The sequence below is a fragment of the candidate division WOR-3 bacterium genome, from assembly GCA_029858255.1.
Lineage (GTDB): Bacteria > Hydrothermota > Tepidihabitantia > SM23-42 > SM23-42 > SM23-42.
In genome coordinates this window covers 1-41,829 of the sequence record JAOUFJ010000021.1, presented here as the reverse complement: position 1 = coordinate 41,829, position 41,829 = coordinate 1, and the positions used below count along the sequence as shown (strand labels likewise).

Here is a 41,829-nt window from a genome sequence, read left to right as displayed (position 1 = left end):
GAATAACATCCAGAGCACGCCAATGAGCGCAAGGGGGATGGTGAACATAATGATGAATGGTTCGCGGAAGGATTCAAATTGTCCGACCATGATCATGTATACGAGAACAATTGCCAGAATGATGACCAAGAAAAGATCTCTGAACGTGTTGACTTGTTCCTCATAACCACCGGATAACTCAATGGTGAAATCGGCTGGTTTCGGAATTGTGTTCAGAATTCTCTGAACGTCGCGTGCTACACTGCCCTGATCGCGTCCTTCTATGTTTCCACTGACGGTTACGAGCCGGTAGTTATCCTCGTGCTCGATTTTGACCGGACCGACTGCAATGGTGTCTTTGATAAAATTGACGATCGGTACTTCACCCATGGGTGTGGTTATTGTCATCGCGCTGATCTTCTTGATGTCGTCGTGATGTTCTTTGTCGAACATAACCTTTATGTTATATTCATTGCCTTCTCTTCGATACTGACTTGCCACGACGCCTTCCACGCGCGAACGCAAGACCTGTCCTATTTGATATGGTGTTAGTCCGAAATTCGCTGCTTTCTGGCGGTCAATGACCAGGCGCAATTCGGGTTTCCCTTCTGCAATGCTCGTTTCGAGATCGACGAGTCCTTTCACGCTCTGGAGCGTGTCCATTAGCAGATCAGAAAATTCCTTTGCCCTCGCGAAGTCATATCCCAGGATCTTTACCGCGATCGGCTTACCGCCGCCGAACATCGAGAATTGCTCGGTTGCATATTTTACGTTGAGTCCAGGAATGCCGGTCATTTTAGGCCGCAAGTCTCGTTGGATGTCCTTGACCGAACGATTACGTTGTTCGCGATATACGAGTTCCAGATATATTTGCGCGGCATGTGGTCCTGAAGTGGCACTGAAAAGACTCGAGAATCCACCTTCGCCGCTACCGATTGACGTCGAAAGTATTTGGGTCTCAGGTACTTCCTCGAGGATTATCTGTTCCAGTTGTCGTACTGCGGAATCTGTGACCCACAGGTTGGTGCCGACTGGCATCTCGGCTTCGATGATGATCTCTCCCTGGTCAACATCCGGGCTTAATTCAGTGCCGATGAAAGGTATGAGGAAGAGACTGACCACAAAGACAGCCAGGGTTCCCAGAACGACGAGTAGCCGGTGATTAAGTGCCCATCTGATCAGTCGGCTGTACGCTTCTTCTATCTTCGTGTAGAAGTCGTTCAGCTTTGCACCGAACTTACTGCGTTTGACTTTTCCGAATCTCACCGAAAGCATAGGGATGATCGTCAATGCAACGACGAGTGACGATACCAGGGCGAAGGTAACAGTCAGGGCAAGCGGCTGGAAGAAGATCGATGCGAAGCCTCTGACCAGGAGCAGGGGCAAGAACACGGCAACGGTTGTCAGCGTTGAAGCGGTAATTGCCATCCCCACTTCCTTCGCACCCGTACTCGCCGCCTTGACCGCTTCTTCACCTTTTTCCTTATGCCGGAAAATCGCTTCGAATACGACGATCGCAGAATCGAGCACCATACCTATCGCAATCGTTAAACCGCCAAGCGAGATAATATTTAGACTCATGTTGAATAGATACATGAAAAAGAGAGCGAAGAAGACGGCGATCGGGATCGCAACCGCCATGTAGAGCGTTGAGCGGAAACTACCAAGGAACAAGAATAGAACAATGACCGCAAGGATTGCGCCCATTATCAAGGTCTGTGCTGTACTGTTGACTGATCTGGTAATGTAATCTGCCTGGTTGAACATGATGTCGATCTTTATCCCTGGCGGAAGGTCTTTCTTGATATTTTCCAGTTCTTTCGCGAGCGCATTGCCAACGTTGACCGAATTGGCGTCGGTTCGCTTTTGTGCAATTCCCCATATTGATTGAGCACCGTTGGTGCGCGAGAGTGAAGTTATTTCCGAGGCTTGTTCGCGGACTTCCCCAACTTGGGAGAGCAAAACAGGAACACCGTTACTGCTGCCGACGACTGTTTTCTCGATCTCGGCGACGTTTGCATACTCACCGATCGTACGTACAATATAGACTTTTCTGCCGGATTCGACATTACCCAGGGGATAATTGACATTCTGTGCCTGCAGTATTTGCATCACCTGCTCTGATGTTATGCCCGTACCACGCAATTTGACCGGGTCCAGTATGACCTGGATCTCTGTCATCGTGCCGCTCATGGCGTACGAAGCGGCAACACCGCCAACACGTTGCAGGCGTTCGGCTATATCATCGGCGATTTGATCCAATTCAAGAGGATCGATATCACCGGATATGTTGTACATCATGACCGGCTGCTGTGAAATATCAAATTTGAAGATCAGCGGATAATCTGCATCCTCAGGCAGATATGGCAGGATGAAACCCATGCGGTCCCGTACATCATTTGATGCCGCATCGAGGTCAGTCCCCCATTCGAATTCCAGCAAGATGTTGGATATGTTTTCTGATGTTGTTGATGTTACTTTTTTGATATTATTGACCGTGCCGAGAGTTTGCTCGAGAGGTTCGGTTATCTGTGTTTCGATTTCTTCTGGGCCGGCTCCCGGATAAGTTGTAAGGACGATCATCATGGGAAACGTTACATTTGGAAAGAGGTCGACGGGAAGATTTGTGACCGAGATAAAACCGAACAGAATAATGGCCAAAAAGACCATGGAAACGGACAAAGGTCTTTTTATGGAAACGTCGGTCAGATTCATGGTTCGCTCCTCAATACAGGCACTACCTTTTCTCCGCCCGCAAGTCGCTGTTGACCAACGATGACAACACGTTCACCATCACTCAGGCCGCTGATAATTTCCGCATACTTGTCACCGATCAATCCCGCCGTTACATCACGGCGTTCGGCTGTGCTATCGCTGACGACAAAGAGATATCCGTCGAGGAGCGCATCGCGCGGAACTACGATGACATTGCTCTTCTCACCTAGGTTGATGGTTATGCGCGCGGTCATGCCCGGTCTCAGCATTTTCTTGGCGTTATTGATCGATGCCTTGACACCCAGCGTGCGTGTCATTGGGTCAACGACAGGGGTCAGTTCGGTAACGGTCCCCGTAAACGACTCACCGGGCATCGCATCAATCCTGACTGCGACTTTATCATTCTTCTCTATGCAGCCAATATTCGTTTCGGCGACGTTGAACGAAACATTGACCCTTGAGTAATCCATTACTACGGCAACAGGCGTCTGTGGTGTCACCATTGAGCCGACATCGACCATGACTTTAGCGACGTTGCCACCTATCGGCGATCTGATAAAACCCTCTTCGTATTCGAACCCGATCGTTTCATTGCGCATTGCCATTAGATTATTTTCTTTAGAGACATAAGAGCCTTCTTTGACGAGGATTTGTGTAATCCGCCCCATCGTCTCGGGAAAGACCTGTGCCGTCTTGACGGCCATTATCGCACCCAATACTTCGCAGGTGCTTTTAACATTGTCTCGTTTTGCAGACATCACTTCCACTGAAATACTCGCAGTGAATTCCTCGGTTTTTTGAGCGCGTCTTGAGGCTCCTATTCTCAGAAAAATTGCGATGAGCAATACTACAACAACGACAATAATTATTAACCATTTACGCATCTAATCCTCCTTGCCAATTGATTTATAAATTTCGGCCAGCGATGTGTTGTAATTCTTGAGAGCGGTAAGATAATTGACCTGTGCCTGGCGGTACGCAAGTTCAGTGTCGAGCACCTCAAGATTAGTAGCCAGCCCGCTCTTATATCTTGTTTCGATTATGTTGAACGCCTCTCTTGCCTGTCCGACGTTCTTTTCAGCCGCATCGATCGCCTCTCCGGCGGCCAGAAAAGTCAAATAAGCCGTTTTTACCTCTACAATGATCGCCCTTTCAAGGTTCTCGAGAGCGAGGCGTGCTTCTTTGAGCACTAATCCAGCTTCACGACTCTTGTATAAATTATTGAAGCCGGTGAAGAGAGGAAACTCAAAACCTATATTGAAAGTCAGGCTTGAACCCCATTCATCGCCGGTGATACTGAATGGTTTTGTGCGCTCGTAAGTTGCACCGCCTACCACTGAGGGTAGGTTTGCACGACGCGCAATGGCTTGAGCCAATTGAGCGATTCTCTCCGTTTTCTTCAGATTTTTTATTTCTACACGATTTTGAACCGCATCGTCTATTAGCTGGTCAAGCGAGAAATCTTCCTCGATCATCCGTAGCTCTCCGGCCAGATAGAATTCTGTCTCCAAATCCATACCCAACAGCAACTTAAACCCTTCTCGAGCGAGGTTCAATGCGTTCTCGGATTGAATAACCTGAGGTTTCAGATTCTCGACCTGCACCTGAGCGCGCAGCAAGTCGAAGCGAGAGACCAGTCCCGCTTTGAATCGTGTTTCGACCGATGCTGCAAACCGTTCGAGTTGCTCGAGACTGGCGCGTGCCTGCTTTATGTATTCATCGAGTACGAGCAATCCGTAGAAGGCGTTGGTTACTGAATACCTGATTTCTTGTCGCTTTCTGACTAGACTAAGTTCAGCAATGTCGCTCGCGAGGTCGGAAATTTTGTATGCGTTGTAGAGCTTGCCCCAGGTAAAAAGTACTTGCTGCAACGAAAGCTGAAGTCCGTAGTTCTCGTTTGACCCAAATGGTATAGGTATACTGTCGAATTCAATGACCGGAACATCGGTTATGTAGGCGAAATAGCCGCTGGCAGTGACCTTTGGATAAAAACTGGAAATCGCCTGACCTACCTGCTGTTGTGATTTCTCATATTCGATCGTCAGCTGCGCGATCTCGGGATTCTTTTGTAATGCAAAATCGATTGCCTCTTCCACAGTAAAGCTTAATGTATCAGCACCTGTCATGCTGAGGAATAAGGCTAAAATTGCCAACATTATTACCTCCTAAACTTGTAGGTTATCTGTAATTCGGAGCAGAATATTGTGAAGATATTCATAAAGGTAGTATGAACTTTATGCCGATACCGTTTTCCCATATTTTGTCGTCCTTGTCCGAGAATCCGTATTTGTTGATGTTCGCACTGGCGATATAATGATAGCGCATCGCATATTCGATTCCGAAGTATCTTACCGGTCTTATCTGGAATGTAAGCCCTCCGACAAAACCGATGTCGGTTTCCTCGACTGTGTCCCCGGTTGGCAGAACGATGATTTCGTCGTCATAGAGACCGCGCCAGAAGTAGAGTCCAAGACCGGTTTCTATGGATAAACGCATCCATGGTGTTCTCAAGAAAGGAAGGATATCGAAACTTGCACACAGACTCAACGGTGTGTATTCCCATGCATAAGGTCCTTGTTCAGCGGGTGCATCGTAGTGTAGCATTGTGCCGCGCAGTTTCAAGCCAATATGCGGTATGATGTTATTGATACCTATTTCACCACCCATGTTCCATTTCCCTATTGATTCGGTCGTATCCTGGAAAAGAAGGTACGAAGAATAATTCGGGCCTGCTGAAATTTCGATCTTTTCACTTGTCGGGAACAGAGATGTTAATAGTAATAGAACTGATAAGAACATAAAGACTACCTCCTTTTATTCAATCCCTCAAAAAACAACTCGAGTATACTTTCTATGTTGATCGCATCATTCGTCAGGTAATAACTGCTTAAGAAAATTGCCCGTATCGTGCTGAGAAAGTGAAATGCCGCAAGTGTCGGGTCGACTTTGCGGAATTCATTTTTTTCTATACCATCTCGAATAATGCAGCTGATTGTCTCTATCATGCTTGATACTCTCGGTTCAACTGTGGAATGGATTCTTTTCAGTGTTTTACCGGTCAAATTGATGTTCTCAAATGTGAAGAGCATGTAAGCAGTTCGTAGATGTATGATGTAATTGGCGAAATCACGTGCGATTTTCTGCATTTTCTCACCGGGTGTACCGGGTGCGTTTTCGACTTCAGAGAGCATACCCAGTGCATTACCGAAATGCTCCTCGATCGTAGCGACATAAAGATCCTGTTTGTCCTTGAAATAAAGGTAAACAGTGCCCTTGGCAACGCCGGTCGAGCGTGCAATATCATCAACCGTGGTTTTGTAGAAACCCTTTTGCGCAAAAATCTTAAGTGCGCTTTTTATGATTTTGTCCCGTGTTATCGGCTCTTTTTTTCTCATAATCACTTTATTAACCATTAGACCAATATCTTGGGGAATGGTTTATAATGACTGACTAGTCAGTCATTATATATAGTACGTGCGAGTTGTCAAGAAGTTTCGCGATGTACGTTACTTTCGTTATTCTCGCTAATTTCGTTAATTCCGCTAAAAACGAGGGTCCTCAATTTCGCAGCTACATCGAAGATGTAGGCGAAATTGGGATTGACTTTAACAACAGAATCTGTAAAATATAGTGTAAGGAGGAAAGATGGCGGAAGGTATGGAGAAGCAACTGCAGCCGGGTGATATATTGTTCAATGAAGGCGACCGTGGGGAGATAATGTATCTTATTCGGGAAGGAAAGATCAAGATCACCAAAGGAAAGGGAGACGAAGAGAAAACCCTCGCAGTGTTGAAAGAGGGTGATTTTTTCGGCGAGATGGCGATCATTGATGGTTCACCACGTTCGGCAGGAGCAGTCGCCGTGACTCCTGTATCACTTCTGGTTATTGATAAGGAATCATTCAAAGAAAAATTGCGCGAGAATCCGCTCATCGAATATATGCTTGAAACTCTGACACGACGTTTGAGGACCGCTGATGAACAAATAAGGCTTCTGACGATAAAGAGCGAGGAGCGAAGGGTTTTGGCACATATCATTACGAAAGCCAAGGAGACCGGCCGGGAAACAGAGGGGGGTACTGAAATTACGCCGTTTTCGTTTGAGAGTCTTGCCAATATAACCGGTATCAGTGAAAGCAAAGTAAAAGACTATGTTAACAAGCTGATTCAGGTAAATCTCGTTACACTGCGTGAAAACAGCTTGATAATAAGGGGTGTCGGTGATCTTGATGACTATCTCAGGTATATTGCGCTGAAAGAGAAGTTTGAGAAGATATAACACACCCTAGTCCAAAGACAAAAAACATGCCGATACAGACACAAGGAAGGCGTTCAATAGAATTAAGGCTTGAAGAACTGAGTAAGAAGATGGCTTCAGGTGAGGTCTTGAAGGACCCCAGAAACTACGCAAACTTGTCCCGTGAATACAAGAGGTTAGAGCGGCTTGCTCAGAAATACGAAGAATACGACAGGCTGGAAGGCGAGATTGCCGGCGTTAAAGAATTACTGAGCAGCCCGGAGGCAGAACTCAGGGATGTTGCTGAAAAAGAGCTGGCCCTGTTGGAGAAACGGCTTGCAGCCGTTCGAAACGAGATCGATGATATATCCAATCCTGATTATGAAGAGTTTCAGAAGAATTGCATTGTCGAAATAAGGGCCGGAGCCGGTGGAGCTGAAGCGTCGTTGTTCGCAGCGGATCTGTTCAGAATGTATCAGAAATACACCGAGAACCATGGTTTCAGATCGGAAGTCCTGTCCTCCCACCCGAGCGAGATCGGTGGATTCAAGGAAATAATCTTCCTGATCTCTGGCGAGAATGCTTACCGTTTGTTCAGATTTGAAAAAGGAGTCCATCGCGTGCAGCGTATTCCCAAAACTGAAGCTGGCGGCAGGATCCATACATCCACCGCAACGGTAGCGGTCCTTCCAGAGGTCGAAGAGACACAGCTGGCGATAGACCCGAACGACCTACGTGTCGATACGTTCCGCGCTGGAGGCCATGGCGGTCAGAATGTCAACAAGGTATCTTCCGCAGTGAGATTGACTCACTTGCCTACTGGCATGGTCGTGGTCTGTCAGGATGAGCGGTCTCAACACAAGAACCGCGAGAAGGCCATGAAGATCCTCCGCGCAAGATTGGCAGAGGCGGAGCAGGAGAAGAGAGATGCCGTGATCCATGAACAAAGGCAGAAACAGGTCGGAACCGGCGACCGCAGTGAGAAGATCCGTACCTACAACTTCCCGCAGAATCGTGTTACTGATCACCGCATTGGACTAACGCTATACAATCTGGAAAATGTGATGGACGGTGATCTGGAGGAGGTCTTTTCCAAACTGGAAGAATATGAGAGAGCTGATTAAAACAGTGAGCAGGGAATTATCGACCGATTCTTATGATGCCGGACAAATAATTGCGGGCATACTGAGGCGCAGGCCTTATGAATTATACTTGGTTGATGAAGTCAGTGCTTGCGCCAGAAATGCCGTCTTATCGTGTTTGGCGAAATTGAAAAAAGGAATGCCACTCGAATACATAACAGGAACTGTGCAGTTCAGAGATCATACTCTGCGGATCGATGCCGGTGTTTTTATTCCAAGAGCAGAAACTGAGTATATGGTTGAGCTCATCCAGAAAAGTATGCGTAGAGACCCGGGGAGGATTCTTGAAATCGGAACGGGCTGCGGAGCGATCAGCATCGCGCTCGCCTCGCTTTATCCTGACGCACATATCATTGCCACTGATGTATCGAGCGAGGCGATCGATAATGCCAGGCATAACATTAGAGACTGTGCATTAGAGCACAGGATTGGATTGATCCGATGCAGTACGTACTTCGGCATAAGAGGTGAATTTGACTTGATCGTTTCGAACCCACCTTACATACCGCGACCACGTATCGACCATCTTCCTGAAAGTGTAAGAGAGTTCGAACCGATGCTCGCGCTTGACGGCGGACACCGGGGCACTGAGTTCACGCAGAGATTGATATTTGAGGGACGGGATCATATGCAAGGCGATGGCGTTATGGTTTTTGAAATCGACGAGGAAGCTGTTGATACGCTCGCAGGATTTCTGGATTATCATAAGATAGGGTCGTTTCGCTTTGTAAAGGACCTGTGTGGCCGGTACAGGTATCTTTTTATTGGAGCGCCTAATGAAAAAAGCTAAAATCATCGTTAACAGGGATAAACCGCAAGCCAAGAGGAATCTGGAGTTAGCTGAGCAGGCCCTGCTCGCAAAAGGATTCAAGATTTCTGAAAAGCCCGATTTTATAATTGCCCTGGGCGGTGATGGTACTCTGCTGGCTGCGGCGAATTCATATGGACGCAAGGGAATTCCCATCCTCGGCGTGAATATTGGCAGTCTTGGTTTTCTCACAAATGTCACCTTCAGGGAGCTGCCGAATACCCTTGTCGAAATTCTGGAGAGAAAATTCTCTATTGAAAGACGCATGGTGATGAAGGCGGTATTCGACCGGAAAATATTCTATGCCTTGAATGATTTTACAATCAGTACTCGTGTGCCCGGGCGTGTTGTTGAATTCTCGGCAGTGATCAATAAAGAGTACGTGTGCAGGTTCATTGCCGACGGTATAATCATTGCGACACCGACCGGCTCGACCGCGTATTCACTTGCCACTGGAGGTCCGATCCTGCCTCCAGACACGGAAGCAATAATAATGACGCCGATCGCACCACACACTTTGTCGGTGAGGCCGCTTGTCCTGCCCGCGTCGAACCGGATAGAGATACAGATCGGCAAAAAGGGCAGTGCGGTGCTGGTCGCTGATGGCCAGAGATGTAAGTTGATGCGCAAGAGCCACAGCATCTTCTTTGAAAAAGCAGACTATCACGTGAAGTTGATAAAACCATTGCACACGACTTTCTTTACTACGCTTCGCGAGAAAATGCAGTGGGGCGGGAGAGAAGATGCTTAGACTTCTGAGGGTGAAGAATTTTGCCCTTATGGAAGATGTTACGCTGGAACTCGAAGATGGTCTCACGGTCATTACAGGCGAAACCGGTGCGGGTAAATCGATGATAGTAAGCGCTATCGCGTCCCTTTGCGGCGCCCGGATCGATGATGACTCGATACGAACTGGCAAGAAGGGCGCCGAAATAACCGGCGTCTTTGACATAAAGCCATCGATCAAAAAGAAACTTGAAGATTCAGGTATCGGAACGGATAGTGATATAATCATCCGAAGGAGCATTGAAAAGGGTAAACGCCAGAATTCGTATGTAAACGACCGCATGGTGAGTTTGAATTTCCTGCAGGATATCGCTCAGGAAATGGTAGACCTTATCGGACAGCATGAAAACCAGTCACTGTTTGACAGGCGGAATCATCTGGCATTGCTTGATGCCTATGCTGGTTTAGACGGATTGAGGAAAGAATATCATGATGACTATGAGGACTACCGTGGTCTGCATAATAAATTGAACATGCTGCTTGAGCAAGTAGAAGCAAGGGATGAACGCATAGACTATCTAAAATTCCAGATTGACGAAATTGAGAAGGCTAATCTTCGACCGAACGAGGAAGAAGAATTAGATATCGAGAAGAATTTGCTGCTGACCAGCGAGAAACGTTCGCTTCTGGTCAGTACGCTTGCCGATGATCTATATGAACAGGATGATTCGGTTGTTGAGAAACTCTCGAGAGTAAAGAAATCGCTCGAGGAACTTGCCGAGCTGGACCAACAACTGAAACAGTATAGTGAAGTGGTCAATGAGATACTGTCTACTGTCGACGACGTCTATCGCGTAATGAGCAGTTATGCCGAGAAAATTGAATTCTCTCAGGAGAAGCTTGATACCGTGATCGGCCGACTGGAGACTATCAACAGAATGAAGAAAAAATACGGTAAATCTGTTGACGAAATACACGGTTACCTTAAAAGGATGAAAGATGAACTTTCGATGATCGAGACCCGGGATGAAGAGATCGAGAAAACGAGAAAGGAAATCAAAGATGTTGAGAAGAAAGTGCTGGTACTCGCGGGTGATCTATCAGCGCAGCGGCATAAATCAGCGGGCGATTTGCGAAAAAAAATCATGGGTCTGTTGAAACACCTGGGGATGGAAAAGGCGGATTTTGAGATAAGGTTTCATAAAACCGATGTAGGGCCATTCGGCAAGGATGAAGTCGAGTTCTACATTTCAACCAATCCTGGCGAGGAGCTGAAACCGCTGAGAAAGGTTGCGTCGGGTGGTGAAATATCAAGAATTACGCTTTGCCTGAAGACATTGCTGTCAGATGTCGACAAAATCCCTACGGTAATATTTGACGAGGTGGATATTGGAATTGGTGGCAGAATCGCAGAAGCAGTAGGTGATATGCTAGCAAAGGTAAGCAAGACACATCAGATAATATGTATTACGCATTTGCCACAGATCCCGGCATTCGCGGAAAATCATCTATTGGTCAAGAAAGAAATAAAAGGGGACGCGACTTACTCGGGTGTTACGAAACTCGACGGTGAAACGAGGGAACTAGAGATCGCGCGCATGCTCGGGGGGAAGGATATCACCACAAAGACTGTCGAGCATGCCCATGAAATATTGAAGAAGAGAAAAAGGGCATAGATATCTTTTTATGAAGAAGTATAGTATAACGATTTCCAACTTCATCACAATTTCACGTCTTATGCTGCTACCCATCATTGTTTATTTCATACTCACAGGAAATAGATTCACCGCATTTATCATCATGTTGATTTCGCTATTGTCCGATGGTCTCGATGGCTACCTTGCCAGGAAACTTCATCAGGAATCCAAACTCGGTCGTTTCCTGGATCCGCTGTGTGACAAGATCTTCTTGGCAGTAGTCCTTGGGACACTGCTCTTTGTGGGAGCAATTCCTCTTTGGGTAGTTATTGTTATCGTGCTTAGAGATTTTCTCATTTTGCTCGGAAGCTATTTCCTGTTGAAAATTAAATCGGTCATCGAACCATCGAACATGTTGGGTAAAATAACAGGGCTCATTTTTGGAGCGATGATCCTTGCGTTTACCGCGGGTTGGAAGACTGTCGGTAGTTTCCTGGTTTACCTTAGTGTTCCATTTATGTTCGTTACGTTTGTAGTATATACAGTGAATTATTTGAAGATAATGAGAGGAGCATCATGAAACCAATTTTCTTTACCAAGATGGAAGGAACCGGCAACAATTTTCTGATAATAGATAACCGGAATGGCTATTTGACCGTGAATGTCACTGATCAGAGTATCCCTGAATTTGTCAAAATCCTTGCTGATTCTCAGCTGGGTGCTGGTTCAGATGGCGTAATACTATTGGAGCAATCGGCTGAATATCCATTCGAGATGCGATATTTCAACCGCGATGGAAGTGAAGCAGTTGCCTGCCTGAACGGCGCTCGCTGTGTCGTAAGTTATGCTTTTCGGCTCGGGCTGTTGAAAGATAAAGGTAAAGTCGCTTCAGCTTCCGGACCTATAGGCTACTACTACAGGGGAGATACTGTGAGTATCGAAGTTGCACCGCCTGTGGACGTGAAGTTGAATTTCAGTTTCACGGTTGCGCGGAAGAAATACAATGCTAATTTCCTGCGTGTCGGCGTTCCGCACTGCATCATCTTCGTGGATGATTTTAAGAAGGTCGACGTGAAGAAATTAGGTGAAGCCATTCGTAATCATAAAACCTTCAAACCCGAAGGTACGAACGTTGATTTTGTGAAAGTCGATAAGGACAGTCTTCACGTCAGAACCTACGAGCGCGGGGTCGAAGATGAGACGCTTTCCTGCGGGAGCGGCACTCTCGCTGCTGCTTATATAGCGACGAAGCTATTTATGGTCCAGTCTCCCGTGACCTGTAAAACCAAGGGAGGTGAGATGGTCGTTACGATCAAGGATAAACTGTACCTTGAAGGTCCCGTCAAATACGTTTACGATGGTGTATACTATATAGAATGAGCCGACAATCGCGCGGCTATTTTAGCCTGAAAAAGAATCCAGCCGTCAAGTACAGGACGTATCCTTTTATTGAGTCGCGTTCCTGCTTACTTAACGTCAAAGAGAATGGCGGTTTTGTGAGAAGGCTGCATTCTGCACGCAAAACATATTTGTTCGTGAAAGAATATTGATAACCACATAGCCCGCCGAGCGCGGCCGGTGAGTTTCGAATCCCAACCCAATACGTATGTTTCGAAGGCTGCTGGTTGTGCAGCAGTAGGCTCGCTTGATAAAGCGTAAGGCGGTTTAAATCACCTCCCATATCCCACTCGCCTCCTGCAACACCAAAGGCAAAGCTGATGGGTGACAAATTCAGACGGAAAGTGAGATTATCGCTTTCATATTGCATTCCCAAATAGGGCTTGAAAACAAATACAAAACCTTCGCCGCCGGAAACATACCAGGTCGTAGGAAAAGCCAGCAATTCTATGCCTCCGATACTACCAAAATTTCCTATTCCATATTGCGCATTGTGAAAGAGACTGAAACTAGCGATGGGATATGTTCGCAGATAGATGGTATCCTGGTGCTGAGCAATGAACCAAAAGTTCAGGGCAGATGTTGCCCCCAGTTCATGACTCTCGCCTGCGCGGTTGTATGGAGCAACCATTTCATTCTGGGCATGGGGTGAGTAGACCACCGGGGCACAAGTCGACAAGAAGATCGCGACAGCGAACAGAGGAATTCGACAAAGTCTCAGTACGTTCATGTACGATACCTCCTTATTATACGGATGAATCACTAAAGCGAACGATTTTTTGCTAATTATACAGAGAGAACATTACTAATATGTTCTAATGCCCATTGCAGGTCTTTCTTAGTTATGACCAGCGGCGGGGCGAACCGAACTACCTTTTCGTGAGTCTCCTTTGCCAGTATGCCCAGTTCCATCAATCTCTCACAATATGGTCTTGCTTTTTCACTCAGTTCGACACCAACCAATAACCCCCTGCCGCGGACTTCCCGGATCAACGGGTTTTTGATCTTCCTGAGTTCATCCATGAACCAGTTACCGAGATCATAGGCGTGCTGGGCAAGATCTTCCTCGATGATTATTTCAAGCGCGGCAAGGCCGATTGCCGAAGCGAGCGGATTTCCGCCGAACGTAGAGCCGTGATCACCTGGCTTTATTACCTCCATGATGCTGTCATCACAGGCAATTGCGGAAATTGGGTAGAACCCGCCGCTCAAGGCTTTGCCCATGATCAGGATGTCGGGTCTTATTTGTTCGTATTCGTAGGCAAAAAGCTTGCCGGTTCTGCCCAGCCCGGTCTGGATCTCGTCAAGAATGAGCAAAACGTTGTGCTGGCTGCAGATTTCACGACATCTGCGCAGGTAGCCCTCTGAAGGTACGATCACGCCGCCCTCGCCCTGGATGGGTTCAACCATGAACCCGATCGTGTTCTGGTTGATGTTTCGCTGGAGCGATTTTGTGTCATTGTATGGTATGATTCTGAAACCCGGTGCAAAAGGCCCGAATCCAGCGCGGTACTGTGCTTCAGAAGAAAATCCAACGATCGTTGTTGTACGACCGTGGAAATTGTTCTCGCATACTACAATTTCTGCCTTGTCTTCAGCCACTTTCTTCTTGCTATATCCCCACTTGCGTGCTACTTTGATAGCAGTTTCTACGGCCTCGGCACCGGAATTCATGGGCAATGCCTTTTCATATCCTGTCAGATCACATATTTTCTTGAGAAACTCACCCATTCTGTCGTTATGAAAGGCGCGCGACGTGAGGGTCAGTTTCTCTGCCTGTTTCTTCAATGCGTTGACAATTCTGGGGTGACAATGCCCTTGATTCAAGGCTGAATAACCGCTGAGCATGTCAAGATACTTTTTACCTTCGACGTCCCATACCCAGATTCCTTTGCCGCGCGTCAGCACAACGGGTAGCGGGTGGTAATTATTGGCGCTAAATCGATCCGTAAATTCAACGTAGTCATGGTTTGTTTTCATGCAACCTCCCTAATTTTTTACCATTATACAGAAAATTGCCGAGTTTTCAAGAGTTGTATCATTCGAACGATACAATAGGAGCGGGATTGACATTGAGTATATTTAAACTATAATTTATGAGTGTTTTTCATGCTTATTTTTCTAGTCAATGGGGATTCAACCGCAGTTGATACCGTGATAACTTATGAAATTCCGGAGGTAGTCGAACCCTTTGGCGAAATCTATCCAGTTGGTGAGATAACAGTTAGGTATCATGAGCAGACGGCGCTCGATATATTAATGAATCTCCCGATCGCGCCGGTGTCTTATGGTTATGGCATGTTGAGTGCCGTCATGAACAAGGGGCGAAAGCCATCATATACGCATGTCAGCGTTAACGGCCACTCACTCAACACTCATCCATTTGGTAATTTCAACCTAGGCTTGCTGTCCCTTCATTTTTTTGACAGATTGTCATTCGGACAAACCACTGCAGGTGCCGAGTTTAGCAGCATGAATTTCATGTCTAAGATCAACCGTTACGAACGGCCATACTCGCTTGTTCACTTCATGTTCGGCAGTTTCGAGAGCAATACATATGGCTTTGACCTGACACGCGGCATCACAAATGATCTGGGATTCTATCTGAGCGGTTCATACCATAAGACAAACGGTCACCGTGAGAATGCTGATGCTCAAATCCTTTCAGTGTATACCAATATTTATGTTGACTATTTTATTCCTTTACGTTTTGATATTCTCTACGCTAACGACGACTACGGGTTCCCGGGTAGTACCTCGGTACCGGTCGAAGGCCGCCAGAAAGACGAATTCCTCGATGTCAGCGGAACGACCAAGTTGGGCAATGAGATGCTCACTCTATTCTATGAACGTCAGACTATGGATTACCGTGACACAGTATATGACAGAACCTGGGGTGTGCAAGTAGATCATTTTGGGGCGAGGTCGGAAGGCAGCGATACTTTGTTGGGTGTTGTGTTGGATTACGGGGCGAGCACATTTTTCACCCTGATGGAAGGGGAAACATATTTGCCAACCATTTCGAATGGGTTAGACGTCTGGGTGAGATTGGTGAAATCGTTTGGCCGGGGTTTTGTACGTGCGGCGGGAAAACTCGAACGTGCAAGTTACCATGATATTTTCTTATTCCCCAGGATTGAATTGGGAGTCAAGGCATTGCGTTCTGCGGCTGTTTATGCCGCATTCTCGAGGGATGCTCGCAGCCCTTCGGATATGGAAACTTCGGCGCCGTTCGACACGCTGAACCCATATCTCGCGATAGCCGGCAATGAGTTTATGAACCCTGAGTACTGCTGGTGCGGGGAAGTCGGGTTCAGAAGCGATGAGTTCATCCTCAATGCGTATCGCCTCATGTTCACAGATTATATCACGGTACTTTCCGACAGTCCAAACTATTACAGGTACGGTAATGTGGATAAATGGGAGATGAACGGATTCGAGGGTTACGTGAACCTACCGATGCGTTCATACAACGCGGACAGCAGTACGTTGAACGAATTCGTGGTCGGTCTTAGCGGTAACATGATCTTGAGCGGGGATACAGTGGTTTATTTTCCTCGCCTCGGCGTCGGCGCGGTTGCAGCCTTCAGACGCGAGACACCGCGTTTCGGTTTTGGAATTGTACTGCGCGCAGAGTACAGCAACGAGAGGTACGACATTTCAGGCGCAGAGTATTCAGGGTACAGTGTTTTTTCGGCGGCTGGTTTGGTCAAGTTCATGGGTCTTTCCTGTGTACTGAGATTGAACAACATTTTTGATGAAGAGTATGCTTACCTGCCTTTTTATCCGATGGCGCCGAGGAATTTTGATGTGTCGGTCAAATGGGAGTTCTGGGACTAAATGTTGATCTTGAGAGTTGATGACCGATTGATCCACGGCCAGGTGATTGCCGGCTGGGCAAGACCGCTGGGTATTCACTTCATAATCCTGGCATCGGATAGGTTGAGCCGTGATGAATGGTCCTGCAATGCATACCGCTTGGCGATTCCCGAAGGGATCGAATTCAGCTGCTACACCATAGAAGAGTGCGCGACGCGGATGAACAACACAAACAAGAGACGCATAATGATAATTGTTGAATCGGTAGGAGAGGCTTCCGAGCTGGTCGCCAAAGGAATCAGGGTGCCTGAGGTCAATGTTGGTGGATTGGGTTATCACGAAGGCACGAGAGAAATAGCTCCATACATATATCTCTCACCCAATGATATCGAATCGGTAGTATATCTACATAGCATTGGCATCAAGGTTACAGGAAAGCAACTGCCAAACTCGGTTGCGGTGGATGTTGTAAAGAAATTGGCTGGAATAAAATGACCGGTATCGCAAAATATAGAGAAGGAGATAGTAATACATGAATGCGGTTCTGTTGAGTTTGCTGGGTTCAGTAATAATCCTTGATAAATATGCGCTGGGTGAGTTTGGCGTTTCGCAGCCGATAATGACCGGGACCATCATCGGAGCCATTTTCGGTGATGTTTGGTTCGGGATTTTTCTTGGCGCTATGATACAATTGATATTTCTTGGTGGTCTGCCAATCGGGCGCGATGTTCCGCCGGATGGACAGGCTGCAGGAATTATAACGGTCACCAGCTACTTCCTCTTGAGGGGTAATAACACACTTGGCCATTCTTTGTTCGTTGCCGCGGTTCTCGGTCTTGCCGGGGGCATCGCAGGTGGTGTGCTGGAGATATATGCGCGCCGATTCAATGAAAAATTGTATGCTCGCTTCATTCATCACGAAGAAAGTCTCTACATTTGCCACACCGCAGGTCTGGTGACGGCATTTGGCCGGGGCCTGTGTCTTTTCCTCCCGATATTCGTGTTCTCAACTCTGTTTGTAATTCCGGGTTTGTTTCCGCAGGTCCATGCGGAAACGATGGCGATCATCGGTGTAAGTCTGGGACTGGCGAATAGTTTCTATCTCTTTGTCAAAGTCAAAACAACTGTTTATTTGTTGATTGGAGGCATATGCGGCTTAGCCTTGGTCGTCTTCTGAGGATTTTCTTCCAGAGTTTGTTCATCCAGACCTCATGGTCTTTTCCTTCGATGCAGAGCATGGGTTTTTTATCGGGTGTGCTTGTTGGCGTTGATGAAGATAAGAGGGCCGAGATAATGAAGACCCAAAAAGGTCTGTTCAATACTCATCCGTACATGGTTTCTTATATTGTTGGCGCAACCGTGCGCGCATACGATGAAGGTAAGGCTTCTGCCGAAGAGATAAAGAAATTTATTTCGGTTGCACAAACAAGTTTTGCATCAGCAGGTGATCTTCTCTTCTGGCGCACGCTCCGCCCGGCATTGCTCCTCGCGGCCGTGATCTTGGGTGTCCATTATGGGATCATAGGACCGCTGACATTTCTTGTCGTCTATAACGTTTTTCATCTGTTCCATCGCATCAAGGGAATCAGTGATGGGTACAGTATGGGTTGGGATGTAATATATCTGCTGAACAAGCGACGATTCAAAACTGTCAGACAGGTATTCGAGGCAGTTGGTGCGTTGCTCAGTGGATTATTGCTCTCGCTGATCGCCGTCGAGGTCAACTACCTGCTCGTTCTTCCTTTAACGGCACTCTTCTTGATAATGCTCGTTAAGAGATACTCTGCGGTCATGATAATCGTATCTGTCCTGCTGGTCGTTCTGATAATAGGTATGGTGTAGTATATGATTAAAGAAAAAGTTACCATATTAAATGAAAATGGTCTGCATGCTCTTCCGGCCTCACGATTCGTGAAGCAGGCCGAGAAATTCAAGAGCGATATAACAATAACAAAAGATGGAGTGGAGGTCAGCGGCAAGAGCATCATGGGTATTCTCACACTAGCTTGCGAGAAGGGGAGTAACGTGATTTTGACCACTGAGGGCGATGATGAGAAAGAGGCTTATGAGGTTTTGAAGAAGATTTTGGAGGGACAAGACTGATGGCCAAAGAGAGAATATTGAAAGGCATTGCTGTTTCGAAAGGCATTTGTCAGGGTGTGGTTTTTGTTTACGAGACGAAAGAAGTCAAGATCTTGCAGACGCCGATACCGGTGCGCTATCTGGCGACAGAAGTTGAACGCTTCGCCAAAGCGCTGAAAAAAACTGAAAAGGAACTGAGCAGTATAAAGGAGCGTATCAATGAAGAGATCGGTGTTGATTTTGCACAATTTCTCGATGCGCAGATATTGATGCTCAAAGACCGTGAAATTATTGAAACTGTCAGTGAGAGAATAAAAACAGAAAAAACCAATGCTGAGTATATATATCATGAAGTCCTCGATGAGTATGCAAGAAAGCTTGGCGCAAGCCGAGACCAATACCTGAGGGAGCGGGTTGCCGATATCTGGGACGTTGGTACACGTGTATTACGCAATCTCGTCGGTATGACTCATAGTTCTGTTGTTGATGTTCCCCAAGGTTCGGTTCTGGTTGCACACGATATTTCACCGTCCGATGCGGCATTGATAAACCCCATCAATGTTCTCGGCATTGCGATAGAGGTTGGGGGGCGCACATCACATACTGCGATCACAGCGCGCGCTCTGGAGATACCTGCTGTTGTCGGGGTGGAGAATCTGCTCACTAAGATAAAGAATGGAGAGAAGGTAATACTTGACGGAAATCGCGGGATTCTCATTAAAAGCCCAACTCCGGGGCGCATTCAGTTCTACCGTGGTGAGATAAAAAAGGAGATTGAGTATCAGAAGATGCTCTCGCCGTTTTGCGAGTTGCCGGCGAAGACGCGTGATGGGCGTCAAATTGACATATCGGCCAATATCGAGTTCTTCGTAGAATATGCTCATGCAAAGAGGTCAGGTGCGATGGGGATTGGTTTGTTCCGAACAGAATTTCTTTACCTTACAAGGCGCGGCAACCCTTCCGAAGAAGAGCAATTCCGCGTTTACGATGAACTGGCAAAAAAAATGAAGCCCGACCCGGTGATTATCAGGACGTACGATCTCGGCGGCGACAAGATATTTTCTGATTATCACGAAGCGAATCCTTTTCTTGGCTGGCGAGCAATCAGGGTCAGCCTCGATAATTTCGATTTCTTCAAAATACAATTGCGGGCTATTCTACGTGCCTCGGTTAATCGAAACATAAGGGTAATGTATCCTATGATATCGACCTACGAGGAGATCAGGGAGGCGAATGCTTATTTCAAAGAGGTTACTGAAGAATTGAAAAAGGAGAAGGTCGATTTCGACGACCACATACAGGTAGGTATCATGGTCGAAACTCCTTCCGCGGCGATCATGAGCACCGAGTTTGCGGCACATGTTGATTTTTTCAGCATCGGTTCGAACGACCTGACGCAATACGTTCTGGCGGTCGATCGCGGTAACGAAAGGGTGAGTCACCTATTCGACCATTTTCATCCGGCGGTGCTGCGTCTGATTAAACAAGTGATCGATGCCGGCCACAAGTCTCACATATGGGTGGGTCTGTGCGGTGAACTTGCGGCCGATCCCCTGGCAATTCCCTTGCTTGTTGGATTGGGCATTGATGAATTGTCGATGAGCCCGGTAGCAATACCCAAAGCAAAAATGGTCTTGCGGGCGCTCACCGTTCCGGAATGCGAAAAGATCGCAGAAAGGGCGCTCAACTTTCGATGCGCAAGTGAGGTACAGAAGTTTCTCAATCGCATGATAGCCAAGAGGTTTCCAGGTATTGGGGGCATAAAATGATGCGTGCAATAATATACTCTTTACCCGAACAGATATCGGAGACTATAAGGCTTGTGCCCGAAGAGTCATTCGGCAGAAAAAAATATGATAAGGTTCTGATATGCGGGATGGGAGGATCGGGAATCAGCGGCGAGATACTGTCTGCGCTGTACCTGGAGCTTATGATAATTTCAAACAAAGATTACAATATACCCAAGTTTATCGATAGTAAGACACTTGCGATTCTTGTGAGTTATTCGGGTAATACAGAAGAAACACTCAGTAATTTCCAGCAGCTGCTGCGGCGAAAAACTGACACGGTGGTGATTTCTTCGAACGGCAAATTGCTCAAGAAGAAGGCACTTAGAAAGATCCGGGTACCTGGGGGATTGCCGCCGCGCGGGGCGCTGGGGTATTTATTCACACCTCTTCCCATCATAATACACCAGGTGGGTCTCACCAAGGTTGACCCCCGGAAAAATTTGATCTCTCTATCAAAATTCCTCGTGAGTGAAAGAGACGGCATTGAACAAATGGCAAAAAAGATGGCGGTCAAATTTCACGATAAATTGCCTGTCATCTATTCCGACTCGGCGAAGTTCATGCCCGTGGCAAATCGCTGGCGCTGTCAGTTGAATGAGAATGCAAAGGTGCTTGCTCACTTCAACGTAATACCGGAAATGAATCATAACGAAATTGTAGGTTTGGGTAGACCTGCATTCTTAAATAAGTATATCACAATTGTTTTTCTCAATGATCCCGGGGCGCATCCACGAAACAAGCTGAGGAGAAGGCTGTTGAAATCTCTGGTCAGTAGCGAGATCTCTGCGATCAACGATGTCGAACCCAGGGGAAATGACGCCTTGCAGCACATATTCTGGACCATTATGCTGGGTGATTTTATCAGTTATTACCTGGCAATCGAGCAGGGTATCGACCCGATGCCGGTTGTTAGAATTGAACAACTCAAGAAGGAAATGTCAAAATACAAGTAGGAACGAGTAATCGGCAGATGCTCGAACCGGCGGACCTTGATCGAGTGTTCCAGGCGCTTCTTGACATCAGCTGAATGAGTGGTAAAATTAGCTGTTGAATCATGGATACAGCATTTCTGTTGGACAAAATACCCCTTTTCATAGATTATCTACGTAAAGAGAAGAACTATTCAGAACACACGATAAGGGCCTATCGGAAGGATATCGAGTCATTTTTTGAATTTCTGAGTGAAGAAGACATCTCGGCAGTAGATAGTACTATTATATCATACTTTATTGCTTTTCTAATGAAATATGGTCTCGATACAACAACGGTGGCAAGAAAATTGTCAAGTCTGAAGTCATATTTCAAAGCATTGAAGAGAATGGGATTCGTATCCGATAACCCGGCAGACGTGATAAGAACGCCAAAGAAGAAGAAACATCTGCCGGGATTTCTCACCTACGAACAGATTGAAGAAGGTCTCAAGATAGATGACCCGAGAGATTACGCGATGATGGAGTTGCTTTATTCGTGCGGTCTGCGGGCAAGCGAACTTACTGGATTGAATGTCGATGATGTCGATCTGCAAAAAGATGAGGTGCGTGTCATGGGAAAGGGTGGTAAGGAACGGATTCTGCCCATGGGCCGGAAAGCACGGGCGGCGATAGTAGCGTATCTGGGTTCTCGTAAGCAGCCGGCTGGGGAGAATGCTCGGAAAGCGCTCTTCCTTAACTGCCGGGGAGGACGGCTGTCGAATCGTTCCTTGCAGCGCATCGTACGGAAACACCTTATGAAAGTTGCACGAGCCTCAGGAACGAACCCACACATACTCAGACATACCTTCGCAACGCATCTACTTGAGCGCGGTGCCGATCTGAGGGCAGTACAGGAGTTACTGGGGCACGTATCACTCTCCACCGTACAAATTTACACACACCTTACCACAAAGCGCTTGAAAGATATATACGCTAAGGCTCATCCAAGGGCAGAATAAGATCAGTGTGAAAAAGAATATCGCTTTCATATCCAGCATTCTTCTGTTTGTTACTTCTATATCGTGCAAGAAGAGAGATGAGTTTGCCTTATTACATGAAGGAGATTTCAGTATTGTAACAAAGGGGTCATATCGTGGACATCTTCTGTTCCTGGGTGACGGCAGAGAACATCGCGAAACTGTCGAATACCTGAAAGGATTGGTCGACAATAATTTTGGGATACTGGAGTTGATAAATGAGAGATTTTATGCCATACCTCATATGGGCTACAGGTTCAAGTATGCTGCGCTGGACACGGAAAGTGGAATGATGGTGTTGAGGTACTTCGCGAGAATAAGGGAACACCCTGTGTATGCCGGTTATCAAATACAGTTCCTGTTCGATGCCGAATCGCGACGGTTGAAGGGAATATACACCGAGGAGGTTCCTCTTGAGTAGGAACTTCCTGGTGAGCAGCCTCTTGCTCATTTGTAGTCTTGTGGCGGGAGAAGCGCAAGACGAATTGAGGTTCTATGAAATAGAGATGGCCACAACACCCAATTATGCCAACCAATTCACGGTCGGACGCAGTCGTCTCGCCCAGGGGCAGATTAAGGAAAGCATCGACCTGCTTGAAGGTGTCAAGCGTGTGATGCCTGATGCGCACTATTATCTCGGCATCGCTTACTACCGGTTAGGTGAGTATGATCGATCGGTAGGTTGTTTCGAAGAATTTATTGAGTACCGACATGATGTTTGGCAGGCTTACTATTACCTCATTCTTATCCATTTGAAGCAGGGCAATCTTGATGGTGCAATGAGTCTTTTGAGTAGGATCCCCGATACTGCTGAACGCCAGCGTATATTTGATTACATTTCGAATTACGGGATGTTAAGCGAAGCGCGCAAAAGGCATGCCGAAAAGAGATATGATGAAGCTATTGATTTGTACAAACAGGTTGAAGGTTTTGGGGGCTACCGTGAGATAGGCATGGCGCTCACCTATGCAAGAATGGGTAGGTACAAGGAGAGTCTATCTCTGCTTGACAGCGTCATTGATCACAGCGGTGATGAAATGCTTGTTCAATGGGGGCTTCTCGAAGCTGGCAGGGAACTTGCATTGCTTCAGGAATTGCGTAAGGCGAAGCAGTACCTCCGAGAATATCTGGAGATAACATCCGATGATAATGCCAAATTCCTGATGGGCAAAATACTGAATGAAGAGGCAAAATATGATTCGGCGAGGACTTATTTGAAAGATTTGTCAGATACGGTTGACGCATTTCTTTTCTACAAAGGCAGGACCGAGTATTTCTTAGGCCTATGGGGTAAAGCAGAGGAGAAGTTGCTGCGTCATCAAGAGGCTTTTCCGAAATCCATGTATGCGGATCGGACTTTATATATATTGGCTTCGATTAACTTCAAGCGTAAGGAATACAGAAACGCAGTACAGTTCTGGAAGGTATTGGTTGATTCATTCCCGCTATCACCTTACGTCGCCTCTGCGCTTCAGGGCATGGGTGATTCATATTTCAATATGCGTGAATATTCGAACGCCCTGAGTGCATACAATCGTGTTGCGGAACATTTCCCTTCTGAGCGAATATCGGCCGAGGTGAGTTTGAGGATTTATGAGACTGAATACAATCTGGGGTATTATCCATCGCTGCTTGATGCATTGAGAAAGCACGTCAGGGAAAATCCGAAGTCAATTCTGGTCGACAGAGTGAGATTACGTATTGCCAAAATAAACTATGAAAGAGGAGAATATTACCAGAGCATTCATGAACTGGATAGAATCATCGAGGATTATAAGAATCAGGCGATCGAGGTAGAGGCATTGATGCAGAGAATACAGGTGACTCGCGCCGTGAACGACAAGACCGAATTATTTGTTTCACTACGTTCCTTGTTGAATAATGAAAACGCTGCCGAGTACCGTCTTTATGCAGCCAATGAACTTGGCGCTTTGTGGGCTGATGAGATGAGATATGATTCAGCACTTTATTACTATAATCTTCTCCTTGAATCTGATACATACCGGGAGAACGCAATACTGAAGATTGCCGGGCTCTATAGTCAGCTGGGGCGTAACCAGGAGTCAATTGCGATGACGGATAGGTTGATTGACGTGTATCCCCGATCAGCCTATAGAATTGATGCGGTTATGCTGAAATCCCATGCGCTGAAGAATGAAGGTGATTACATCTCCGCTACGAACATTCTCCTTGATCTCATCAATGAAGTGGGGGAACGTGCCGATGTGTATATGGAAATCGGAAATTTGTTCTTTGAATCAGAAGAATTTTTGGATGCTCGAACGAACTACTTGCGGGCATGTGAGTTATATACGCAGAATAGGGAAGACGCAGCCGAAGCTCTGATGCTTGCTGGTGATGCCTCGGTGGCCATCGGTGATATTGCTAAAGGCAAGGAGTACTACTTACGTGCAAACATGATCGCCGAATCTCATCTCATGAAAAACAGGGCGATGCAGAAACTGACTACATTGACTGAAGAGTGACTTGCTCGAGGAATTGAATAATACGGTTATTTCAAGAGATTTCCTATTTTAGTCAGTTCATCCTTTAGTTCGCGGAGAAATTTATTTCTATTCTTCAACGGGAGCGATAATTGCTCAGGTCCTTCGATTATCTGTATGATCTTCTTTTTTGCCCCAGCGATTGTATAACCCTGCTCGTGAAGGATATTTTTTATCATACGCACAATATCCACGTCTTTTTTTGTGTAGTAGCGGCGTCCGACCCGGTTTCGTTTGGGCCGCAGTATGGAGAATTCTTTTTCCCAATACCTTAATACATACGGTTTCAATTCAAGCAAATCAGCCACTTCCTTGATTGAGTAGAATTCTTTTTCAGCCATGTTCCTCCTTTAATCTATACACTGAATTACTCATTCTTTAAAGGTCTTCGCATTAAACTGCCGATCGCAGTTTGCGGCTTTTCGTCTTCATATAGTATCTTATGCACAGCTTCACAAATCGGCATTTCGATGTTGTGCCGGGTAGAAAGTTTTATTACCGCCTTGGCGGTCGGAGCACCCTCGGCGATCATGACCATTTCACTGGTCGCCTGTGCAAGATTCTTACCCTCACCGATCTTCCTGCCAAGGGTATGATTCCGTGATTCCTCGCTGAACGCTGTAGTTACCAGATCGCCGACTCCAGAAAGACCCCAGAAGGTCTTTTCTTTTGCTCCCATCGCGATGCCGAAACGCTGTATTTCAACGATGCCTCTCGTTATTAGAGCTCCCTTAGCATTGGAGCCAAAACCCAGGCTGTCGATAATACCGCATGCTATGGCTACAACGTTCTTGACCGCTGCGCCCAATTCGACACCTATGATATCATCACTTTGATATATACGGAAGTAATCGGTCGATAGTTCCTCCTGCAGCTTTTTTGTTCCCTCCATTTTTTCTCCGACCACCACGACCGCAGTAGGTTCTTTTCTTATGATTTCGTTGGCGATACACGGCCCCGAAAGCACGTAGACATTACCCTTTGCATTGGCTAATTCTCCGATTACCTCAGATGGGCGAAGCAACGTGCTGATCTCAATGCCTTTAGTCAAGCTCAGATAATATTTGTTGTCGGGTTCGAGTTTCTTCAATGCTGAGACAACACTTCTCAACACTTGCGAAGGTACTGCAAAAACGATGAGATCAGCTTCGGTGACTGCTTTCTCGAGTTCCCAGTGGACCTGGATCTTGTCGGGTATTCTGTAGCCAGTCAAGAAGGGTTCGTTATTTCTTGTTGTGCTAACGTGGCGGGCGCGTTCTTTATTGTATTCCCATACTCTTATCTCGTGTCCTTTCAGGTACTGCATTATGCCGAATACCGATCCCCAGTTACCGCAACCCAAGATGCCGATCCTCACTTTCTCCTCCATAGTACAGTCTTGGGTTCTCTACCCCGAAGGAGACGTTCGATGTTATGTCGATGTGCGAAGAACACCATGATGGCGACAAGGATAAAAAGCAAACGGTCAGCTACTGCTCCGTCGTGCAGGATGAACGAAAAAAGTGGTAGTGCGACAGCAAAACACAGGGAGGCAAGCGATACGAGCATTGTAGTAAGATAGACCAGCAGCCAGATACCGAGCGAGAGGCCAAATGATTTTGCTGCAAGAGATACCGCAACTCCGATTGTCGTAGCGACCCCTTTACCGCCTCGAAAACCGAAGAACGGGTTGAAGATATGACCGAGTATCGCGCCGGCGCCGGCAAATGTACCGGTATCAAGAAGCGACTGGCTGAGGATAACCGGTACTACACCTTTTAGGGCATCGAGCAGGAATCCCAATACGAAGAATGGGAACCCAAGATTACGCCCCAGATTTGTGGCGCCGATGTTTCCGCTGCCCGTTTTTCTAATGTCCACTCCACGCAACATCCCGAGCATGTATGAGAAGGGCACGATACCAAAAAGCAGACCGATCAGGAACGAAAGAAAATACTTCACCATCAATTTATCTCCTCCTGTACTTCTTTCTGATCTTTGTTCTTATGAGCACCGGTATGCCAGCAAAACCAAGATAATTTCTTATCACGTGTCTCAAGTATTTTATATAACTTTCTTTTGCTGGTGAAGAGAGAGTAACCTGAAACACCGGCGGCCGATGACCTACCTGCCTGAGCATGAATATCTCGCCCCTTGGCGGTGGCTTGAGCACTTTGGTAATGTCGTCGAGCGTGCCCTGTTCTGCTATTTTATTGCTTTCTTCGTACATATCCATGACTTTTTGCATGAGCGCTGGGACGTTCGCACGCGTCTTTGCTGATATTGGGATCACTGGTACGAAATCAAGGTAGGGCATGGACCTGATTGTGGAGGGGATTATTTTCCGCTGTTCATTGGGTTCGATAAGATCGATTTTGTTGGGTGCTATTATCAACCCTTTTGCCTTGGAGAGAACCAGCTCCGCGATTCTTTGGTCCTGATCGACGATGCCTGTCGTAGTGTCGAAGATCAAAATCGTGATATCAGTTTGCTCGATCATATTGATAGCACGCATTACCGAATAGAATTCGATTGGTTCTTTGATGCGTGAGCGTTTTCTGATGCCTGCTGTGTCGATTATTTCCACGTCATTTCCATTAAAGGTAATTCTTGCATTGACCGGATCTCTGGTCGTGCCCGGTTTGACATCGACAATTGCTCTTTCTTTTCTCAGAAATGCGTTGAGCAAGGTCGATTTACCGGAATTCGGTCTTCCCATGATCAATAACCTGACGCAAGACGTCTTTTTTGATATTGGCGGTGCAGGAAGCTGTTTCAAGGTGGCTTCCAGCACGTCTCCGAACCCGATCCCTCCTTCGGCTGACACTACGAACATTTTCTTGTGGCCTAGCCTGTAGAATTCAGCGGCGTTGTGTTTGATTTTCCTGTCGTCGATCTTATTGACCAGAAGGAAGATCGGTTTGTTTACTTTTCTTAATTCACTGCTGATCTCTTCGTCTATCGGCTTGAGTCCACTTCGTCCGTCAACGACGAAGTAAATGATGTCCGCTTCCTCAAGGGCAGTTTCGATTTGATTTTGTATGCTCGTGGCGAGAGGAAAATCTTCATCGGGGAAGAAACCGCCTGTGTCGATCAGCCCAAACGAACGGCCACACCACTGAACTTCGCCGTAGACACGGTCCCGGGTGACACCCGGCTCCTTGTAAACGATACTGTACCGCATGCCGGTTAACCGGTTGAAAATCGTGGATTTCCCTACATTCTTCCGTCCGACTATTGCTATTATAGGCACGAGATCAACTCCTTCAGGCTCTTCGGAGATATGAAAGCGCGTTTATCAGTGATTGTTTTGCCGTCCAGAAACTGACCTTTGTCGTTTACGCAATTTGGGGGTAGGATTATGCGATCAAATTTACTTCCATGAGCCGATATATGCCGGTTTATATCACCCGCACACAGCAGTCCAGAAACGGTTACGGTTTTTCCGAGAAATCTGTTTGTGACAGGGTTGATTTCTATGCGGATGCCAGGGGCCAGTCGAGTTTTGAGTCGCTCCAGATATGGATAGGCGGAGACACCGGTCAGGATCAGATGTCTGCCCTTCGATTTCTTGAGCCTTCTGATCCCCTTCATTTCTTCGAGGAAAGATCTGACCATGCCGATTCCATTCTCGTATTGAGGGTAGTCATCATAGTATTCTCTTTCTGGTATCGGATAACCTGCCTTCAGGTAAAACTCGTCTGCCAGGTACACAAGTCCGCGATGGGTGATTCCCCGGAAATACTGGTGTAACATATTTACAATTTTCAAGATCGACCGGCTCTCTTTTTTCGAAACAAGTGGAATTCCTTTCATGTATTTGGTTTTTCCTACCGGTACAATTCCGATCGAAGCGACCGCCGGATACAATTGCCACAGTTCAGCTATGGTTTTGAGAAGACTTCTTCCATCGGTAATTCCAGGGATTACTACGATCTGGCAGTGCAATTTCACACCATGACTCCCAAGTGCTTTCAATTGCTCCGTGATCATGGCTGCTCTCTCATTCTTGAAGAGCCTGGCACGCAATTCTGGGTCTGTAGTATGCACTGATACATAGAGTGGAGAAAGTTTGAGTCGAGCGATTCTTGAGATATCCGAGCGTTTGATATTGGTCAGGCTCAGGAAATTACCGAACACGAAAGAAAGCCGGTAGTCATCGTCCTTAAAGTAGAGTTCCTTTCTTAAAGATCCTGGCAGACCCTTGATGAAACAGAAATGGCAATTGTTCGTGCACACTCTGTAGCGTGGCGTATCAAGCGTAACTGGTATTTCCTGACACCGCCTGTATGTTACCTTCTTTCGAGTGCTATTGTACTCCAACACGATGTGACGGGTCGTATCGGAGTCATTGTAGAACTGGAATTCGAGGAAGTCTTCAATTTTATGGCCATTAATCGTTGTTAGTCTTGCGCCTTGAGGGATTCTCTTATCTCGGCTTGCGATAACCTTGACCATATGGTGATTATAGGATAAATAGGCTAGAATTCAAGTGTTTGTTTAACATCGCCTGTTCTGCTGCAGGCTGCAGGTTCTTTCCCGGAGACAATTGACAATGCCTGATTTATGTGTATTATTAACATTCAAACATCAACTGCCGGGGTGGTGGAATTGGCAGACACATACGTTTGAGGGGCGTAGGCCTTCGGGCATGGGGGTTCAAATCCCCCCTCCGGCATCTGGGAGGAACCAGTGAGTATAGTTATAATGTCTTTGTTGTTGGTATTCTCGACAACACAAGCCGACATCAGCAGGACAAACCTCGATGATTCCTATACGATCGGTGAACAGTCTCATCATAAAACATACCCGGCGCGGACGCCGCCAGAACAGATGCCCGGGTGGCCAAAACAAATGCCGGCCGCCGCTTTCTTTGCACCGAGCGGTGTTGTCCTCGCGGATATTAATGAAGACGGGTATTGCGAGGTCTTGACGGGTACGACTTCGAATGCATTCTACATCTGGGATTACCAGGGGAATCTCTTGACGGGTTGGCCAAAGACCGGGATTGAAGAGATCCAAACCAAGGCTGCAGTTGCTGACATAGATACGAGTTTTCCCGGTTTGGAGATCATCGTTCCGGGCCGGGCGAATACATTGTATGCTTGGCACAATGACGGCACGAACGTACCTGGCTGGCCTCAGATAGTCGGCGAAACCAGTGGCTTCAAATCCGCCGTCATTTTTGATATTGACGGAGATGGTGACCTCGAGGTCATCCTCGGCCAGAGATATTATCCTGAAGGACGCGTACGTGTGTTCCATCACGATGGCACGCCGTTTGCCGGCTGGCCCAAAGTGGTTGATTACATGTGCGTCTCAACACCTTCAGTCGGTGATATTGACAATGACGGTGTTATTGAAATATGTGCGGTCTCTTTTAATTCCGTCTATGTGTGGGACAAAGACGGTAATGATGAACCAGGATGGCCAAAGCTCAATATTGCAGGCGGTGTTATTGGCGGCGGGATAAGCTATGCCCAGCCCGTGCTCTGTGATATTACCGGCGATGGTAACGGTGATGTTCTGGTGGCCACTTATACCGATTATTGTGATTCAGTAAAAGTTTGGCAGTATGACGGGTCGGGCTATGCCGGCTGGCCAAAAGCATACCCCGGACCCCAGTCATATGTTACGCCGGTCACCGGAGATATTGATGGCGACGGTGATTATGAGATATTCGGCGGCGGGCATGAGAGCTATAACGGCTTCCTTGCTCGGCATCATACTGGTGGGCAAGTCGGCGGATGGCCGGTTGAAGTTTACAATAATGAGTGCTCACCAATTGTCTTTGATCTTGACGATGATGGCGACCGTGAAGTGATCGTTGGTGAGAACGTCAATCCTGGCTATCTTCTGGCTTTTCATGGAGACGGAACAGTCGTGGATGATTGGCCAATTCAAACTGCGACAAACGTCTATGTGAACAGTGCTTCGGTCGCGGACGTCGATGCGGATGGTGATATAGAAATCGCTCTGCTGGTCGCCGATGGAACGGTGAATCTGTGGACCATTGAGGGCGTGTCATTGAGGAATTACCTTGTTGATTGGGGCACGTTCTTCCATGATAACTGGAATACCGGATGGGTACACCCGCTGCCGCCTGAGAATCTCGTTGCAGATGTGAGTGGTGACACGGTTTCGTTGTCCTGGGACGCGAACGCTGAACCGGATATTGCTGGCTACAATGTGTACCGCAGCGATGTTAGCGGCGGTCCTTATGACAAGATTAATGAAGAAGTTGTTGCAGAACTTGTCTACGCTGATGTTCCGGGTACGGGTGACTACTATTATTGTGTTACTGCTCAGATACATGCAGTGACCGAGTCGCGTTTGAGTAACGAGGTGAGCGCGCCGGTTGGTGTGAGTGAGGTTACGGAGAACCTGGTTACCAATATTACCGTTTCTCCGAATCCATTTCACGGTTCTGTCAGTTTCTCGTCACGGTCCACCGATAATATGAACATAAGGATTTACGACGTTACCGGTTCGCTTGTTGAGGAGATTGCCGGGCAAGGTAGTGTTATCTGGCAGACTGACTACAAGATTCCGCAGGGTATTTATTTTGCGGATATCAAGGCCGGCGGGCAGCAGACAACCAGGAAGATCATAAAGCTCAATTAAAACTGGCCTATACGTTTCATAAAAAGCACGGGCTCGGGGCCGTACGCGGCCCCGAGCCTTGTTTTCAGATACTGGGGGACAGGGAGTCGAACCCCGATTAGTTGATCCAGAGTCAACCGTCCTACCATTGAACGATCCCCCAATAGCAAGCCCTGTCGAGCTTGCTCAAATAAGAAGCACGAATTTCGAAATCCTAAATCTTATTGATTATACTTAGCATTTACCCATCGTCAAGCTTACAAAGTTGACAAGCATTACTTGCCGTGTATAATCATAGAATAGTATCTTAGATTATGATGATACTGCTGCATTGGAGAGCTAGTCCTAACTGGTAAGGCAGCGGACTTGAAATCCGCCGGGAGCAATCCCATGGGGGTTCGAATCCCCCGCTCTCCGTTCGAGCTTGGCTCGAAATGATTACAGCGATGGTTTTTCGGAATTTGTGTGATAGGTTTGAGGCGCCGGATTGAGCATAGCCTTGTTGTGTTCCACACCTTTCGGGGTGTGTGGTAACAATCGTTGATGGAGAGGTGGCCGAGCGGTCGAAGGCACCCGCTTGCTAAGCGGTTTCTCGTCGAAAGATGGGACGGGAGTTCGAATCTCCCCCTCTCCGTCCCGCACCTTTCGGGGCATATGAGATTTTTCATGGTGCAAGCATTATGTACTACGTGTATCTTCTAAGGAAATGCAAAGATAACGAAATCTATGTTGGTTATTCCAACAATCTCAAGAGGCGATTCGGTGAACATAATCGCGGAGGAAAAGTGTGGGAGCTTTTATATTATGAAGCATACAAGGCGCGGAAGGATGCAATATAAGAGAGAAAAGATTGAAGCAGCACGGGAAAGCATTGGGTCAATTGAAAAGACGGCTATTGTACAGCCTTGTTATGCCCCGAAAGGTGCGGGATAGATTACGGTGATGGCACTACGGCAAAGAAGCGTTCGGTCAATTGAAAAGAAGAATTCAATAGAGCCTTATTGTGACCACAAAAGTGCGGGGTAGATTACAGTGATACCAAAATAAGATTACAGCGATAAAAGGAACGGGATATAGTATGACAAAAGAAATGAGGGTCAGAATAGCACCAAGCCCTACCGGTTTTTTCCACGTCGGTAGTGCCCGTACGGCATTGTATAATTGGCTTTTTGCCCGGCACCATGGAGGCAAGTTTATCCTGCGTGTTGAGGATACCGATGTCGTCCGTTCGTCAGAAAAAATGATCAGTGTTATTCTTGACGGGTTGAAATGGCTGGGCATCGATTGGGACGAGGGTCCCTTTTTCCAGTCAGAAAGAATATCGATCTACGAGAAATACGTGCAGTCGTTGCTCGACGACGGTAGAGCCTATCATTGTTACTGTGACCCTGAAGACCTTGAACGAGAAAAACAGGCTGCCTACAAACGGAAAGAAGATTGGCAGTATGATCGAAGGTGTCTGCACCTCTCTCCAGCCGAACGTTCTGATAAGGAGAAGCAGAAAATACCCAGAGTCGTTCGCTTTTTGGTCCCCGATGAAACGGTGTCTTTCAACGATATTGTCCATCATGAAATAAAACGGGAAGCCCGGGACATTGAAGATCTTGTGATCATGCGTTCAAATGGTATCCCGACCTACAATCTGGCGTGTGTTGTTGACGACCATGAAATGGGCATTACTCATGTGATCCGCGCGGTCGACCATATCACAAACACCCCCAAACAGATACTGCTTTACAATGCTCTAGGTTTGCCTCTTCCGGAGTTTGCACACCTGCCGCTAATTCTCGGCGAAGATAAAAGCAAGTTGTCAAAACGGCATGGTGCAGCGTCTTTAATGAGTTATAAAGAGAAAGGCTACATCTCCGGCGCCGTTTTGAACTACCTCGCATTGCTGGGATGGTCACCCGGAGATGACAGGGAAGTAATGAGCACCGATGATATTATTAAATCCTTTAGCTTGGACCGCATAAGTTCATCGAACGCAGTATTCGATGAACAGAAGTTGGAGTGGATGAATGGACAGTATATCTACGCGATGTCAGACGAGGACCTGTGTGAGCAGTTACGCCCGGCTATTCTAAAATCGGGTTTCTTGAGTGCAGATGAGATAGAAGAAAAGAAGGGATATCTGACAAAGGTTTGTGGGCTGGTAAAATTACGCTTGAAAACTCTGGTAGATTTCAGAGAAGCGGCAGCTTATTTCTTTGTTGATGATTTTGACTTTGATGAAGATGGTTTGAGCAAACATCATACCACGGAGACGCTCACTTTGCTGCGTGCTTTTCTCCCGCATCTCGAAAAGATAGACAAATATACTGCCCAGGAAATCGAAGAAAGCGTTCGAGATTTTGCTGATGCCAGCAAAATCAAAGCACGCCAAATAATTCATCCATTGCGTTTTTCTGTTACCGGCAAGCAGGGTGGTCCTGGGCTCTTTGAGACAATGGAAATCATAGGCAAGGAAAAATGTCTAATGCGCATAAGGAGATTCATTGATGGCTTCAAAAGACAAGAAGAAAAGAAAACATAAAAAAGAGATAAAAGAAGAACCGGTGACTGCTTTCTTGAGTTTCCCGGCATTTCTGACAATTGTTTCATCGTCGGTTGAGGTTTTCAGAAAGGAGACGATCGGCTATCTTGTGGGCTTCAAGGGTGAGAACAAATATATGGTTGAATATGCTATTCCTTACCAGACGGCAGAGAGTGGTTATGTACATGCTACGGTTGATATGGACAGGGTTACCAGGATCAACGATATTCTCAGCAAGGTTTCTCAAGGACAGGGACTCGAATTCGTTGGTGACTTTCATTCGCATACGATGTTTGGTAAGAGCCCCGCAACAGTTGTACCGTCAAACACTGACCTGATGTCGACAATCCCGGGCGAGTTGAATATTATTTGCGCGGTAAACATGAAAAAACGTGCGGTGCGCTGGTATGAGAGTGACCGGGGCATTTTGGTGGGGACGATAGGGGAATATCGTATTGAAATCGGTGGATACTACGTGGAAGAGGCGACCATCGGTCGGCAGTATCAGCGGGTTTTCATCAAATGCCCGGCTATGACAGGTATTGTGGAGGAAAAAGATTGATATGCCAATAATCGGTATTGGCATAGACATCGTGGAAGTAGAGAGGATCAAGTCGGCAGTAAATAAGAGAAAGAATTTTCTGAAAAGAATATACACTCCCGAGGAAATAAAGACGAATCCAAAGGGTGAGTTCCGTTATCAAGAGCTGGCTGGTAGGTTCGCAGTAAAGGAGGCATTTTTCAAGGCGATAAAGAGCGGGTGGCGTCGTGGCGTCACGTTCAGTGATGTCATTGTACTGAATGAACCATCCGGAGCGCCGTACATAAAGTTAGCCGGCAGGGCAAAAGAAATCACTGAATCACTGGGCGCAAATAGTATCTTCGTCAGCATAAGTCATACAACTGACTTGGCAACAGGCATTGTGATCATCGCCAATCAGTGATGCCAGGAGGTATTATGAAAGATATCATTTTCGCATTTGATGGCCAGGGTGCATTCCGTTCCGGTATTGGCAAGGAACTTTGTGCAAAATATTCCATGGCCAGGAACCTTGTGGATGAGTGTAGTGAGATACTGGGATATGATTTGACAGAGTACCTCTGGGGTGATAAGTCCAACGCCACTGCAGGTCGTACCAGTATCGCACAGCCCGCAATAAGCGTCATCTCACTCGCGTATGCTGAGGTTCTCAAAGATCTCGGTGTGGAGGGAAAGGTGTCGCTAGGTCACAGTCTCGGGGAGGCAACGGCTATCGTCTACACAGGTATCACATCTTTGAATGATGGAGTCAAAATGATAATGAAGCGCGGTGAAGTCATGGAGGCCGGCGGGGGGCAAGGCGCGATGATGGCGGTATTGAACATTGGTCTGTCCGACCTTGAGAAAATGTGCCAGCAAGCAACGGAAGAGATTTCAGAACCGGTTGTTGTGGCCAACATCAACGCCCCGAATCAGATCGTTGTTTCAGGTTCCCAGGCGGCGATACAGAAAGTCGCGCAAAGTGTAGCAGAAAAACACGGGCGCGCCATTCCACTCGGTATCGGAGGAGCATGGCATAGTCCTTATCTGGAAGACGCTGCTGCAGAGTTCGCTACATACCTGGACGGTGTTGAATTCAAGAAGCCGCAGCGTAAGTTCTACTCGGTTGTTGACCAGAGTATTCTTGAAGCACCGGTTAAAATCAAAGATTCGCTGAAACGGCAGATGCTTTCCCGCGTGAACTGGGTTGATGCGATCAATAATCTTAAGACGGAGAACAAATTATTTCTGGAGATCGGACCCAGCAAGATTCTTCGGGACCTGATAACACGGATCGACCCGAGCATCAAAGTTGACTCAATCGCCCTTCACAGTGACCTGGGAGATTTCGCGGCGACTTTGTAGTGCGGCAAATATGAAGAGGAAGATCATGTCAAGCAAGATCAAGAAAATACCACTGAGCGACCTGGATGATTTTATATCCATTGTCGGGAATGCATATCCTGGATTCAGCATAACGACAGATGAGGAGCGCAAGAAGATGCGGCAGCGGCTCGTCATGTTGTCAAAAGATCCTACAATCGCACATTATGGCTTGTACCGTAACCACAAGCTGGTTGGGGGCATGCGTACCTACGATTTCGACATGAATTTCTTCTCTATTAAAACCATGGTCGGTGGGGTTGGCCTTGTCGCCGTTGACCTCCTGCATAAAAAAGAAAAAGTGTGCAGGGATTTAATATTGTATTTTCTCGATCTGTATCTACGGAAGAAATCATCGATGGTTGCGCTCTACCCATTCCGTCCGGATTTCTACAGGAAGATGGGTTTTGGTTACGGCACCAAGTTGAACCTCTACAGAATTCAGCCGGTGGACCTGCCTTCAGGCGGTTCACGTGAGCACTTGCGGTACTTAGCTCCGGGGGACAGAAGAGCTTTCAAAGAATGTAATGATCGCTTCTGTAAAAAACATCACGGTATGTTCGAACTCAAGAAGCATGAACTGCTAAGTTTTTTCAAGAATCCGGCGGCGAAGACGGTTGTATACGAGAAGAGTAGTAGAATTCTGGGCTATCTGTCATTCGTATTCAAAAAGGCCAATGATGAGAATATACTCAATAACTACATTCTCATCCGAAGATTGATCTACGAAAACAGAGATGTTCTGCACGAACTCCTTGCGTTTCTTCGTACACAATCAGACCAGGTACCTCAAATAGTATTCCCAACTCAGGATGATATGGTACATTTCCTTGTCAAAGACCCGCGCGATGGTTCAGAGAACATAATTCCCTTGATCGGACATCAGACGAATACTCAGGGCGTCGGTATAATGTACCGAGTGATTGACATCATGGGCATATTCAGGGTTCTCGCAAACCATCAGTTTGGACGTCAAAGCTATCGTCTGAAGTTATCAATACACGATAGTTTCTTGAAGAAAAATAGCGGCTCAGTCATTCTGGAATTTGATGATGGTCGTGCTTCAATAAAGAAAGGCGGTAACTACGACGTTGAAGTTTCTCTTGATGTCTCTGATTTTTCTTCTCTATTGGTTGGCTCGGTAGATTACGGCAGTCTGTATCAGTACGGTTTGACCGAGATCTCAAACCAGCAATATATCGATACTGTTACTAATACCTTCAAAGTTGGACAAAAACCGATCTGTCATACCACATTTTAATCCCGAAAAGAATAACGCAAATATTACGGATGTTGACAGTGCTTGCCGCTGCTGCATGTAGTTGACATGACAAGAAATCTGTGTTATCATTAAATGTGAACGTCGTAATACCTGTTGCCGGTGAAGGAACACGACTTAGACCCCACACGCATTCCGTGCCCAAGAGTCTTTTGTATGTTGCCGGTAAACCGATTTTAGGACACATCCTCGATAGCCTTGAGGGTTTGAACATAGACAATTTTGCCATTGTTCTTGGCGCGAGAGGAGAGGCGATAGTCGATTTCTGTAATACCTTTCCCTATGATTTCAAGTATGTACTGCAGGAGAAAAGGCTGGGCCTCGGTCATGCAGTTCTTGTTGGAGCACAGGCTTTGGAAGGGCCAACATTGGTCCTTCTGGGGGATACAATAATAGATGTTGATTATAAGAAATTCTGTGCGGGTAAGGCTAACATGCTTGCCGTAAAAGAGGTTGATGACCCGCAGCGGTTCGGCGTTGTTGAGGTCAGAGATGATAGTGTAATAAGCGTCGTCGAAAAACCAAAACATCCTACGTCCAATCTAGCCATCGTCGGTTTGTACTATTTTCACGATATTTCGAAAGTCAGAGGTGCGGTTGAGTACATCATGGAGAAGGATATCAAGACCAAAAATGAATACCAGCTAACCGATGCGCTGAAGTATTTGTTGGACAGCGGTGAAAAATTCAAGATTCAGAGAATAGAGAACTGGTACGATTGCGGTACTGTTGATGCGTTGATAGAGACTAATCGCTATCTCTTGAAAAAAACGCAGTACTACAAGAAAAGGGGTGATAATATCATATTACCGCCGGTTTTCGTAGCCGATTCGGCAAAGATATCGCAGGCGATCATTGGGCCATACGTTTCAATAGGTGACAATGTGACCGTACGGAATTCAATAGTCAGAGATTCAATCCTCAACCGAAGCGCAACTGTTGAAAATGCGCTTCTCACAGAATCCATTATCGGCGAGAACGCGGTTGTTAAGGGTGGTTACAAGAGATTGAACGTAAGCGAATCTTCGCTTGTCGAGATACCATGATTTTGCTGCTGTGCATTTCAATTGAACTCAATTCCCCCGAAGTGGAGTATCTGGTAAAGTCAGGTCTCGAATATTCTTACGTTGAGCAGTTCGACAGCGCCCACTACTATTTCAATCAGTTAAAGGAAACATACCCTGAAAACCCAGCAGGCTATTTTTTTAGCGCCGCCCTCATTCAATTGAAGATGATGGATGAATGTCAATTTCTGGATGAAGACGATTACAACGGTTTGATGCGAGAGACAATTAAACGTTCGCAGACAATTCTTTCCGAAGAAACTAATGTCTGGGCGAAATACTACTTAGCAAATGCATACATATATCAGGCTGTATATAAGGGGTTTCGCAAGGAGTATTTCGAGACGTTCAAGTTAGGCATGAAAGGCGGTAGGATGATGCAGGAGTTGGTGAGAGAGGATTCTGCATTTTATGACGCCTACCTGGCGGCCGGGACTTTTGAATATTTCTGGGCGCGAGCGTCGCGGTATCTGCCTTTTCTCAACCTTGGTGGAGGCGATGTCGAAGGGGCAATCGGGAAATTAAATATCGCAGCTCAGAAGAGTATTTATTCAGGGCCTACTGCGAGAAATTCTCTGGTTTTCATCTACGGTGAAGAGGGTCAATACGAAAAGGCCGAAGTGATTGTTGATGCCCTTTTAGAAGAATATCCCGTATCAAGAACATTCATGTGGAATAAGGCAGAACTGGAGTTCAAGAGAGAGAACTACCGGGTTGCTGCCAGCGCTTTTGAAGATCTTTATGAACGTTATGATGCACATAACGTAAAGAATTACGCGAACCTGGCACAGTGTCACCTCTATATTGGTAAGTGTCTGGCCGAATTGGGCGATAAGGAGAACGCGAGGGCAAATCTGAAGGCAGTCATAGGATTAAAGGAGCACTCGGATAAGTACCCTCAGATCAATGGATACTGTCGCGAGGCGTATGCATTACTCAACCGCCTGCTGTAGAGAAAGATCACAACCAGCATGAAACAGCCCATCGGGCAATCCGATAAGAAACTTCTTGTTCTGACTTATTACTGGCCGCCGCTTGGCGGCCCTGGATCACTACGACCAGTAAAATTCGCGAAGTATTTGCCTTCCTTCGGCATAACACCAATAATTCTCACGCGCAAGAATGTTGCGTATCACAGCTTTGATGATGAAATTGGGCGGGACGTGCGAAACGTAAAAGTATTACGAACCTGCAGTATGGACCCGGCGCGCATACTCTACTTGCTGGGAATGAGAAATTACAGCGTGAGCCGATGGCATGGTCCGATCAAACGCACAATTAATTTCCCGGACAATAAGACACCGTGGGTGCCATTTGCCTTGAGCGCGGCCAGAAAGACCGGGTTTGATGCTATATTCGCGACTGCGCCTCCGTTCAGCACTTTCATTACTGGTTACTATCTGGCAAGAATTTCAGGCAAACCGCTGATCGTTGATTTCCGTGATGCCTGGTTGGAATTTCCCTTCATGCCTTACAAAGGCCGTCTGCAAAAGGAATTTGTGCGGAACTGGGAGAGAAAGGTCGTCAATATTGCCAGCTTGATAATTGTAGTAGACGATAATATAAGTAATTCACTCCTCGATCGCTATCCTCAGATTCGCGATAAGATATGTGTAATTCCAAATGGTTACGATCCGGATGATTTCAAGCGGACTGAAGAACCTGATAGATTCACTATATCCTATCTGGGAACTGTAAGGAAAGAAAGGAATCCTGAGAATATCTTGAAAGCTATTTCGCACGTCATGTCGAAAAACAGATTGGACAAAGATAGAATCAGATTCAGGTTCATAGGGTATGTCGAGGAGCGCTTTCTGCGCATCATAAAGAATTACAATTTCGTTGAGTTGACCGGTCATTTGCCTTACAAGAAAGCAATCGATATATTCTGCAACTCGCATCTGGCCGTATTGATCACCACCGGTAGTGAATATTTCTTCCCGAGTCGGCAGAATGAATATCTTGCATCAGGATTGCCGATTATCGTTTGTGGCAGATCCAAGGGGCTGCATATGCTATCCGGCGCTCTTGAGAAAGGCTATCCTGGCTGGATCTTCGATTTTGACGACATTGACGGGATGACGAAACGATTCAGCGATTTGTATGGTAAGTACAGGAAAGGAATTGTTATTAAAGGGAAAACACCTTATCAAGCATATACTCGCAAAAATCTGACACGAATATTAGCAGAGAAGATAAACAAAATATAGGAATACTCTGGTTTCCTGCTAGATCATGAATAATGTTCGTTACTTTCGTTATTCTCGTTAATTTCGTTAATCCCGCTAATATAGGTGGCAAGTTACAGATTCCCTTATGGAATGAGCAGGGGCACTCAAATTTCTCTTGAAATCAAGATTTTATGAAATTTGGTGTGGGCCTTTTTTTGGTGATACCCCGTTCTTCGCTGCGCTTGAACGAGGGTCCTCAATTTCGCAGCTACCCCAAAATACTTAGCATTATGGGAGGCTAAATTTGTGAGAATCCTGCTCATGGGGAGCGGGGTAAATCAAAGATAATGAAATCCCGTATTTTCTTGCGAAAACACGGGATGTTGAAATCGACGACCACAGTCATCTTCATTTCATTCGATGCCTGCGGGTCTATTTCACATGGGCAGGGAAGGATTCGAACCTCCGAAGGCCTTCGCCAGCAGATTTACAGTCTGCCCCCGTTGTCCACTTGGGTACCTGCCCCAACAGATCGTTTAACGGTTAAGGTTGCGATGCCGGTATCGTTAATCTTCATCGGTTTTCCGTTTTGCGACCCAACGACAAAACCTAACAACAAAACTGGCTGCCACAATGTATAACCAATACGTCCAACTTCTTTTAGAGAAGCCGGCGGCCAGATTCGAACTGGCGACCTGCTGTTTACAAAACAGCTACTCTACCACTGAGTTACACCGGCGCTATCCAGTATCATACGCACTCGTTCGCGTGGCTATCCCGACATGGCAAAAACGTATTTTGATACTCCAGTAATAATACAAAAAAACGACATAAAGTCAAGATTTGGGGGGAAGACCAAGGTATGGTTTAGCATCCTACGGTTACGAGGTTCGATGTGACAGAAGTTGTGAAGATAAGAGGTTAAGACGCTGAGAGACGAAACGATAATAACGAAATTAGCGAGATTAACGGGAATAACGAAACTAACGGAATTTATGACTTGGTTTATGGTAGTAGGATTTGGCACGCCGGTCCTGCTTGTCGAAACCGACGTGCCATTAACGTATCGCTTCTCGAAACCGGCTGTCGTCAGCCGTTATTTCAAAAGTACCGTCTTCTGAACGTGCTGGTAGTTGTCAGTGTCGAGACGGATAAAGTAAACACCCGCCGGCACCTGACGACCCTGGTCATCAAGACCATTCCAATGGACCGTATAGTAACCAGGTTCACTCATGCCCTCGGCGAGTGCGGATATTAAGCGCCCCGCAGCATCATAAACCGCCAGATTGACCCGGCCCTGCGCTGCAAGCTGGTAATTGACCTGCAGATTCCGCACAAACGGATTCGGATACACCACACCCATCATGGTCTGCAGCGGCACCGTGGTCAACTTCGTATACTCCTCAACACCTAAATAATCCGGCGGATAGGTCGTATACCGCACCGCAAACGAATCGGTCACCGCCCAAGCCCAGGCATGATACACCCCATCATAATAATACTCCAAACCAAC

At 46.7% G+C, this 41,829-nt stretch carries 40 protein-coding genes and 6 tRNA genes; 30 read left to right on the top strand and 16 right to left on the bottom strand.

Features of this window, described 5'->3' with window-relative positions; all coding sequences use genetic code 11:
- The 5 genes from OEV79_09170 to OEV79_09150 form a co-directional block, all read right to left on the bottom strand.
- A partial coding sequence (locus tag OEV79_09170) for an efflux RND transporter permease subunit (GenBank protein MDH4211601.1) occupies positions 1–2,694 on the bottom strand: 2,694 nt, incomplete at its 3' end.
- A complete protein-coding gene (locus tag OEV79_09165) occupies positions 2,691–3,578 on the bottom strand; it encodes an efflux RND transporter periplasmic adaptor subunit (GenBank protein ID MDH4211600.1) in 888 nt (295 codons plus the stop codon). The genes OEV79_09170 and OEV79_09165, both read right to left, overlap by 4 nt.
- On the bottom strand, positions 3,579–4,850 hold the full coding sequence (locus OEV79_09160; protein MDH4211599.1) for a TolC family protein: 1,272 nt from the start codon (positions 4,848–4,850) through the stop codon (positions 3,579–3,581).
- 58 nt (positions 4,851–4,908) lie between these two features.
- The gene (locus OEV79_09155; GenBank protein ID MDH4211598.1) at positions 4,909–5,493 is read right to left on the bottom strand and encodes a hypothetical protein; all 585 of its coding nucleotides are present in this window, start codon (positions 5,491–5,493) and stop codon (positions 4,909–4,911) included.
- 5 nt (positions 5,494–5,498) lie between these two features.
- Positions 5,499–6,089, bottom strand: a complete 591-nt coding sequence (locus OEV79_09150; GenBank protein MDH4211597.1) for a TetR/AcrR family transcriptional regulator — start codon at positions 6,087–6,089, stop codon at positions 5,499–5,501.
- A 250-nt stretch (positions 6,090–6,339) separates the two neighbouring features.
- Between OEV79_09150 and OEV79_09145 the strand changes: the two genes are divergently transcribed.
- The 7 genes from OEV79_09145 to dapF are packed head-to-tail and all read left to right on the top strand — an operon-like array spanning position 6,340 to position 12,623.
- The gene (locus tag OEV79_09145) at positions 6,340–6,972 is read left to right on the top strand and encodes a Crp/Fnr family transcriptional regulator (protein MDH4211596.1); all 633 of its coding nucleotides are present in this window, start codon (positions 6,340–6,342) and stop codon (positions 6,970–6,972) included.
- Between the two features lie 26 nt (positions 6,973–6,998).
- Entirely contained in the window at positions 6,999–8,054 is a 1,056-nt protein-coding gene (prfA, locus tag OEV79_09140; protein MDH4211595.1) for a peptide chain release factor 1, read from the top strand.
- A complete protein-coding gene (prmC, locus tag OEV79_09135) occupies positions 8,038–8,862 on the top strand; it encodes a peptide chain release factor N(5)-glutamine methyltransferase (protein MDH4211594.1) in 825 nt (274 codons plus the stop codon). The genes prfA and prmC overlap by 17 nt, the downstream gene beginning before the upstream one ends.
- The gene (locus OEV79_09130) at positions 8,849–9,631 is read left to right on the top strand and encodes an NAD(+)/NADH kinase (protein MDH4211593.1); all 783 of its coding nucleotides are present in this window, start codon (positions 8,849–8,851) and stop codon (positions 9,629–9,631) included. The genes prmC and OEV79_09130 overlap by 14 nt, the downstream gene beginning before the upstream one ends.
- Entirely contained in the window at positions 9,624–11,282 is a 1,659-nt protein-coding gene (recN, locus tag OEV79_09125) for a DNA repair protein RecN (GenBank protein ID MDH4211592.1), read from the top strand. Before OEV79_09130 ends, recN begins: the two co-directional genes overlap by 8 nt.
- Positions 11,283–11,292: 10 nt before the next feature.
- Positions 11,293–11,823 (top strand): CDP-alcohol phosphatidyltransferase family protein, encoded by a 531-nt coding sequence (locus tag OEV79_09120; protein MDH4211591.1) that lies wholly within the window; start codon positions 11,293–11,295, stop codon positions 11,821–11,823.
- Positions 11,820–12,623: a diaminopimelate epimerase gene (dapF, locus tag OEV79_09115; GenBank protein MDH4211590.1), complete on the top strand. Its 804-nt coding sequence runs from the start codon at positions 11,820–11,822 to the stop codon at positions 12,621–12,623. Before OEV79_09120 ends, dapF begins: the two co-directional genes overlap by 4 nt.
- A 16-nt stretch (positions 12,624–12,639) precedes the next feature.
- Here dapF and OEV79_09110 read toward each other — a convergent pair whose 3' ends face one another.
- Together OEV79_09110 and rocD are read right to left on the bottom strand one after the other, a co-directional pair.
- Positions 12,640–13,371 (bottom strand): hypothetical protein, encoded by a 732-nt coding sequence (locus OEV79_09110; protein MDH4211589.1) that lies wholly within the window; start codon positions 13,369–13,371, stop codon positions 12,640–12,642.
- 56 nt (positions 13,372–13,427) lie between these two features.
- Positions 13,428–14,621, bottom strand: a complete 1,194-nt coding sequence (gene rocD / locus OEV79_09105; GenBank protein MDH4211588.1) for an ornithine--oxo-acid transaminase — start codon at positions 14,619–14,621, stop codon at positions 13,428–13,430.
- A gap of 129 nt (positions 14,622–14,750) precedes the next feature.
- Between rocD and OEV79_09100 the strand changes: the two genes are divergently transcribed.
- From OEV79_09100 to OEV79_09055, 10 genes are all read left to right on the top strand, one after another.
- Positions 14,751–16,481 (top strand): TonB-dependent receptor, encoded by a 1,731-nt coding sequence (locus OEV79_09100; protein ID MDH4211587.1) that lies wholly within the window; start codon positions 14,751–14,753, stop codon positions 16,479–16,481.
- A complete protein-coding gene (locus tag OEV79_09095; GenBank protein MDH4211586.1) occupies positions 16,482–16,955 on the top strand; it encodes a PTS sugar transporter subunit IIB in 474 nt (157 codons plus the stop codon).
- 37 nt (positions 16,956–16,992) lie between these two features.
- The gene (locus OEV79_09090; GenBank protein MDH4211585.1) at positions 16,993–17,637 is read left to right on the top strand and encodes a PTS sugar transporter subunit IIC; all 645 of its coding nucleotides are present in this window, start codon (positions 16,993–16,995) and stop codon (positions 17,635–17,637) included.
- A complete protein-coding gene (locus OEV79_09085; protein MDH4211584.1) occupies positions 17,610–18,302 on the top strand; it encodes a PTS system mannose/fructose/sorbose family transporter subunit IID in 693 nt (230 codons plus the stop codon). Before OEV79_09090 ends, OEV79_09085 begins: the two co-directional genes overlap by 28 nt.
- A 3-nt stretch (positions 18,303–18,305) precedes the next feature.
- Entirely contained in the window at positions 18,306–18,563 is a 258-nt protein-coding gene (locus OEV79_09080) for an HPr family phosphocarrier protein (GenBank protein ID MDH4211583.1), read from the top strand.
- Positions 18,563–20,311, top strand: coding sequence for a phosphoenolpyruvate--protein phosphotransferase (gene ptsP / locus OEV79_09075; GenBank protein MDH4211582.1), 1,749 nt, complete (start codon positions 18,563–18,565; stop codon positions 20,309–20,311). The genes OEV79_09080 and ptsP overlap by 1 nt, the downstream gene beginning before the upstream one ends.
- The gene (locus OEV79_09070; GenBank protein ID MDH4211581.1) at positions 20,308–21,285 is read left to right on the top strand and encodes a bifunctional phosphoglucose/phosphomannose isomerase; all 978 of its coding nucleotides are present in this window, start codon (positions 20,308–20,310) and stop codon (positions 21,283–21,285) included. Before ptsP ends, OEV79_09070 begins: the two co-directional genes overlap by 4 nt.
- 101 nt (positions 21,286–21,386) lie before the next feature.
- A complete protein-coding gene (locus OEV79_09065) occupies positions 21,387–22,262 on the top strand; it encodes a tyrosine recombinase XerC (GenBank protein MDH4211580.1) in 876 nt (291 codons plus the stop codon).
- Between the two features lie 7 nt (positions 22,263–22,269).
- Positions 22,270–22,701, top strand: a complete 432-nt coding sequence (locus OEV79_09060; GenBank protein ID MDH4211579.1) for a hypothetical protein — start codon at positions 22,270–22,272, stop codon at positions 22,699–22,701.
- Entirely contained in the window at positions 22,694–24,766 is a 2,073-nt protein-coding gene (locus tag OEV79_09055) for a tetratricopeptide repeat protein (GenBank protein MDH4211578.1), read from the top strand. Before OEV79_09060 ends, OEV79_09055 begins: the two co-directional genes overlap by 8 nt.
- 26 nt (positions 24,767–24,792) lie before the next feature.
- Here the strand turns inward: OEV79_09055 and OEV79_09050 are convergent, their stop codons facing one another.
- The 5 genes from OEV79_09050 to OEV79_09030 are packed head-to-tail and all read right to left on the bottom strand — an operon-like array spanning position 24,793 to position 29,221.
- The gene (locus OEV79_09050; protein ID MDH4211577.1) at positions 24,793–25,125 is read right to left on the bottom strand and encodes a MerR family transcriptional regulator; all 333 of its coding nucleotides are present in this window, start codon (positions 25,123–25,125) and stop codon (positions 24,793–24,795) included.
- Positions 25,126–25,151: 26 nt separating this feature from the next.
- Positions 25,152–26,141, bottom strand: a complete 990-nt coding sequence (locus OEV79_09045; protein MDH4211576.1) for an NAD(P)-dependent glycerol-3-phosphate dehydrogenase — start codon at positions 26,139–26,141, stop codon at positions 25,152–25,154.
- Entirely contained in the window at positions 26,138–26,728 is a 591-nt protein-coding gene (gene plsY / locus OEV79_09040; protein MDH4211575.1) for a glycerol-3-phosphate 1-O-acyltransferase PlsY, read from the bottom strand. Before plsY ends, OEV79_09045 begins: the two co-directional genes overlap by 4 nt.
- A gap of 4 nt (positions 26,729–26,732) precedes the next feature.
- Complete coding sequence (gene der / locus OEV79_09035) at positions 26,733–28,016, bottom strand: ribosome biogenesis GTPase Der (GenBank protein ID MDH4211574.1); 1,284 nt, start codon at positions 28,014–28,016, stop codon at positions 26,733–26,735.
- A complete protein-coding gene (locus tag OEV79_09030; GenBank protein ID MDH4211573.1) occupies positions 28,007–29,221 on the bottom strand; it encodes a DUF512 domain-containing protein in 1,215 nt (404 codons plus the stop codon). Before OEV79_09030 ends, der begins: the two co-directional genes overlap by 10 nt.
- A 138-nt stretch (positions 29,222–29,359) precedes the next feature.
- Between OEV79_09030 and OEV79_09025 the strand changes: the two genes are divergently transcribed.
- Together OEV79_09025 and OEV79_09020 are read left to right on the top strand one after the other, a co-directional pair.
- Positions 29,360–29,441: transfer RNA gene (locus OEV79_09025), tRNA-Leu, on the top strand.
- A gap of 14 nt (positions 29,442–29,455) precedes the next feature.
- Positions 29,456–31,387 (top strand): T9SS type A sorting domain-containing protein, encoded by a 1,932-nt coding sequence (locus OEV79_09020; protein ID MDH4211572.1) that lies wholly within the window; start codon positions 29,456–29,458, stop codon positions 31,385–31,387.
- 71 nt (positions 31,388–31,458) lie between these two features.
- On the opposite strand, the gene OEV79_09015 is transcribed toward OEV79_09020, so the two are convergent.
- Positions 31,459–31,529: transfer RNA gene (locus tag OEV79_09015), tRNA-Gln, on the bottom strand.
- A 170-nt stretch (positions 31,530–31,699) separates the two neighbouring features.
- Between OEV79_09015 and OEV79_09010 the strand changes: the two genes are divergently transcribed.
- The 11 genes from OEV79_09010 to OEV79_08960 all read left to right on the top strand — a co-directional run bounded on the left by OEV79_09010 (position 31,700) and on the right by OEV79_08960 (position 40,355).
- Positions 31,700–31,783 (top strand) — tRNA-Ser (locus tag OEV79_09010).
- A gap of 128 nt (positions 31,784–31,911) precedes the next feature.
- Positions 31,912–32,000: transfer RNA gene (locus tag OEV79_09005), tRNA-Ser, on the top strand.
- A gap of 46 nt (positions 32,001–32,046) precedes the next feature.
- A complete protein-coding gene (locus OEV79_09000; protein MDH4211571.1) occupies positions 32,047–32,205 on the top strand; it encodes a GIY-YIG nuclease family protein in 159 nt (52 codons plus the stop codon).
- Between the two features lie 239 nt (positions 32,206–32,444).
- On the top strand, positions 32,445–33,899 hold the full coding sequence (gene gltX, locus OEV79_08995) for a glutamate--tRNA ligase (protein ID MDH4211570.1): 1,455 nt from the start codon (positions 32,445–32,447) through the stop codon (positions 33,897–33,899).
- Positions 33,865–34,461, top strand: coding sequence for a hypothetical protein (locus OEV79_08990; protein ID MDH4211569.1), 597 nt, complete (start codon positions 33,865–33,867; stop codon positions 34,459–34,461). The genes gltX and OEV79_08990 overlap by 35 nt, the downstream gene beginning before the upstream one ends.
- A gap of 1 nt (position 34,462) precedes the next feature.
- Positions 34,463–34,843 carry a holo-ACP synthase gene (gene acpS, locus OEV79_08985; GenBank protein ID MDH4211568.1) on the top strand — a complete coding sequence of 127 codons (381 nt, stop codon included), beginning with the start codon at positions 34,463–34,465 and terminating at the stop codon, positions 34,841–34,843.
- 14 nt (positions 34,844–34,857) lie between these two features.
- Positions 34,858–35,784, top strand: coding sequence for an ACP S-malonyltransferase (locus OEV79_08980; protein ID MDH4211567.1), 927 nt, complete (start codon positions 34,858–34,860; stop codon positions 35,782–35,784).
- Positions 35,785–35,809: 25 nt separating this feature from the next.
- Positions 35,810–37,063 (top strand): GNAT family N-acetyltransferase, encoded by a 1,254-nt coding sequence (locus tag OEV79_08975; protein MDH4211566.1) that lies wholly within the window; start codon positions 35,810–35,812, stop codon positions 37,061–37,063.
- A gap of 95 nt (positions 37,064–37,158) precedes the next feature.
- A complete protein-coding gene (locus OEV79_08970) occupies positions 37,159–38,127 on the top strand; it encodes a sugar phosphate nucleotidyltransferase (GenBank protein MDH4211565.1) in 969 nt (322 codons plus the stop codon).
- Positions 38,124–39,098, top strand: a complete 975-nt coding sequence (locus tag OEV79_08965; protein MDH4211564.1) for a hypothetical protein — start codon at positions 38,124–38,126, stop codon at positions 39,096–39,098. The genes OEV79_08970 and OEV79_08965 overlap by 4 nt, the downstream gene beginning before the upstream one ends.
- An 18-nt stretch (positions 39,099–39,116) precedes the next feature.
- Positions 39,117–40,355 carry a glycosyltransferase gene (locus OEV79_08960; protein MDH4211563.1) on the top strand — a complete coding sequence of 413 codons (1,239 nt, stop codon included), beginning with the start codon at positions 39,117–39,119 and terminating at the stop codon, positions 40,353–40,355.
- Between the two features lie 403 nt (positions 40,356–40,758).
- Here the strand turns inward: OEV79_08960 and OEV79_08955 are convergent.
- From OEV79_08955 to OEV79_08945, 3 genes are all read right to left on the bottom strand, one after another.
- A tRNA-Tyr gene (locus OEV79_08955) sits at positions 40,759–40,841 on the bottom strand.
- Between the two features lie 142 nt (positions 40,842–40,983).
- A tRNA-Thr gene (locus OEV79_08950) sits at positions 40,984–41,055 on the bottom strand.
- Between the two features lie 357 nt (positions 41,056–41,412).
- Positions 41,413–41,829: T9SS type A sorting domain-containing protein (locus OEV79_08945; protein ID MDH4211562.1), on the bottom strand; the 417-nt coding region annotated here is incomplete at its 5' end.

What these genes read in the sequence shown, in the direction of transcription:
- OEV79_09090 (MDH4211585.1), top strand. Translation starts at nt 16,993, where the DNA reads ATGAATGCGGTTCTGTTGAGTTTGCTGGGTTCAGTAATAATCCTTGAT.
- OEV79_09160 (MDH4211599.1), bottom strand. Translation starts at nt 4,850, where the DNA reads ATGTTGGCAATTTTAGCCTTATTCCTCAGCATGACAGGTGCTGATACA.
- prfA (MDH4211595.1), top strand. Translation starts at nt 6,999, where the DNA reads ATGCCGATACAGACACAAGGAAGGCGTTCAATAGAATTAAGGCTTGAA.
- OEV79_09095 (MDH4211586.1), top strand. Translation starts at nt 16,482, where the DNA reads ATGTTGATCTTGAGAGTTGATGACCGATTGATCCACGGCCAGGTGATT.
- dapF (MDH4211590.1), top strand. Translation starts at nt 11,820, where the DNA reads ATGAAACCAATTTTCTTTACCAAGATGGAAGGAACCGGCAACAATTTT.
- ptsP (MDH4211582.1), top strand. Translation starts at nt 18,563, where the DNA reads ATGGCCAAAGAGAGAATATTGAAAGGCATTGCTGTTTCGAAAGGCATT.
- acpS (MDH4211568.1), top strand. Translation starts at nt 34,463, where the DNA reads ATGCCAATAATCGGTATTGGCATAGACATCGTGGAAGTAGAGAGGATC.
- OEV79_09070 (MDH4211581.1), top strand. Translation starts at nt 20,308, where the DNA reads ATGATGCGTGCAATAATATACTCTTTACCCGAACAGATATCGGAGACT.
- OEV79_09150 (MDH4211597.1), bottom strand. Translation starts at nt 6,089, where the DNA reads ATGAGAAAAAAAGAGCCGATAACACGGGACAAAATCATAAAAAGCGCA.
- OEV79_09165 (MDH4211600.1), bottom strand. Translation starts at nt 3,578, where the DNA reads ATGCGTAAATGGTTAATAATTATTGTCGTTGTTGTAGTATTGCTCATC.
- OEV79_08965 (MDH4211564.1), top strand. Translation starts at nt 38,124, where the DNA reads ATGATTTTGCTGCTGTGCATTTCAATTGAACTCAATTCCCCCGAAGTG.
- OEV79_08960 (MDH4211563.1), top strand. Translation starts at nt 39,117, where the DNA reads ATGAAACAGCCCATCGGGCAATCCGATAAGAAACTTCTTGTTCTGACT.
- rocD (MDH4211588.1), bottom strand. Translation starts at nt 14,621, where the DNA reads ATGAAAACAAACCATGACTACGTTGAATTTACGGATCGATTTAGCGCC.
- OEV79_09065 (MDH4211580.1), top strand. Translation starts at nt 21,387, where the DNA reads ATGGATACAGCATTTCTGTTGGACAAAATACCCCTTTTCATAGATTAT.
- OEV79_09100 (MDH4211587.1), top strand. Translation starts at nt 14,751, where the DNA reads ATGCTTATTTTTCTAGTCAATGGGGATTCAACCGCAGTTGATACCGTG.
- OEV79_09130 (MDH4211593.1), top strand. Translation starts at nt 8,849, where the DNA reads ATGAAAAAAGCTAAAATCATCGTTAACAGGGATAAACCGCAAGCCAAG.
- OEV79_09080 (MDH4211583.1), top strand. Translation starts at nt 18,306, where the DNA reads ATGATTAAAGAAAAAGTTACCATATTAAATGAAAATGGTCTGCATGCT.
- OEV79_09155 (MDH4211598.1), bottom strand. Translation starts at nt 5,493, where the DNA reads ATGTTCTTATCAGTTCTATTACTATTAACATCTCTGTTCCCGACAAGT.
- OEV79_09050 (MDH4211577.1), bottom strand. Translation starts at nt 25,125, where the DNA reads ATGGCTGAAAAAGAATTCTACTCAATCAAGGAAGTGGCTGATTTGCTT.
- plsY (MDH4211575.1), bottom strand. Translation starts at nt 26,728, where the DNA reads ATGGTGAAGTATTTTCTTTCGTTCCTGATCGGTCTGCTTTTTGGTATC.
- OEV79_08975 (MDH4211566.1), top strand. Translation starts at nt 35,810, where the DNA reads ATGTCAAGCAAGATCAAGAAAATACCACTGAGCGACCTGGATGATTTT.
- gltX (MDH4211570.1), top strand. Translation starts at nt 32,445, where the DNA reads ATGACAAAAGAAATGAGGGTCAGAATAGCACCAAGCCCTACCGGTTTT.
- OEV79_09085 (MDH4211584.1), top strand. Translation starts at nt 17,610, where the DNA reads ATGCGGCTTAGCCTTGGTCGTCTTCTGAGGATTTTCTTCCAGAGTTTG.
- OEV79_08990 (MDH4211569.1), top strand. Translation starts at nt 33,865, where the DNA reads ATGGCTTCAAAAGACAAGAAGAAAAGAAAACATAAAAAAGAGATAAAA.
- OEV79_09120 (MDH4211591.1), top strand. Translation starts at nt 11,293, where the DNA reads ATGAAGAAGTATAGTATAACGATTTCCAACTTCATCACAATTTCACGT.
- OEV79_09030 (MDH4211573.1), bottom strand. Translation starts at nt 29,221, where the DNA reads ATGGTCAAGGTTATCGCAAGCCGAGATAAGAGAATCCCTCAAGGCGCA.
- OEV79_09000 (MDH4211571.1), top strand. Translation starts at nt 32,047, where the DNA reads ATGTACTACGTGTATCTTCTAAGGAAATGCAAAGATAACGAAATCTAT.
- OEV79_09110 (MDH4211589.1), bottom strand. Translation starts at nt 13,371, where the DNA reads ATGAACGTACTGAGACTTTGTCGAATTCCTCTGTTCGCTGTCGCGATC.
- recN (MDH4211592.1), top strand. Translation starts at nt 9,624, where the DNA reads ATGCTTAGACTTCTGAGGGTGAAGAATTTTGCCCTTATGGAAGATGTT.
- OEV79_08980 (MDH4211567.1), top strand. Translation starts at nt 34,858, where the DNA reads ATGAAAGATATCATTTTCGCATTTGATGGCCAGGGTGCATTCCGTTCC.
- OEV79_09145 (MDH4211596.1), top strand. Translation starts at nt 6,340, where the DNA reads ATGGCGGAAGGTATGGAGAAGCAACTGCAGCCGGGTGATATATTGTTC.
- prmC (MDH4211594.1), top strand. Translation starts at nt 8,038, where the DNA reads ATGAGAGAGCTGATTAAAACAGTGAGCAGGGAATTATCGACCGATTCT.